Genomic DNA, 54,982 nt, shown 5'->3' on the forward strand with positions numbered 1-54,982 from the left:
GGAACAGCTCCAGGGAGTCCCGATGCCGGCTGCCGGTCAGCCCGCTCGCGTCGGCCTGGACGTGCTGCACGGTGTGCCCGAACCGTTCGTGATAGCGGTGCACCTTGTCGATGACCTGCTGCGGACTGCCGATCAGGGCCGAGCTGCGCTCGACGAAGTCCTCCAGCGTCTCGAAGACCACCGGCAGGCCCGTCCGCTTCTGGAACGCCAGATTGCTCTCGAAGACGGGCCGGTAGACCTCCAGCGCCTGCTGGGACGTGGGGGCCACGTACAGGCCCGCCGAGCCCGCACCGACGGCGATGTCCGCCGGGTCGTGGCCGTGGTGCTCCCAGCGCTCCCGGTAGTGCCGGATCAGCTCGGCGTAGGGCTCGACGGGGTGGGTGACGTTCGCCGAGAACAGCGGGTCGCCGTAGCGGGCGGCCAGGTCCACCGACTCCTTGCTGGTGGCGCTGCCGTGCCAGACCCGGACCGGCTGCTGGTACGGCCGCGGCCACGCCTCGGCATCCTTCAGCGGCGGGCGGAAGCGGGTGTCGGCGGTGACCTTGTCCTGCCGCCACAGCCGCCGGAACACCTCGTAGCTCTCGGCGTTGCGGTCCCACTGGTCCTCGGGTGTGACCTGGAACAGTTCCCGCTGGGCCGCGCCGTTGCCCTTGCCGATGATCAGGTCCAGGCGGCCGTCGGCGAGGTGGTCCAGTGTCGCGTAGTCCTCGTAGGCCCGGACCGGGTCCAGCAGGCTGAGTGTCGTCACGGCGGTGAAGAGCCGGATGCGCCGGGTCAGTGCGGCGATGTGGCTCAGGACCACCGTCGGCGCGGAGGAGAGGAACGGCCGCTCGTGCCGCTCCCCCACACCGAACCCGTCGAAGCCGAGCTCCTCGGCCAGCACTGCGTTGTCCAGGACCTCGCGGAAGCGGTCGTGCGTGGGCTTCTGGACACCGGTGACCGGGTCGGGCCGGTGCACGATGAGGGTGATCGCGAGGAACTTCACGATGCGGCCCGCTCGGACGAGCCGGCCGAGCGGGCGTCCGGGTGGGCGAGGCCCAGGTGGTCGCGGAGGGTGGTGCCTTCGTAGTCGGTGCGGAAGACGCCCTGTTCCTGGAGCAGCGGGACGACCTGGTCGGCGAAGGTGTCGAGGCCGCCGGGGGTGATGTGCGGGACGAGGATGAAGCCGTCGGAGGCGTCCGCCTGCACGAAGTCGTTGATCGTCCGCGCGACGGTGGCCGCGGAGCCGACGAAGGTCTGCCGGCTGCCGGTGTTGATGACCAGGTCGCGGATGGACCACTTGTTGGCCTCGGCGAGCTGCCGCCACTCACGGGCGATGGCGACCGGGTCCCGGTACATCCGCACCTGGGCGCGGCCCTTGGAGATGTGCTCCTCGGCGACCAGCGGGTCGATGTCGGGCAGCGGCCCCTCCGGGTCGTAGGCCGACAGGTCGCGGTTCCAGACGAACTCCAGGTGCTTGATGGCGGTCGCGCCGCTGACCTGCTGCCGGCGCACCTCGCGGGCGAGTTCGGCGGCCTCCTGGTCGGTGTCGCCGAGCACGAACGTCGCGGCGGGCAGGATGAGCAGCTGGTCGGGGCGGCGGCCGTACCGGGCGAGGCGGGACTTGACGTCGGTGTAGAAGGCCTGGCCCTCCTTCAGGGTGGAGTAGCGGCTGAAGATGGCGTCCGCGCCGGACGCGGCGAACTCGCGGCCCTCGTCGGAGTCGCCGGCCTGGAAGATCACCGGGCGGCCCTGCGGGGAGCGGGGCACGTTGAAACGGCCGTGGATGTCGAAGTGCTGCCCCTGGTGCGTGAAGGCCCCGGCCTTGGCGTCGCGGAGGAAGGTGCCGGTGGCCTGGTCGGCGAGGATCTCGTCGCCGTGCCAGGAGTCGAACAGCTCGTGCGCGGTGGCGAGGAACTCCTTGGCCCGGGAGTAGCGCTCGTCCTGGGGCAGGAAGCCGCCGCGGCGGAAGTTCTCTCCGGTGAAGGCGTCCCAGGAGGTGACCACGTTCCAGGCGGCACGGCCGCCGGAGAGATGGTCGAGGCTCGCGAACTGGCGGGCCACCTCGTAGGGCTCGTTGAACGTGGAGTTGATGGTGCCGGTCAGCCCGAGCCGGTCGGTGACGGCGGCGAGCGCGGCCAGCACGGTGAAGGTGTCCGGACGCCCGACGACGTCCAAGTCGTAGATCTTCCCGCCCTGTTCGCGCAGCCGTAGCCCTTCGGCGAGGAACAGGAAGTCGAACTTGGCGCGTTCGGCGGTGCGCGCGAAGTGGGCGAAGGAGCTGAACTCGATGTGGCTGCCGGCGGCCGGGTCGCTCCACACGGTGGTGTTGTTGACGCCGGGGAAGTGGGCGGCCAGGTGGATCTGCTTCAGGGGCTTGCTCATGGGGTGCGGTCGTCCTCTCCGGCTGTTCAGGCGGCTGCGTAGCGGTTGGCGGGGCGGGCGAGGCCCAGCAGGCCGCGCAGCGTGCCGGCCTCGTAGGCGTCCCGGAAGCGGCCCCGGCGCTGGAGTTCGGGTACCAGGTCGCGGCTGATGCGGGGCAGGTCGTGGCCGGCGACGGCGGGCCGCAGCCGGAACCCGGTCAGCCCGGCCGACGCCAGCTCCTCCAGCAGATCGGCCAGTTGGGCAGCCGTACCGGTGAAGATCCGGGCGTCGCTGGTGTACGGCTCACCGGCGAGCGTGTCCAGGCGGTCGCGGCGGGCCTCCGCCTCGGCCCGGCTGTCGTCGAGGAGGACGACGAGGTCGCCGAAGACGTGCAGGGTCTGACCGGCCCGGCCCGCCGCCTCCTGCTCGGCGCGGATCTCGGTGACGATCGCGCGGGCCTGCGCCGCGTCGTGCGGGGTGACGTAGCCGACGTCGGCCTGCCGGGCCACGAGCCGGTACGGCACCGTCTGGTGGGCGAGGGCGGTGACCAGCGGCTGGCCCTGCGGCGGCCGGGGCGTGATGGACGGGCCCTTGACGTTGAAGAAGCGGCCTTCGAACCCGATGTAGTGCAGCTTGTCCCGGTCGATGAAGCGGCCGGTCGCCGCGTCCCGTATCTCGGCGTCGTCCTCCCAGCTGTCCCAGAGCCGGCGCACCACCTCGACGTAGTCGGCGGCCTCGTCGAACAGCTCGGTGACGACCTCCTGCGCGGCCGGGCTGTCATAGGCCTCGATCCGGCCGATGGTGCGGCGGCCGAAGTGGGCGGCCTCGTTCGGCCGGCCGCTGATCTGCACGCGCAGGCCCGCACGGCCGGTGCTCACATAGTCGAGGGTGGCGATCGCCTTGGAGATGTGGAACGGCTCGGTGTGCGTGGCCACCACGGTCGGGACCAGGCCTATGTGCCGGGTGAGCGGCGCGACCCGGGAGGCGATGAGCACCGCGTCGAGCCGGCCGCGGACCTGGTCGGTGCGCTCGTCGGGGTCGAAGAGGTGCGAGGACTGCGGACCGAGGCCGTCCTCGACGGTCACGAAGTCGAGCAGACCGCGCTCGGCCTCGGCGACCAGGTCGGCCCAGTAGCCGGCGGTGAACAGCTCGCGGGGGCGGGCGACCGGCTCACGCCAGGAGGCGGGGTGCCAGCCGGTGCCGTCCAGGGCGACGGCGAGGTGCAGACGGGAAGGAGGAGTTGAGGACACGACGGGTGCCTTCCTTGGGATCCGTACGACGGTGGGCACGGGGGACACCGGCTCACGGGGACGGGCGTCCGGCCGGCGAAGACGCGGCCTTGCGGCCGGGAAGAAGGTCAGTGGCGACAGAGCGCGGCGGACACGCGCTGGAGGTCTATGTGCGGCCGGGAGTGCAGACGGACGGAGCGGTAGGGGTGCGGCGGGCACGGCGGGAGCACGCGGGTCATGTCCGTCGCCTCCGTCCGTTCGGTCCGTCGGCCGAGGCGGGTCGTCTCGCCCGCCCGGCACGTCTCGTCAACCCTCACAACGCGCCGCCTGCTTCGGTTGTTCCCGCGCTGCGCACCCGCACGATCCGCGACCGGCGGCGCAGGGTGAACCCGATCGACTCGTAGAGCCGGATCGCCGGGGCGTTGTCCGCGGCGGCGTGCAGGAACGGCGTGTCCCCGCGCTCCCGGATCCCCCACGCGACCGCCCGCACCAGCCGGGTGGCCAGCCCCTGCCCGCGGTACCCGGGGTCGGTGCACACGGCGCTGATCTCGGTCCAGCCGGGCAGCCGCAGCCGCTCCCCCGCCATCGCGACCAGCCGCCCCTCGTGCCGGATGCCGAGGTAGGTGCCCATCTCGACGGTGCGCTTGAGGAACGGACCGGGCCGGGTGCGGGCGACGAGGTCGAGGATCTCGGGGACGTCGGCGGGCCCGAGCCGCACCGCCTCCGGCGCGGGTTCGGCGCGCAGCGCGGTGTCGACCAACTGCACTCCCTCGCCCTCGGCTTCGACCCGCCAGCCGTCGGGTACCCGGTCGACGGGCTTGATCCCTACGGTGGCTGCCGGGCCGACGAGCGCGCGCAGGTCGTTCCAGGCGGCCGGGTCCGCCGGGTCGGCGAGCGCGGCGAAGGCGTAGATGCCGTCCTGGTAGCGGGCGGCGCGGCCGACACGCTCGGCGAGGTGGGCGTGCGGGCCGTCGAGGGCGGCCCAGACGGCGTTGTCGAGGAGCGGGGTGTACGGGGGCACGAGGGCGGAGTCCTCTCTCGCAATCGACTCGGCCGGGTCATGACGGCTGGTCAGGAATTGCTGAGCGGCAGCCCCGGCGGGTTGATCTCGGACGTGGCGACGGCCTCGTTGGAGAGGTTGTAGGCGGCGAGCCACTTGGCGTACTGCCCGTTCTGGATCAGGTGGTTGATGGCGTCGGCGAGCGGCTTGGCGAGGCCGCTGTCCTTCTTGGCGGTGGCCGCGATCAGGCCCTGGAGGGAGGCGCCGGCGCCGGAGAAGGTGCCCGCGTTGCGGGTCGCCTGGGGGGTGTGCGCGGTCTTCTGGACCCGGTAGGCGACGCCGGGGTTGGGGCCGAAGTAGGCGTCGATCTTGCCGCTGTTCAGCGCCAGGCTGTAGGCGTTCTGGTCCGGGTAGTACTTGACGGTGAGCTTCTTGCCCTCCTTGGCCAGCTTGGCCTGCCACTCCAGCAGGATCTTCTCCTGGTTGGTGCCGGAGCCCACGCCCACCGTCTTGCCGGCGAGGTTCTCGTAGTTGCCGGCGAAGTTCCAGGTGCTCTTCGCTTGCGTCTCGAAGGCGAGGTTGTCCTTGCGGTAGGTGGCGAACTCGTACTTCTTCTTGCGCTCCTCGGTGTCGGTGACGTTGGAGAAGGCCACGTCGACCTTGCCGCTGTCGACGCCGACGAAGAGGTTCTCCCAGGTGAAGGTCCTGACCTCGGGCTTCAGACCGAGCACGGCGGCGACGAGGCGGCCGAGGTCGGGCTCGGAGCCGGTGAGGGTCTTCTGGTCGCTGCCCACGTAGTCGAGCGGCGCGGACCCGGCGGGCAGGGCGCCGACGCCGATGACGAGCTTGCCGCTCTTGCGGACGGAGGCGGGCAGTTCGGCGCTGATCGACTTCACCTCGGAGACCTTCAGCACGGTCTCCTGCGCGGCGCCGTTGGACACCCGGCCCACGGTGACCGTGCCCGCCGCGTCGGTCGTGGTGGCGGCCTCGCTGTCGCCCCCGCAGGCGGCGAGCCCGGTGGCGAGGGTGGCGACGGCGGTCGCCGCGGTGATGCCTCTGATCAGGGCGCGTCGGGAAAGGTGGCTGGGCATGGCTGTCCTTGTCGTTCGGTGGTGCGGTGGGTCGGGCGGTGGGGTCAGAGGACCTTGGCGAGGAAGTCGCGGGTGCGCGCGTGCCGGGGCTTGTCCAGCACCTCGCTCGGCGGGCCCTGTTCGACGATGCGGCCGCCGTCGAGGAAGACGATCCGGTCGGCGACCTCGCGGGCGAAGCCGATCTCGTGGGTGACGATGACGAGGGTGGTGCCGCTGCCGGCGAGATCCTTGATGACGGCGAGCACCTCGCCGACGAGTTCGGGGTCGAGGGCCGAGGTCGGCTCGTCGAAGAGGATGACGCCGGGCCGCAGCGCGAGGGCGCGGGCGATGGCGACGCGTTGCTGCTGGCCGCCGGACAGCTGCCGCGGGTAGGCGCCGGCCTTGTCGCCGAGGCCCACCCGGCCGAGCAGTTCACGGGCCAGCTCCCGGGCCTCCGGCTTGGTCAGCCGCCCGGTGGCGACCGGCGCGGCCGCGACGTTGTCGAGGACGGTCAGATGCGGGAAGAGGTTGAAGTTCTGGAAGACGAAGCCGATCCGGCCGCGCTGGGCGAGGATGGCGCGCTCGCTCAGCTCCTTCAGCCGGCCCCCGCTGCCGCGCCGGACACCGATCGGCTCGCCGCCGACGCTGACGTACCCGATCTCGGGTTTCTCCAGATGGTTGACGACCCGCAGGAGCGTCGACTTGCCGGAGCCGGACGGCCCGATGATCACCGTGACCTCGCCGGGGCGGATGGTCAGGTCGATGCCGTCGAGGACGCGGTGGGCGCCGTACCACTTGTGGACGTCGTGCAGTTCCAGGGAGACGGGGGCGGTCTTCGGGAGGGTCGGTGCGGTGGTGGTCATACGGCGGCCTCCCTGCGCAGCCGGGCCCGGAACTCGGTGAGGGCCGTCCGGGCCTGCTGCAGCGGTGTCGGTGGGAGGGTGCGGGTGGCGCCCCGGGCGAAGTACCGCTCGACGTAGAACTGGACGACGGACACGGCGCTGGTCAGGATCAGGTACCAGACGGTGGCGACGAGCAGGAGCGGCACGACGTCGCCGGGGTAGGTGCTGCCCATCGTCTGCACCGAGCCGAACAGGTCGAGCAGGGACACGTAGAACACCAGGGACGTGCTCTTGACGAGGCCGATCAGCTGGTTGACGTAGTTCGGGACGATGGACCGCAGGGCCTGCGGGAGGACGATCCTGCGGAACTGGTAGCCCTTGGGCAGGCCGAGCGCGGCCGCCGCCTCGTGCTGTCCCTGGTCGACGGAGAGGAGGCCGCCGCGGACCACCTCGGCCGCGTAGGCCGCCTCGTTGAGGCTGAGGCCGATGACGGCGATCGCGAGGTCGGTGGCGAGCCTGGACTCGTCGAAGGTGACGAACGCCGGGCCGAACGGCACGCCGAGGCTCAGCGTCTTGTACAGGGCCGAGAAGTTGTACAGGAAGATCAGGACCACGATCAGCGGCACGGAGCGGAACAGCCAGGTGTACGTCCAGCTGACCGCGCGCAGCACCGGACTCCCGGAGAGCCGGCCCAGGGCCAGCACGATCCCGCCGACGAGGCCCAGCACGGCGCTCAGCGCGGCGACTTCGAGGGTCACGCCGAGCCCGTCGAGGATGGTGGGCCGCAGGAACCAGTAGCGGAAGCGGTCCCACTGGTAGAAGGGGTTCGTGGCCAGTCCGTGCGCGATCTGGGCGACGAGGACCAGGACGACGGCGGTGGCGATCCACCGGCCGGGTCGGCGCAGCGGCTGAACGCGCTGGGCTCTGAGGTGTGGTGACGGTGCGTCGGCTGCTGGCGCCTCGGCCAGGGAGACGGCGGCGCCTGGGGGTTCACTCATGGCGGGGCTCCGGCTTGGGTCGGCACCCCGGTCGGCGGCGGACGAGCCGCGCCGGCCGCGACGGCACTACGGCGCGAGGCGGCCCGCGGCGGCGCACGGGGACCGGGGGCTGGACGGATGACGGCACACCACGGGGAGGTGTGCGTCGGGAACGCGGGGCTGGGGGAGGAGGTCAGCCGTGACAGCGGGCGGTGCCCGGTGCGGTACACAGTGCGCTGTTGACCCGGAGCAGATCGACGGCGCGGTCGGCGACGAGGAGCCCGGCGGACGACGGGACGCGGCCCTGGGGGCGGCTCAGGGCCGTCCGGGGGCTTGCGTCCATGGTGTCACCTGTCACTGTTCCGGCCCCGCGGGGCCCTCGCGCTTACCGAAATGCGTCGTTCCGGTCCGGTCGTCACCTGGGGCACCCCACCGCGCTGCGAGGGTTGCCGGTCAGCGAGCCAGGGCTTGGCGCTGACGCTCATGACCGTTCTGAGCCGTAAGTGAAACGGTCGTCCGTTCGGATGTCAACGGCCGTCCGCCTGGTGGACGTTCACGGGCCCGGGTTCACCTGCAGGAAACGTCCTCGGCGTCGGCGGCGTGACCCGCCCAGTCCAGGATCTGGACAGCGGCCCCGGCGGCCTCCAGTCCCTGGCAACGGCCGTGGTGGCGGCGGGCGATGCCTGGAAGGTCGAGATGGCGGCCGAAGGCGGGGTGTGCGGCCAGCCGGCGGGCGTAGGCCCACAGCGCGCGGTGGCCGGCCACGCGGTGCACGGCGGAGGCGTCGAGGTGGCAGCGGTGGACGGTGTCGAGCTGCACCAGGGTCACCCACAGTTCGACGTCGGCGGCGGTGAGCCGGCCGTCGACCAGGTACTCCTCCCCCGCCAGCCGGTTCTCCAGCCGGTCCAGGGTGTCGAGCAGCACGTCGAGGGCGGCGGCCCGCTCGGCCGGGCCGGCGCCCGCCCGCCCGGCGCGCTGCGCGGCCTCCTCGATGCCCTCGTCGCACATCTGCTCCACGGCCTCGATCACGGACTCCTGGCCACAGGGATACAGCGCGGCCCGCTCCTCGCCCGGGAAACGGTCGAGGTCGCGCAGGATGTCACGGGCCCGGGTGCTGACGATGCGTCCGGACCAGTCGTCGCTGAGGACGGGGGCGAGGGCGGGGCCGGTGTAGTGGTGGGCGCTGGCCTCGTACAGCGGACCGAGGGCCGTGTGGCCGCCGCCGGGACCGTCCGGGACGGCGGGCAGGACGGTGACCGGACAGCTGTCGCCCAGGCCGAGGAGGCTGTGCCCGACGGCGAGGCGCAGTCCGTCGGGACAGGCGGTGGACAGATGGAGCCGGTAGCGATGGGGCACGGCGTAGTGGCCGCTGCGAGCGTCCCGGCCGATCCGGCCACGGAAGACGGGGGCGGCGCGGTGGACGGACGGGACGGCGGCGAGCGGAGCGATGGACATGCGTCTCCCCTGGTGGTGGGCATGGTTCAGGGTGCGCGCCGACGGACGTCGTCGGCCGGTGGGCGCGGGGCCGGCTCAGCGGCGCGGGCTGATGGCGCTGCAGACGCGCAGCAGATCGATGTGCCGGCGGGAGGTGAGCAGGGGGGCGCGCAGCGGCGTACGGCCGGCTCGGCCGGTGACCGTGTCGAGGCGCGCCATCATTCCCTACCGTTTCACTAGGATTTCCTCCCTGGAGTGTCGATCGGGTGTCGTGCGACGTCAAGAGGGCGTCCACGCCTGGGACTCGGGGCGGGTGACGCGAAGGGCGACAAGCGATGTCCGGGGTCTCCTCAGACGGTGCGCCATGTGACATAGTACTGCTGTGGCAAAGCGACTGACCTGCGATGTCGTGGTCGTCGGAGCCGGCATGGTGGGCGCGGCCTGTGCGCTGTACGCCGCGCGGGCCGGCCTCGACGTACACGTGGTGGACCGGGGGCCGGTGGCCGGCGGCACCACGGGGGCGGGCGAGGGCAACCTGCTCGTCTCCGACAAGGAACCGGGCCCGGAGCTCGGACTCGCCCTGCTGTCGGCCCGGTTGTGGGAGCGGCTGGCGGCCGAGCTCGGCACGGAGATCGAGTACGACCCCAAGGGCGGCCTGGTGGTCGCCTCGACCCCGCACGCCCTGGCCGCGCTGACGGACTTCGCGGCCGCACAGCGTGCCGCCGGAGTGACCGCCGATCCGGTGAGCGCGGCCGAACTCCGCGAACTGGAGCCTCACTTGGCCCCTGGCATGGCGGGCGGGGTGCACTATCCGCAGGACGCCCAGGTCATGCCCGCCCTGGCCGCGGCCCACCTGCTCCGCGCCTCCGGCGCCCGGCTGCACACCGGCTGGACGGTGAGCGGGGTGGCCCGCACGGCGCACGGCGCGGTGGCCGGTGTCCGCACCGACCGGGGCGACCTGTACGCACCGGCGGTGGTGAACGCGGCCGGTACCTGGGGCGGCGACCTCGCGGCACTCGCGGGCGTCCGGCTGCCGGTGCTCCCCCGGCGCGGCTTCGTGCTGGTGACCGAGCCGCTGCCGCGGATGGTCCGGCACAAGGTGTACGCGGCGGACTACGTAGCCGACGTGGCGAGCGACGCGGCCGCCCTGCGCACCTCGCCGGTCGTGGAGGGCACGGCCGCCGGGCCGGTGCTGATCGGCGCGAGCCGCGAACGGGTCGGTTTCGACCGCTCGTTGTCCCTGCCCGTGGTACGGGCGCTCGCGGCCGGGGCGATCGGCCTGTTCCCCTTCCTGGAGCGGGTCCGCGCGCTGCGGACGTACGCGGGCTTCCGGCCGTATCTGCCCGATCACCTCCCGGCCATCGGCCCCGACCCCCGGCTGCCCGGCCTGTTCCACGCCTGCGGTCACGAGGGCGCCGGCATCGGACTCGCCCCCGGCACCGGGCAGTTGATCGCCCAGGCGCTGACCGGGAAGACACCGGAGCTGGACCTCACACCGTTCCGGCCGGAGCGATTCGACACCGCCGCCGACGCCCACGCCGAGCCCGACACCGACGCCACCATCGACGGAGGCAACCCATCGTGAATCCCCTGGAGTTGGCCCGGGCCCGGCCGGGTGAGACCTTCACCGTCACCCTGGACGGGCGGTCCGTCGAGGCGCTGCCCGGGCAGACGGTCGCGGCGGCGCTGTGGGCGGCGGGTGTGACGGCCTGGCGCAGCACGCGGGGCGCAGGCCGGCCACGCGGGGTGTTCTGCGGGATCGGGGTGTGCTTCGACTGCCTGGTGACCGTCAACGGCCGGGCGAACCAACGGGCTTGCCTGGTCCCCGTGCACCCGGGCGATGTGATCCGCACCCAGGAGGGGACGGGACGGGCCGATGACTGAGCGTGTGCGTCTCGCCGTCGTCGGGGCGGGTCCGGCGGGTCTCGCCGGGGCCCTGGCGGCGGCCGCCCGGGGCGTGGACGTCACGCTGATCGACGCGGCCGGGCAGGCGGGCGGCCAGTTCTACCGGCAGCCCGCCCCCGCCCTGAACGCGCGCCGCCCCGAGGCCCTGCACCACCAGTGGCGCACCTGGCAGCGTCTGTCCGACGGCCTCGCCCGCCACCTCGCGGCCGGACGGATCACCCATCTGGCGGAGCATCATGTCTGGTGCGTGCAGCGCGCGTCGGACGCCTTCAGAGTGCACGCACTGCTCGGTCCCGCGCAGGAGGAGGGGGTCACCGTCCGCGCCGACGCCGTGCTGCTCGCCACCGGCGGCTACGAGCGGGGGCTGCCCTTCCCGGGCTGGTCGCTTCCGGGTGTCGTCACGGCAGGCGGCGCGCAGGCCATGCTCAAGGGCGGCCTGGTGCTGCCGGGCCGGCGGATCGTGGTCGCGGGCACCGGGCCGCTGCTGCTGCCGGTGGCGACCGGGCTCGCCGCCGCGGGCGCCGAGGTGGCCGCGCTGGTGGAGTCCGCCGACCCCGCGGCCCTGCTGCGGCGGGCGCCGGAGCTCGCCGCCCAGCCCGGAAAACTCGCCGAAGGCGCCTGGTACGCGGGGCAGTTGGTGCGCCATCGGGTGCGCACCCTGGCCCGGCACACCGTGGTGGAGGCACACGGCACGGACCGGCTGACGGCGGTCACCGTCGCCGCGCTGGACCGCGCCGGGCGGATCCGGCCCGGCAGCGCCCGCCGCATCCCCTGCGACACCCTTGCCGTCGGCCACGGCATGCTGCCGCACACCGACCTCGCCGAGACCCTCGGTTGCACGCTGAACGGGACGGACGTGGACGTCGACGCGGAGCAGCGCACCGACGTGCCCGGGGTGTGGGCCGCCGGGGAGACCACCGGCATCGGCGGCGCCGCCCTCGCCCTCGCCGAGGGCCACATCGCCGGCCGCTCCGCCGCCGCCCGCCTGCACGGCACCGTTCCCGACCCGCGCGCGTGGGCCGCTGCCGACCGGGCCAGGACCCGGCTGCGGGCGTTCTTCGCGACCCTCGACACGGTGTACGCACCGCCCGCGGGCTGGGCGGAACGGATCCCGGACGACACGGTGGTGTGCCGGTGCGAGGAGGTCACCGCGGGCGAGGTCCGTACCGCCGGTCCGCTGGGCGCCGGCGACCTGCGCACCGCGAAACTGCTCACCCGGGCCGGCATGGGCTGGTGCCAGGGCCGGATGTGCGCGCCCGCCGTGGCCGGCCTGACCGGCTGCCCGCTCACCCCGGGGCGGCGGCCGTTCGCGCGCCCGGTACCGCTCGGCGTCCTGGCGAACGTGCCGGACGACGAGACACCCGCTCAGTGAATATCAATCACACAGTGCCATGTCACACCCTACCGAGCTGATGGGGGACCCCTCATGACCCACCCGGAGAACCGTCCCTGGCGCGGCGTTCTCGTCGCCACCGCGCTCCCGCTGCGCGCCGACCTGTCGGTCGACTACGACCGCTACGCCGAGCACTGCGCCTGGCTGGTGGCGAGCGGCTGCGACGGCGTCGTACCCAACGGCTCGCTCGGCGAGTACCAGGTGCTCACCCCCGAGGAGCGGGCCCGGGTGGTGGAGACGGCCGTGGCAGCGATCGGCGGCGAGCGGGTGATGCCGGGCGTCGCCGCGTACGGCTCGGCCGAGGCCCGGCGCTGGGCCGAGCAGGCGGGCGAGGCCGGCTGCGCGTCGGTGATGCTGCTGCCGCCCAACGCCTACCGCGCCGACGAGCGTTCCGTGCTCGCCCACTACGCGGAGGTCGCCCGCGCGGGCCTGCCGGTGGTGGCGTACAACAACCCGATCGACACCAAGGTCGACCTGGTGCCCGAACTCCTCGCCCGGCTGCACGGCGAGGGGCACATCCACGGCGTCAAGGAGTTCTCGGGCGACGTGCGCCGCGCCTATTCGCTCGCGGAACTCGCCCCGGAGCTGGACCTGTTGATCGGTGCCGACGACGTCCTGCTGGAGCTGGCCGTGGCGGGCGCCAAAGGCTGGGTGGCCGGCTATCCCAACGCGCTGCCCCGCGCCTCGGCGGAGCTGTACCGTGCCGCGGCGGCCGGTGACCTCACCACCGCGCTCCCCCTGTACCGGCAGCTGCATCCCCTGCTGCGCTGGGACTCGCGGACGGAGTTCGTGCAGGCGATCAAGCTGTCCATGGACGTCGTCGGCCGGTACGGCGGCCCGGTGCGCCCGCCGCGCGTCCCGCTGACGCCGGAACAGCAGGCCATGGTCCGGGCGGCCACCGAGAAGGCCGCCGCGGCGGGACTCGCATAAGCTCGCAGCTCGCACAAGGGAGTCGGATATGCGCAGCAAGCTCGTCCTGCACGCCGTCGACTCGCACACCGAGGGCATGCCGACCCGCGTGATCACCGGCGGGATCGGCACCGTACCGGGTGCGACGATGAACGAACGGCGGCTGTACTTCCGTGAACACCGTGATCCCATCAAGCAGTTGCTGATGAACGAGCCGCGCGGCCACTCCGCGATGAGCGGCGCGATCCTCCAGCCGCCGACCCGCCCCGACTGCGACTGGGGCGTGATCTACATCGAGGTCTCCGGCTATCTGCCGATGTGCGGGCACGGCACCATCGGGGTGGCGACCGTGCTGGTCGAGACCGGCATGGTGGAGGTCGTGGAGCCGGTGACCACGATCCGGCTGGACACCCCGGCGGGGCTCGTGGTGGCCGAGGTGGCGGTGGAGAACGGCGCCGCGCGGCACGTGACCCTGAAGAACGTGCCGTCGTTCGCCGTCGCCCTGGACCGCAAGATCACCCTTCCGGACGGCCGCACGGTCACCTACGACCTCGCCTACGGCGGCAACTTCTACGCGATCCTCCCCCTCGACGCCTTCGGTCTGCCCTTCGACCGCGCCCGCAAGGACGACATCCTCGCGGCCGGCCTCATGCTGATGGAGGCGATCAACTCCGAGGCGCAGCCGGTGCATCCCGAGGATCCGTCGATCCGCGGCTGCCACCACGTCCACCTCTACGCTCCCGGCGCCACCGCACGGCACTCACGGCACGCGATGGCCATCCACCCGGGCTGGTTCGACCGCTCCCCGTGCGGTACGGGCACCAGCGCGCGCATGGCGCAGCTGCACGCGCGCGGTGAACTGCCGTTGCACACCGAGTTCGTGAACGAGTCGTTCATCGGCACCCGGTTCACCGGACGGCTGCTCGGCGAGACGGAGGTCGCCGGAGTCCCGGCCGTGCTGCCGAGTTTCACCGGCCGCGCGTGGATCACCGGCACCGCCCAGTATCTGCTCGACCCCACCGACCCCTTCCCGGAAGGCTTCATGCTCTAGTGGTCCTCTAGAATCCCGCCGGTGATGCGTGACATGGCACAGCCAGAGAACAAGCCGGACTCGGACCTGCCGGCGCTCCCCCGGCTCGGCGGCCGGCGCAGCAGCTACCGCGAGCGGGTCGCCGACGCGCTGCGCGCCGCGCTGATCGCGGGCGAGCTGCGGCCGGGCGAGGTCTATTCCGCGCCGTCGCTCGCCGCCCGCTTCGGTGTCTCGGCGACCCCGGTGCGGGAGGCGATGCTGGACCTGGCCAAGGAGGGCCTGGTCGACACCGTGCCCAACAAGGGCTTCCGGGTCACGGCGGTGTCCGACCGGCAGCTGGACGAGTACACGCACATCCGGGCGCTGATCGAGATCCCCACCGTGGTGGCCCTGGCCCGCACGGCCGACCGGGTCTCGCTGGAGGCGCTGCGCCCGGCGGCCCGCGAGATCGTCACCGCGGCGCAGGCCGGTGATCTGATCGCCTACGTCGAGGCCGACACCCGCTTCCACCTCGGCCTGCTCGCCCTGGCCGGCAACGCCCATCTGGTCGAGGTGGTCGCCGACCTGCGCGGCCGCTCCCGCCTCTACGGCCTGACGGCCCTGGTGGCGGCCGGCCGGCTGCTCGCCTCGGCCGAGGAGCACCTCGAACTCCTCGACGCCCTGCTGGAGCGGGACGAGCAGGCCGTGCGCGCGGTCATGACCCGGCATCTGGGGCATGTGCGCAGTCTGTGGGCAGGCGGCGAGAGCTAGGTGTATTGATCTGAAGCGTGAACAACGCTTCAGATCAATACACCTAGGACGGCTGGGCGCGGGCCGCTTCGATCACCTGGCGCATCCGGTCGGCGGTGAGCCGCCGCACGTCCGAGATCAGCTCGCCGGGACCTGTGGCCGGCGCCGGCGCCTCGCCTGCGGGGGCGCCGCACAGCACGGCCAGGTCCGGGGCGGGGACACCCAGTACGGCGGCGAAGTCGGCCAGCAGATCGGCGGTCACCTCGATGCCGCCGCGGGCGACCACGCCGTACGTCGCCGGCGACCAGTACCGGCCGGTGAGCAGTGCGAATGTCTTCGCCGTGGCCGTAAGACCCAGATTCCGGTTGCCCACCAGGCGCATCAGCAGGGCGCCCGGGCCGGTGCCGGCGGCCCGGGGAGCGGGGCCTGCGGCTCCCTCCGGCGGCCCCGCAACGGGCTTCTCCTGCGGCAAGGACGCGACGAAGCCGCGCACGGCACGGATGCCGTCGGGCGACAGCTCCACGGCGTGCCGCACGAGGTCCGGCACCAGGCGGCCGGCCCGGGGGTCGAGGGGGGCCAGATCGTCCGGGACCTCCTGGCCGGCGAGCACGAAGACATCGGCCGCGGGCAGGCCGAGGGCCGGGCCGAGCCGCCGAAGGAGCGAGGGTGAGGCCGGGCCCCCGCCCAGCACGCCCCGCACCCGCTCCTCGGGCAGGCCCGTCTGCCGGGACAGCGCGCCGGAGTCCGTGCGCCGGTGCTCCGTCCAGCGCCGCAGCACCGCACCGAAGCCGTCGTCGCCGCCGTACTCCCGTCTGCGCGCCTCCCACGTGGCCCGGTCCGCGATGTGGACGGTGGCCGGATGCTCGTACCAGGCCGACGCCGTGGGCAGGGCGCGGACGAGCTCCGGCACCTCGGGTTCGAACCTCAGCAGGGCCAGCGTCTTCCAGCCGTGCGGGATGCCGGTGAAGGGCTTGCCGAACTGCTGGGTCACGGCGACGACGGTGGCCGTGACCCAGGTGACGTCCCGTTCGTCGGCCCTCGGGAAGCAGCACTCGTAGCGCCGTCCCAGAGGCACGTCCGCGTAGGCGAACGACAGAAAGAGGACCTCCTCGCCTGCGGCGCGCGGGGGCAGGGCCGTGCCGAGGTCGGCGAGCACCCTCGCGTCGGCGCGGGACTCGACGTACAGGACGCGCTCGGTCTCCGGGGTGGCCTCTTCCGTTCTCATGAGGCCGGATCATGGCACCCGGGCCGCTCCCCGCAAACCCAGGGCGCCGAACATCTCGCGGCACAAGGGCCGAATCAGCGCACTTTTTTCACGATCGGCCGGGCCGGGCGCCACAAGAAGCGGCGATTTTGCGGCGGGCGGTGGCTTCCCGGACCATGGCCGGGTCCCGGCGATCCTGGGACATCTGTTCGATGAGAGGCGCACCACCCATGCACGTCACCGGAACCGCCCCACAGCCGGCTCCGGCCCCCTCCGAAGACCTCACGGTCGGCGTCGGAGACCCGCACGACACCACCAGCGGCCCGGACGCCCCCGGCACCACCAGCAAGCACGCCCGCGGCTTCGGCCTGCCCGTCGCCACCGCGCTGGTCATGGGCAACATCATCGGCGGCGGCATCTTCACCCTGCCCGCCTCCATCGCCCCCTACGGCACGGTCAGCCTGGTCGCCTTCGGCGTACTGACCGTCGCCGCCATCGCCCTGGCCCTGGTCTTCGGCCGGCTCGCCGCACGCGATCCCCGCACCGGCGGGCCGTACGTCTACGCCCGCGAGGCCTTCGGTGACTTCGCCGGCTTCCTGACCGCCTGGTCGTACTGGATCACCGGCTGGGTGTCGAACGCCGCGCTCGCCGTGGCCGCCGTCGGCTACCTCGACGTACTGGTCCCCGTGGGCGGACACCACTGGTCCGCGTGCCTGGCCGCCCTGACCCTGCTGTGGCTGCCCGCCGTCGCCAACTTCGCCGGCACCCGGTACGTGGGCGCCGTACAACTCGTGTCCACGGTGCTGAAGTTCGTGCCGCTGCTGCTCGTCGCGGTCGGCGGGCTGTTCTTCTTCGACCCCTCGCGGCTCGGGCCGTTCAATTCGAGCGGTCACGGTCCGGTCGGCGCGGTGTCCGCCTCCGCCGCCCTGCTGCTCTTCTCCTACCTGGGCGTCGAGTCCGCCGCCGTCAGCGCGGGCGAGGTCCGGGACGCGCGCCGCAACGTGGGCCGCGCCTCCGTCATCGGCACCACGGGCGCCGCGCTGGTGTACCTGCTGGGCACCCTGTCCGTCTTCGGCACGGTCCCGCACGACCGTCTGGTGCACTCCACCGCGCCGTTCTCGGACGCCGTGAACGCGATGTTCGGCGGCGGCTGGGGCGGTACGGCCGTGGCGCTGGCCGCGGTGATCTCGATGACGGGCTGCCTCAACGGCTGGACGCTGCTGAGCGCCCAGACCCCGTACGCCGCCGCCCAGGACGGCCTGTTCCCGGCCACCTTCGCCCGGCGCCGCCGGGGCGTGCCGACCTTCGGCGTCGCCGTCACGGTCGTCCTGTCCTCCCTGCTCACCGCGTACAACTACCTGTCGGGTTCGGCGAAGGTCTTCGAGGTCCTGGTCCTGGTCACCACGTTCACCGCGACCGTGCCGTACCTGCTGGCGACGGCCGCGCAGCTCTTCCACCTGATCTCCGGCGGCGGCGCGTCGGTGAACCGCGCCCGGCTGGTGCGGGACGCGGTGGTCACCGCGGTCGCGGCGGGCTTCTCCCTGTGGCTGATGGCGGGCGCCGGGTACGCGGCGGTGTACCAGGGCACGCTGTTCCTGTTCGCCGGGGTCCTCGTCTACGCGGTGATGGCGGCCCGGCGCCGCCGACGGCACGGCTGAGCCACGGTCGTCGCCGGCCAGGTGCCGCAGGGTGCAGAGCGGCCGGCTTCTCGCCGGAAAACGAACGATGCCCTGTCCTGACCGCGTGACACACGTGTGACATGGGACACAATCAAAGACGAGGCAGCGATGGCCGTCGGCCCTGGTCGTGATCGGGGCCGTGGAAGGAGGCCGCGATGCAGCGCTCGACCACTGGGCGCCAGTGATGGCGGGAGAGCGGCAGGAACGACCACTGAGGCGGCCGCACCTCCCCGACCTGCACATTCGCCTGCGTTCCGAGCTGGGCCGGATCGACGAGCAGCTGCGCGCCATGCAGTCCTCGATGGACCGGCTGCAGGGTCTGCTGGACGCGGTGCTGGCCATCAGCCGTGAGGTGGAACTGCCCAGGGTGCTGCACCGTATCGTGACGGCCGCGATGGACCTGGTCGGCGCCCGTTACGGGGCCCTGGGCGTGCTCGACGCATCCGGAGAACGCCTGGAGCAGTTCATCTCGGCCGGTCTGTCCGACGAGGAACGCACGGCGCTGGCCCAGGCCGGACTTCCCCGTGGTCGCGGCGTCCTCGGCCACCTGATCCGCTATCCGGACCCGCTGCGGATCGACGACATCCAGGGCCATCCCGCCTCGGCCGGATTCCCACCGGGGCACCCGCGCCTGACCACCCTGCTCGGCGTCGCCATCACGGTGCGCGGCGAGATCTACGGCGACCTCTACCTCTCCGAGCGGCTCGACGGACAGCCCTTCGACGTGCACGACGAGAACGTCGTCGCCGCCCTGGCCGGCGCCGCCGGCATCGCGATCGAGAACGTCCGCCTGTTCGAACGGATCCGCGTCGGAGCCGAGCAGTTCCAGCGGCTGCTGCTGCCCACACTGCCCGACCTGCGGCCGTTCACCGCCGCCGCCATCTACCGGCCCGCCGCCGAGCCCAGTCAGCTCGGCGGGGACTGGTACGACGCCATCCCCCTGCCCGACCACGTCGTGGCGGCCGTCATCGGCGACGTGGTCGGCCATGATCTGCAGGCCGCCGCCGCCATGGCCGCCACCCGCAACATGCTGCGCGCGCTCGTGTTCGACCAGAGAGGCCCGCCCGGCGCGATCCTCGCCCAGCTCGACCGGACCCTGGAGACGATCACGAACAACCGCGTCACGACCACCACCCTGGCCCGCATCGAACCGGAGGGACCGGGCTGGCGACTGTGCTGGAGCACCGCGGGTCATGTCCCGCCCCTGCTGGTCACCCGCGATCGCCATGTGGTCTACCTGCTCGGCGAGCCCGGACTGCCGCTCGGTGTCGACACCGGTCAGCCCCGTCCTGACCACTCCCGCCCGCTGCCCCCGGAGGCCACCGTCGTCTTCTTCACCGACGGGCTGATCGAGCATCCCGCCCATCCCATCGACGAGAGCCTGAGCGAACTCGCCGGTCTCGCCGCGGTCCATGCCGGGCTTCCGCTGCCGGAGTTCGTCCAGGCACTGGCCGATCACCACCCCAGCGACGGTCACGACGACATGGCCATCCTCGCCCTGCGCACCCCGCCCGTCTGACCCCGGCTCGTCGCGCGCGTCGCCGCTCCCGGGCCGGCCGGCCCGCCGTGGAGGATCCGGGGGATCCGGCGGATGATGGGTTCGGGGCGATGTCGAAGCGGAGGTCGCCCGATGGCTGTCGCGCGGCGTCAAGGACTCGGGCGCGGTGCACTGACCGCCCTGGAGATCTGCGCCCTCGCCGCGCTGTACTACGGCTCGGCCAGGCTGGGACTGCTCCAGCAGCTGGTGCGCGGCCAGGTCACCCCGCTGTGGCCGCCGAGCGGAATCGCGGTGGCGAGCCTGCTGCTGCGCGGCCCGCGGATCTGGCCCGGTGTCGCGCTCGGCGCGTTCCTGGTCAACATCTCGCTGGGGCCGACACTCCCGGCCGTGCTCGCCATCATGGCGGGGAACACCCTCGCGCCCGTCTGCTCCTATCTGCTGCTCCGCCGCACGGGGTTCCATGAGGAACTGGACCGTCTGCGGGACGCGCTCGGCCTGATCTTCCTCGGCGGGTTCACCGGGATGCTGGTCAGCGCGACCACGGGCAGCGGGACCCTGGTCCTCGCCGGGGTCCTGAGCCCCGCCGGGTTCTGGCCGACGTGGTCGGTCTGGTGGACCGGCGACGCGATGGGCGTCCTGGTGGTCACACCCGTCCTGCTCGTCCTGCGCTCGGCACGCCGGCCGGAGCACCCGCGGCCGTCCCGGTGGGCGGAGGCGCTGTTGCTCCTGGCGGCCACGGCCGGGGTCGGATTCCTCGTGACCGCGCACACGCCCCTGCTGTTCCTCGGGTTCCCGCTCCTGATCTGGGCGGCCTTCCGCTTCCAGCTGGCCGGGGCCGCGCCCTGCGCGCTGGCCGTATCCTCCTTCGCGATCGTCGCCGGTACCGAGAGATCGGGTCCGTTCGCCGGTCACGACCTGCTCACCGCGATGATCACTCTGCAGGCCTTCAACGGTTCCGCCGCGCTGACCGCGCTGCTGCTCTCGGCGGTCATCAGCGAGCGGGACCAGACCGATCGGGAGATCGCGCGGGCCTGCGGGCAGCTCGCCGCGATGGCGGCCAGGATCGCCGCCGGCGACCACCTCGCGACGCGCCCCGACGCGGCGGCCGAGAAGCATCGGAAACCCCCGCAGACAGGTGAAAGGCCGTCCCCTCAGCCCTGAGGAGACGACCTGCGACCGGTCGAGCTCAGCTCGGCGTCTGATCTACCTGTATCGCGCCGGCGTTCCGACGCCAGGTCGACCACGTTCGGCCTGTGTCCGGCAGGGCGCCCTGCTCGGAACGGCGGGTGAGCCCACGGCCGACCTGGCTCCGTGCCGCTCCGGCAGTTAACCGGGGATCGCTGCCAGATCCTGCCGCAGCTGGTCGAGGGTGAAGCCGTCGGGGTCGGGACGGCTGGTGTCGGACCACTGCTTACTGAGCACCGCATAGGCCTCGTCGCAGTAGGTCTGGAAGAACTGCCAGGTCATCGGCTGGAGTGCTCCCCAGGTGACACAGATCAGCTGCGTGGGGGTATACCCGATGACCGGCACGCAGTGGCCGCCCCAGCTGTTGGGTTGCCCAGGTCCCACTGGTCCCCCGGGGGGCACCATCCAGACGGTCTGCCCCTGGGCGCTGTAGGGCATCTGCAACCCGATGTACGCGGCGCCGAACAGTTCGATGGCGTCTCGCACATGCTCGGTGTTGCCCGGTTCGCAGGCGGCGAAGCCGAAGATCGTGTTTCCTCCGATGCCCTGGTTGCGCCAGAAGTTCAGCGCGTCGAGCATGTTGGTGCCGCGATCCGTGGAGGGATCTCCGGCCTGGAAACCGGTGAGAGCGGTGTAGGCGTCCAGCGCCTCTTTTGTCGTGGGCTCGAACTCTTCCGGGCCCTCGTAGGCCGACCAGTTCTGCTCCATGTGGAGCGCAGCGGCCTCCACGCAGTCGCCGTACTGGTCATTACCCAGCGTCTGCCAGTCGATGACCTTGTCGGTCCAGTTCTTCGCCGCAGGAGCCGGCGGCAGTGTGGGATGAAGGTACTGCGCGAAGTTGAGCGTACGTCTGTCGACTCTGGCGGGCGCCTTTCCCAACCGGCCGACGACGGGCTGACCATTGCGAGGTGCCATGACCCTCCTCTAGGTCGTGCCTACCTGTGCAGGCATTTCAATCTTGCTTGTGGCATGTGCCCCCATTCCATCCCGAGCTACCGAGCGGTCGGGGAGCATAACCGGAATGGGTGACCCACACGGAGGTGAAGGCTCTTTCTGGCACCTCGGCGACACTCGTTACTTTTTCAATAATTTGTAATCCACTCAATGCTTCTTCGAAATGCAGCCAAGGGAGGTCCATGCAAGCCTGGAAGTCGACGTCCTCACGCGCACAGGAGGACTGATGGGCGTTAAAGACCTCGCGGCGATCGAGACGACTCGTGCGTGGACAGGTCTCTTGGTCGTCCTCGTCGGAGACGTTGCCATCGCAGTCGGCGCAATCTGGGTGACGATAAGCACCGCATCGGGAACAGAGGCCGTTTCGATCCTCACCAGCGCATTCACGGCCATCACCGCGATAACCACTGCGTACTTCGGGATCAGGGCGGCGACCAACTCCGCTCAATCGGCCGTGGCTGCGGTTAAGTCATGGCACCCGGATGACGAATCCAAGGTCGATGGCCGGGAGAATTGAGCGCATTGATGCCGGCCGGGATATGCCACGGCTGAACGACATTCCCCTTCACTTGAAGAGGAATACGTTCTTCGCGCGACAAAAAGATGAGGGCCTTGTCCCACCGAAGTGAAAACAAGGCCCTGACCCTGCGATGACAGTTCATCCGACTGTCGGGACGACAGGATTTGAACCTGCGACCCCTTGACCCCCAGTCAAGTGCGCTACCAAGCTGCGCCACGTCCCGCCGCGGTCCCACCCGGGGTGTCCCCCCGCCTGATCACGCAGGTCAACCCTACCGCACCCGGGCCGGTGCCCGTGTCACCCCCGGCGCGGCGGGTGTCGTACGGCCCGGTCGGCGGGCCGGGACCAGGAGGGCGGCGCCGGCCGCGGCCAGGCAGAGGAGGGCGAGCAGGGCCCAGCCGTGGGTGTAGCCGGAGGCGTAGGGCAGACCCGAGGGCTGGAGGCGGCCGGTCACCAGGACGCTGGTGAGCGCGGCGCCGATGGAGCCGCCGATGGTGCGGACGTTGGCGTTCATGCCGGTCGCGGCGCCGGTCTGCTCGGGCGGGACGCTGCCGACGATCAGGTTGGCCATGGAGGCGAAGGCGAGCCCGATGCCCAGGCCGAACAGTCCGGCGACCACGGCTATCTGCCACTGGGCGTCATGCCAGAGGGTGAGGAATCCGCAGGCCAGCGCCCCGAGCGCGGCACCCGTGGTGAGCAGGGCCTTGGCACCGACGCGGGGCTCCAGGCGGCCCGAGAGGACGCCGGAGAGGAACATCGCCAGCAGCATCGGCAGCATGAGCAGGCCGGACGCGGTGACGCTCGCGCCGAAGCCGTACCCGGCCGTGGACGGCGTCTGGACGAAGCCGGGCAGGAAGGACCAGATCGCGTACATGCCGGCACCGAAGAGCAGGGCTGCCGCGTTGGTCGTCCACACCGCCGGCAGCCGCATCACGCGCAGGTCGATGAGCGGGTTGCGGGAGCGGGCCTCGGCGGTCAGCCACACGGCGAACAGCACGAGGGCGGCGGCGAACAGGCCGAGGACCTTCGCCGAGCCCCAGCCCCACCGCCCGGCCTGGCTCAGCGGCAGCAGCAGGGCCACCAGCCAGGCGGAGAGCAGCCCGGCGCCGGCCCAACTCACCTTCCCCTGGGCCCGCTTGGGTGACTCGGGGACGTAGGCCACGGCGATCAGGACCGTGGCGGCGACGATCGCCACCGGGATCCAGAAGAGCCAGCGGTAGTCGAGCGCGGAGACGATCGGCCCGGCGGCCACCATGCCGACCCCGCCGCCGGCGGCGATCACCGCGGAGAGGTTGCTGATGCTGCCACTGACCTCGGCGGCGGCGAACTCGTCCCGGATGATGCCGAAGGACAGCGGGAAGAGTGCGCCGCCGACGCCCTGGACGACCCGGGCGACGATGAGCACGCCGATGCCCGGGGCGAGCGCGGCGATGAGGCAGCCGGCGAGAACGGCGAGCAGGACGGCGACGAGCGTGCGTTTCTTGCCGACGAGGTCGCCCACCCGGCCGAGGATCGGGGTGAAGACCGACGCGGACAGCAGATACGCCGTCATCACCCAGGTCGCGGTCGACTGGGAGGTGTGCAGGGCGTGCTGGACGGTCGGCAGAGCCGGCGCGATCAGCGACTGGAGCATGGAGAACACGCCCGCACCGGTCGCGAGGACCGCGAAGGTGAGGCGCGTGGACGTGCGGGGCATGACGGAGCCTCTCCGGAAATCCGGGACAGGGAAGGTGAAGTGCACGAGCGATTGCTAAAGTGGAGGTGCCCCTCCACTCTAGCGGAGGAGTGCCTCCGGTTCAAGATGCGGAGGCCACCCTCCAGATCGACCGAGCCCTCAGGAGGCAGCAGTGACGGCCACGCCGTTCCCCGTCAGCGAGATCGTGGCGGCCCGCCGGCCGCACCGAAAGGACGCCGCCCGCAACTACGACGCCCTGCTCGCTGCCGCCCGCGAGGCGTTCGCCGAGCACGGCTCGGACGCCTCTCTGGAGGACATCGCGCGCCGCGCGGGCGTCGGCATCGGCACCCTGTACCGGAACTTCCCCACCCGCCGCGACCTGTTCGAGAGCGTCTACGCCGACGACGTCAACGCCCTGTGCCAGGCAGCCGTGGAGATCGCGGACCGGGAGCCGTGGGAGGCGCTGACGGCCTGGCTGGACCGGTTCGCCGGGTACATGGTGACCAAGCGCGCGGTGCGGGAGGCGCTCAACGACGAGTCGGAGATCTTCCAGTCCTGCCGCGAGTCGATGTACTCGGCCGGGGGCCCGCTGCTGGAGCGCGCGCAGCAGGCCGGGGTGGCGCGGGCGGACATGGATTTCGGCGATCTGCTGCGGATGGTCGCCGGGATCACGGCCACGGCCTTCGACGACGACGCCCAGCGCGACCGGGTGCTGGCCATCGCCCTGGACGGCGTACGCACCCACCGCTGAGCGGCGGACATCGCCGATGCACCGCGGGTGGTCCCTCGACTGCGGGTCCGTTGTGGCCGGTCGCGCCCACACGGCGCAGCCGCACATCGACACTGTCCCACGCCTCGTGGGAAGCTGCGGTGCCGTCGGCCTCGTCTCGTACCGCCGCTGAGTGGCCACGCTCCCCACAGTCCCCCGGCCCCCTGCCCGCCGGCGCCGGCACCCGACGAAGTGTCCCGTGACCGGCCCCGATGCCGCACACCCTGTCGGCCCCGGCCCGCGCCGCGCGCTGGCTAGGGTCGGCCTCATGACGCACAGCTTCGCGCTCCACATCCCCGACGCCGACCTCGAACCCGAGCCCCTCGACCCGGAGCAGATCGTCTCCGGGAACCCGGAGGTCACCGGGAAGGTGGTCTGGGAGTCGGCCGACGGCAGGCAGATCCGCGGGATCTGGCAGATCACCCCGGGCGTGGTCACGGACACGGAGGCGGACGAGCTGTTCGTGGTGATCAGCGGCTCGGCGACGATCGAGGTCGCGGGCGGACCGGTGCTGCGGGTGGGGCCGGGCGACATGGCGGTGCTGCGCGCCGGGGACCGTACGACGTGGACGGTGCACGAGACGCTGCGCAAGGCCTACGCGATGAACGTCGGGAGCGCCTGAGCCAGCCGCCCGACGCCGGCGACGAAGGCGTCGACCACGGCCTGCGGCGGGTCGTCCGACGCGCCCGTGGTCCGCGCGGGGAGCGGCAGTTCCACCTGGACCCCGGCCAGCCGGGTCAGGTTGACCGGGTTCCGGGCGTGCAGTCCGCGCAGCCCGGCCGGTATCTCCTCCAGGTCCGTCACGATCCTGAACCGGGGCTCCAGGACCGCCAGTTCACGCGCGAGGACGAGCGAGGCCGCACGGTTCGCGCCGCCGAGGAAGAGGGTGTGCCAGGCCTCCTGCCGCAGGTGCCCGTGCAGGGAGACGGTGAGCGACACGCGGGAGCGGAACTCGTGCAGGAGCGCGCAGTGGTCGACGGCCATGCGCGGGGACGGCAGATGCACGGGCACGGCTGTATCCGGCTGGGTGAAGACGAGGCTGGTGACGCCGCAGCGCCGGGCGACCGACCCGGCGAGCTGGGCCGTGCCGCCCTCGCCGGAGCCGTGCAGCGCGAGCAGGCCGATGTCGCCGCGGCCCGGTTCGAGGGTCGCGAGCAGGGGTACGCCCTCGATCTCCAGGCGTTCGGTGCGGCTCAACGGACTCTCCCTCACTCGGCGGGCTGGGCGGGCATGTTGTACGGCGTCACGACCTGGATCGCGGAGGGCAGCGCCGGTCCGGCCGGGGGCAGCGCGCCGTGCGCCCGCATCACGAGGTGGCAGGCCTCGCGCATGTCCTGGCGCAGATCGTGGTGGAGCACGGCGGACAGCCGGTGCTCGCGCAGCAGGCGGGTGTTGTCGTGGTCGAGGTCATGGGCGATGAAGACCGCGCACGCGCGGCCGAGATCGGCGAAGGCGCGCAGGGTGGCGTTGTTGCCGCCGCCGATGGAGTACACGGCGCGGATCTCCGGGTCCCGTTCCAGGGCGGCCCGGACGAGGTCGTACTGGGTGGCGTCCAGGCCCTGTCCCTCGGCTATCTCCACCAGGGTGCGCTGCGGTTGCCGGGCCCTCATCACGCTGCGGAAGCCCATCTCGCGCTCCTCCTCGTTGCGGAAGAAACCGCTGCTGAGGCTGGTGAGGACATTGCCGGGCCGGTCGCCGAGCCACTGCTCCATCAGATAGGCGGCGGTGGCGCCGGCGGCCCGGTTGTCGCTGCCGACGTAGCCGATCCGGCCGCCGGCGGGCAGGTCGGTGACCAGGGTGACGACCGGGATGCCGGCCGCGGTGAGCCGGCCCACAGCGGCGGTGACCTCGGGGACGTCCGGCGCCTTGAGGATCACGCCCTGGGAGCCGCGCCGGGCGATCCGGTCCAGCGTCCTGACCTGCTCGGCGGCCGGGCCGGTCTCGCGGAAGTGGAAGCGGGAGCGGACCACGGCCGGGTGCAGCGCGGGCAGTTCGGCCTCCAGAGCGGCGCGGACGGCGGTCGAGAACCGCTCGGGTGCCTGTACCACGATGTCGACCATGAACGTACGGCCCACCAGCCGGACCTGGGTGCGCTGCCGGTCGAGGTCGGCGATGGCCCGGCGCACCTCCTGGGCGGTGCTCTCCCGCACCCCTCCCCTGCCGTTCAGCACACGGTCCACGGTGGCCTCGCTGAGACCCGCCTGACGTGCGATTTCCCGGATCGGGAACGGATGGCCCACGGCTCGCCTCCTTGAGGGGTTTTTGATGGCTGGCTGCTGGTTGTTCGAGGGGTTTGTACTGACAAGAATGACAGGGCCGGGCCGCCCGCGTGGCCGAACGTCCCCGCTCCCGAAAAGAGGACACCGATGTCCGTCGCCTCCGCGTCAGGCCGCGCCTGGCTGTCCGAGCAGGACTGCGACCTCGACGCCTTCCGCGCCCTGACCGACCGGACGACCCGCCTCGCGGACCACCCGCACGCCGCCTCCGTACGCGACGACGTCCTGCTGTACGACGCCGAGCGGCTGCGCACGGCCGGTGACCAGGACGGGCTGCGGGCCGAGCTGGTACGGGCCCTTGCCGACGGCCCCGGCATCGTCGTCGTCCAGGGCGCCTTCCCGGACCCGGCGGTCGTCGACCGGCTCACGGCCGTCTTCGACGCGCTGATCGCCGAGCAGCACGCCTCCGGGGCGGTCGCCGGGGACCACTTCGCGCAGCCAGGCGCCAACGACCGGGTGTGGAACGCGCTGGAGAAGGCGGCCCTGTACGACCCGGAGGCGTTCGCCGACTACTACGCGAACGACATCCTCGCCCTGGTCTCGTCAGCCTGGCTGGGCCCCGGCTACCAGGTGACCTCGCAGGTCAACGTGGTCAACCCGGGCGGCGCCGGCCAGACGGTGCACCGGGACTACCACCTCGGCTTCCTGAGCAACGCGGTGGCGTCCGCCTATCCGGCGCACGTCCACCGGCTCTCCCCCGTGCTCACGCTGCAGGGCGCGGTCGCCCACTGCGACATGCCGGTGGAGTCGGGTCCGACGCTGTATCTGCCGTACTCCCAGCTGTACGAGCCGGGCTATCTGGCCTGGCGGCTCCCGGAGTTCCAGGCGTACTTCGAGGAGCACCACGTCCAGCTGCCGCTCGCCAAGGGCGACGCGGTCTTCTTCAACCCCGCGCTCTTCCACGCCGCCGGGAGCAACCGCACCGCGGGCGTACGGCGCACCGCCAATCTGCTCCAGGTCTCGTCCGCGTTCGGGCGTGCGATGGAGACGGTGGACCGGGAGGCGGTGGCGGGCGCCGTGTTCCCGGTGCTGCTGCGGCGTGCGGCGCAGGGCGTGGATCAGGCGTGGCTGGAGCATGTGATCGCGGCGAGCGCCGAGGGCTACCCCTTCCCGACGAACCTCGACAGCGACCCGCCGGTGGACGGTCTGGCCCCGCCCTCGCAGGCGGACCTGGTACGGCGGGCGGTGCGCGAGGGATGGGATCCGGAGCTGCTGCGGACGCGGCTGCGGGCGAACGCCGAACGGCGCGAGAGCTGAAAGGGCGAGCACATCATGGGACTTCTCGACGGCAGGGTGGTGCTCGTCAACGGCGGCAGCCAGGGCGTGGGGGCCGCGATCGCGCGGGCCGCCGTCCGCGAGGGCGCCGTCGTCGCGTTCACCGGCCGCCGCAGCGAACCGGGTGAGGCGCTGGTGGCGGAGCTGGCGGCGGCCGGCGGCACGGCGATGTTCGTCCGCGCCGATCTCGCGGACGCCGAGCAGGCCAAGGCCGTGGTCGCCGAGGTGGTGGACGCGCACGGCCGGATCGACTGCCTGGTGAACTCGGCGGGGCTGACCTCCCGGGGCACCCTGCTGGACACCACCCCGGAGCTGTTCGACCAGCACATCGCGATCAACCTGAAGGCGCCGTTCTTCGCGATGCAGGCCGCGGTCGCCGACATGGTGGCCCGCGAGGCGCCCGGCACGATCGTCAACATCATCACCTCGTCGGCGCACGGCGGGCAGCCGTTCCTGGCGCCGTACGTCGCCGCGAAGGCGGGCCTGGTGGGCCTGACCCGGAACGCGGCGCACGCCCACCGCTGGGACCGGATCCGGATCAACGGTCTGAACATCGGCTGGACGGCGACGGAGGGCGAGGACGCCACCCAGCGCGCCTTCCACGGCGCCGGCGACGACTGGCGCGAGCAGGCCGCGGCGAAGCTGCCGATGGGCAAGCTCGGCCAGCCGGACGAAATCGCCGACTTCGTGGTCCTGCTGCTGTCCGACCACTCGGGCGTGGTCACCGGCTCGGTGATCGACTGGGACCAGAACGTGCTCGGCGGCCTCGACTAGAACTCCGCACCAACACCCTAGGAGCAACACCCCCATGCGTATCGGAATCCTCGGCCTCGGCCGTATCGGTGCCTTCCACGCCGAGACCCTCTCCAGCCTCGACGCCGTCGAGTCGCTCGTCGTCACCGACCCGTTCGCGGACGCGGCCAAGGCCGCCGCCGAGCGGTTCGGGGCCGAGTTCGTCAAGGTCGTCGACTCGCCCGAGGCGCTGCTGGCCGCCGGGGTGGACGGCATCGTGGTGGCGGCCGCCACCGACGCCCACCCGGCCCTGATCCTGGCCGGCGTCGAGGCCGGCGTACCGGTCTTCTGCGAGAAGCCCGTCGCGAAGACGATGACCGAGGGCGTCGAGGTGCTCAAGGCCGTCCAGGACAGCGGCGTACCGATCCAGATCGGCTACAACCGCCGTTTCGACGCGGGCTTCGCCTCCGCCCGGGCCGCCGTGCAGGCCGGTGAGCTGGGCAAGCTGCACACGGTCCGCTCCACGACCCTGGACCCGGCGCCGCCGCCCGCCGCGTACGTCGCCGCGTCGGGCGGGATCTTCCGCGACTGCTCCGTGCACGACTTCGACATCATCCGCTGGGTGACGGGCCGCGAGGTCACCGAGGTGTACGCGGTGGGCGGCAACCGCGGCGCCGACTACATCAAGGAGGCGGGCGACGCCGACACCACCGGCGCGATCCTCACTCTCGACGACGGCACGATCGCGGTGGTGTCCAACTCCCGCCACAACGCCCGGGGTTACGACGTCCGCATGGAGCTGCACGGCTTCACGGACTCCATCGCGGTCGGCCTGGACGACAAGCTCCCGCTGCGCTCCGTCGAGCCCGGTGTCACCTTCCCCTCCGGCACACCGCACGACTTCTTCATGGACCGCTTCACGGCCGCCTACCGCGCCGAACTGACCGCGTTCACCGAGGTCGTGACCGGCGCCCGCCCGTCCCCGTGCACCATCGAGGACGCCCTGGAGGCCGGCTGGATCGCCGAGGCCTGCACCCTGTCCCTGCACGAGCACCGGCCGGTGACCATCGCGGAGGTCCGCCAGGCCTGAGCCGACAGGACGGCGCCGGGCCGGTGCCCGGCGCCGTCTTTCGTGTCTCAGCCGCAGTACCGGATCAGCCACTCGTCGGGGTTGTACGTGTCCCGCGCCGGGTCCGGTACGGTCGCCGGGCTGGTCTCCACCGTGTCCTGCGGGCGTATCCGCTCGGGCAGCGTGCCGAAGCGGGTGCGGCGGGCCGCCGCGGCGTCGGTGTCCTGGGACGTGCGTGCTTCCGTACGGTGTGTCATCGCGTCCTCCCGTCTGCGCGGGCTTCCCCCGTCATCCTCACAACGCCCGCGTGCCCCCGGTTGGTTCCCGGCCGTTTCCTGGCCGAATCCACCGGGGGCACGTAGGAAAGCGCGCGGCTCGTCAGGCCCCGCAGGAGCGCAGGAACCGGCGGGTGCGGACCGCGATCGGCAGCGGCTTGTCCGGCTCGCAGGGGTACATGTCCTGCTCGACGATCGCGAACAGCTCCACGCCCAGCCGCTGCGCCGCCGCCAGCACCGGGCCCAGCTCCGGTACACCCGAGGGCGGTTCGCACATCACTCCCTGGGCGACGGCCGGCCCGAACGGGGTGCCCTTGGCCTGTACCTCGGCCAGGATCTCCGGGTCCACCTGCTTGAGGTGCAGATAGCCGATGCGCTCGCCGTAGGTCTCGATCAGCTTGACGCTGTCCCCGCCGCAGTAGGCGTAGTGCCCGGTGTCCAGGCAGAGGTTGACCAGCTCGGTGTCGGTCGAGTCCAGGAACCGTTCGACGTGGTCCTCGGTGTCGATGTGGGTGTCGGCGTGCGGGTGGACCACGATGTCCAGGCCGTAGGTCTCCTTGACCTCGTGGCCGAGCCGCTCCATGCCCTTGGTCAGGTGCGCCCACTGCTCGGCGGTCAGCTCCTGGGGTTCCAGGATCTCGGCGGTCTTGTCGTCCCGCCAGAAAGAGGGGATGACCACCAGGTGGCGCGCGCCCATGGCCTGGGTGAGCGCGGCGACCTGGCTGACGTGCGCCCAGGTCTGCTCCCAGACGGACGGGCCGCGGTGCATGCCGGTGAAGACCGTGCCCGCCGAGACCTTGAGGTTGCGCCGGGCCACCTCGTCCCTGAGCCGCGCCGGGTCGGTGGGGAGATAGCCGTACGGGCCGAGCTCGATCCACTCGTAGCCGGCCTCGGCCACCTCGTCCAGGAAGCGGTCCCAGGGGACCTGCTGCGGGTCGTCCGGGAACCAGACGCCCCAGGAGTCGGGGGCCGAGCCGACCCGGATGCGGTCCAGGGGGGTGGGGTGCGCCATGGTCAGGGGGTTCCTTCCGGGGAGTTCGCCACGGGTGCGGTGAGGTCGCTCTCCTCGGGGAGTTCCTCGGTGTCGACGCCTCGTACCTGGGCCAGTTCGTGCTTGAGCGCGGCGAGTTCGGCGCCGCCGGCCATGTGGTTGGTCAGCTCCTCCAGACCGACCTCGCTGCGGTCGGCGGACAACTCCAGCGTGCCCAGCCGCAGGACGCTGAAGTGGTCGCCGACCATGTAGGCGTGGTGGGGGTTGTGGGTGATGAAGATGACGCCGAGCCCCCGGTCACGGGCGGCCGCGATGTACTTCAGCACCACCCCTGACTGCTTCACGCCCAGCGCGGCCGTCGGCTCGTCCAGGATCAGCACGCGGGCGCCGAAGTAGACGGCACGGGCGATGGCCACGCACTGGCGCTGGCCGCCGGACAGGGTGCCGATGGGCTGTTCCAGGTCGTCCAGGACGATGCCCATGTTGCGCAGCTCCCGGTCGGCGGTCGCCTTCATCCCCGCGATGTCGAGCCGGCGGACCGGCCAGGGGCCCCGGGTCATCTCCGAGCCGAGGAAGAAGTTCCGCCACACCGGCATCAGCGGCACGGTCGCCAGGTCCTGGTAGACCGTGGCGATGCCCTTGTCCAGGGCCTGGCGCGGGCTGGAGAAACGCACCGGGGTGCCGTCGACGAGGAACTCGCCCTCGGTGTGCTGGTGCAGCCCAGACACGATCTTGATGAGGGTCGACTTGCCCGCGCCGTTGTCACCCAGCACACAGGTCACCCGGCCCTCGTGGACCTTCAGGTCGACCCCGTGCAGCGCCCGGATGTTGCCGTAGGACTTGCCCGCACCGCGCAGTTCGACCAGGAGGCCGTCGGCGGCGGGCTCGGTGTCCTGGACGACCGTGCCGTGGGTGCCTGCCGTGTTGTCAGTCATCGGTTACCTCCGGGTCGCCGTGCGCTGGACCCACAGATTGATCAGGACGGCGCCCAGGAGCATCACGCCGAGGAACGCCTTGAACCAGTCCGGGTTCCAGCCGGCGTAGACGATGCCCTGCTGCACCATGCCGAACATGAACGCCCCGAAGACCGGACCGATCGCGGACCCGGAGCCGCCGGTGAGCAGACACCCGCCGATCACGGCCGCCGAGATGTAGATCAGCTCCTGCCCGACACCCTCGCCGGACTGCACGGTGTTGAAGGAGAACAGGTTGTGCATGCCGATGAACCACGCGCCGAAGCCGACCAGCATGAACAGCGAGATCTTCGTGAACGTCACCGGCACACCGACCGCCCGCGCGCTGTCCTTGCTGCCGCCGACCGCGAAGATCCAGTTGCCGTACTTCGTGCGCAGCAGCACCCAGGTCGCCACAGCGGCGAAGACCAGCCACCACACCACCGTGATCTTCACCTGCACCCCGGCGACGTCGAACGACGACGCGAAGACCTTCTTCGCCTGGCTGAAGCCGTCCATGTCACTGATGTCGTCGGTGGCGACATTGCCGGTGACCCACTTGGTCACGGCGAGGTTCGCGCCCTGGAGGATCAGGAACGTGCCGAGCGTGACCAGGAAGCTCGGCAGCCCCGTCTTCACCACCACCCAGCCGTTGAAGAACCCGATCGCCAGCGAGACCAGCAGGGCGACGATCACGCCGGCCCAGACGTTCATGGTCAGCTGGTAGCTGAGCATGCTCGCGGTCAGCGCCGAGGAGATCACCGCGACGCCGGAGGACAGGTCGAACTCGCCGCCGATCATCAGCAGCGCCACCGGCAGGGCCATGATGCCGATGGTCGAGGACTGGTACAGGATCGTCGCCATCGAGCTGCCCTGGCGCACCGAGGGCGCGACGACCAGGAAGAAAACCAGTACCGCGGCGGCGCCGAGGAAGACGCCCACCTCCGGGCGGGCCAGCAGCCGCAGCGCCACCGGGCGCCGGGCGGTGCGGCCGTCGGTCTGCTCCGGGCCGGAGGCCGGCGGTGTGGTCACCGCCGGCTCGGCGTGCTGGGCCATGCTCATCACCGGGTGCCCTTCGCGGCGAACTCCGCGACCTTGTCGACGTTCGACTTGTCGACGAAGGCCGGACCGGTGAGCACCGGCTGCACGCCGCCGCCGCTGTAGTTGCCGTTGTTCTTGTAGAGCCACAGGGAGTCCACGGCCAGGTAGCCCTGAAGGTAGGGCTGCTGGTCGACCGCGAACTCGATGGAGCCGTTCTGGACGGCCTTGACCAGGTCCTTGTTCAGGTCGAAGGTGGCCACCTTGGCCTTGCTGCCCGCGTCGCCCACCGACTGCACGGCGGTCAGCGCGAAGGGGGCGCCGAGGGTGACGACGGTGTCGATGGCGCTGTCCTGCTTCAGCTTGGCCGTGATGGTCGACTTCACCGACGGCATGTCAGTGCCGTTCACATACAGGGTCTCAGTGGTGCCCTGGAACGTCTTCTTCACGCCGTCGCAGCGCTGGGTGAGGCCTATGTTGCCCTGCTCCTGGATGACACACACGACCTTCTTGGCGCCGGTCGAGTTCAGCTTGCTGCCGAACGCCTCGCCCGCCACGCTCTCGTCCTGCCCGAAGAACTCCATCAGGCCGAGGTTCTTCCAGTCGCTCAGTCCGGAGTTCAGGCCCACCACCGGGATGCCCGACTGCTCCGCCTTGCCTATGACGCTCTTCATGGCGTCCGGCTTGGCCAGGGTGACCGCGATGCCGTCCACCTTCTGGTCGATCGCGTTCTGCACCAGGTTCGCCTGGTTCCCCGCGTTCGGGTCGGCGGAGTAGACCAGCTTGATGTTGTCCTTGGCCGCGGCGGCCTCGGCGCCCTTGCGGACGGTGTCCCAGAAGGTGTCACCGGGTGCCTGGTGCGTGACGAGCGCGACGGTCATCCGAGGGGTGTCGGCCTTGCCTGCCGAGGCGCTCTGCGCCGCCTCCTCGGACTTCTTCCCGCCGTGGCTGCTGGAACAGCCGGCGAGGGTCAGAGCTGCCGCTGCGGCCACTGCCACGACGGGGGCCAGTCTGCGGGAGCGGGAGCGAGAAGAGCGGTCCATCTTTCCAGCACCTCACTGTGCGTGCGACGGGGGAAGGGCTGTTGCGTTGGGACGCGATCCAAGTCCCTGGTGAGGCCGCTGTCAAGACTTTGTTAAGACATCATTTCACAAGCAGGTCCGAATGTAAGTACAAATCATTGACACGTGGACCCCCGCGGGCCTACACCTGACAGGCATGAGCCCAGTACACCGCACACCGCAGCGAACGGCACCGGGTGACCGGGCGGTCGACTCCCTCCCCTTCGACCTGGACCGCACGAGTCCGGTACCCCTGTACTACCAGCTCGCCCAGCAGCTGGAGGCGGCCATCGAACACGGAGTGCTGGCTCCGGGCAACCTCCTGGGCAACGAGGTCGACCTGTCCGTGCGGCTCGGCCTGTCCCGCCCCACGGTCCGCCAGGCGATCCAGTCCCTGGTCGACAAGGGCCTGCTGGTGCGCCGCCGCGGGGTGGGCACCCAGGTCGTCCACAGTCAGGTCAAGCGGCCCCTGGAACTCAGCAGCCTCTACGACGACCTGGAGTCGGCCGGACAGGGACCGAGCACCCGGGTGCTTCGCAACGAGCGGACCCCCGCCTCCCCCGACGTGGCCGCGGCCCTCGGCCTCGCGGAGGGCACCGAGGTCACCGTACTGGAGCGGCTGCGCTCGACCCATGGCCGGCCGGTGGCGTTCCTGTGCAACTACCTGCCCCCCGCACTGCTCGAACTCCCCACGGAGCGGCTGGAGTCGACGGGCCTGTACCGGATGCTGCGGTCCGCCGGGATCGTCCTGCACAGCGCCCGGCAGTCGATCGGCGCCCGCAGCGCCACCGCCGAGGAGGCCGCCCTGCTGGACGAGAAGGAGGGTGCGGCCCTGCTCACCATGCGCCGCACCGCCTACGACGACACGGGCCGGCCGGTGGAGTACGGCAGCCATGTCTACCGGGCCTCGCGCTACGCGTTCGACTTCCAACTGCTGGTCAGGCCCTGAGCCGGCCGATCCCGCCCCGCGGTTCAACAACGTTGCAGGTAACGGTGACGATTACGTTTCGGGCAAGAGACTCCCGAGTGCGACCCGACCTATTGACGCATGAGCGGACATGGGGGTGTTATGACGCCCACGATGTTTGGTCGAGTTGATTTCTGAGCGGTTTCGACGACCTTTCGGTGATCGACTCATCCCCTTGACCGAGCCCTGTATTCCTCAGGAGCCGCCATGCGCCTCTCGCCCTCCGGTCTTTCCGTGCCGGGTCCCAGCCGTCGTTCACTGCTCCGCGGAGCAGGCGGTGCCGCCCTGCTCGCCGGTGCCGGCATACCCCTGCTGTCCGCCTGCGGGAGCAGCGGTTCCTCCTCCGACCCGAAGACCGTCACGGTCGGCTCCAACGCCTCCGACGCGGTGCCGAAGAAGGCCTTCGAAAGCGTGTACGCGGACTTCAAGAAGCAGTCCGGCATCACGGTCAAGGTCAACACCAAGGACCACAACACCTTCCAGGAGCAGATCAACTCGTATCTGCAGGGCACCCCGGACGACGTGTTCAACTGGTTCGCCGGGTACCGCATGCAGTTCTTCGCGGCGAAGGGCCTGGCCTCGCCTGTCGACGACGTGTGGGCGAAGATCGGGGACAACTTCCCCGACGCGATGAAGAAGCTCAGCAAGGGCGAGGACGGCAAGTACTACTTCGTGCCGGTGACGACGTACCCCTGGGCGATCTTCTACCGCAAGAGCGTCTTCACGCAGCACGGCTACCAGGTCCCCACCACCTGGGACCAGTTGGTGGCCCTGTGCAAGCAGATGAAGAAGGACGGCCTGGTCCCGATCGCCTTCGGCGACAAGGACGCGTGGCCCGCGATGGGCACCTTCGACCAGATCAACTTCCGCCTCAACGGCTACGACTTCCACGTCCAGCTGATGGCGGGCAAGGCCTCCTGGACGGACTCCAAGGTGCGGGCGGTCTTCGACCACTGGGCCGAGATCCTGCCCTACCACCAGGACGGCTTCATGGGCCGTACCTGGGAGGACGCGGCGCAGACGCTGGTGTCGAAGAAGGCCGGCATGTACCTGCTGGGCTCCTTCGTGGCCCAGCAGTTCACCAACAAGGCCGACCTGGACGACCTGGACTTCTTCCCCTTCCCGGAGATCAACTCCGCGTACGGCCAGGAGACCGTCGAGGCACCCACCGACGGCTTCATGGTCAGCAAGTCCCCGAAGAACCACGACGGTGTCCTCAAGCTGATGGAGTACCTGGGCAGTCCGGCGGCCGAGGAGATGTACCTCAAGACCGACCCGAGCGTGGTCGCCGCCTCCAACAAGGCCTCCACCTCCGCCTACTCGCCGCTGCAGAAGAAAGCGTTCGAGATGATCGGCGCCGCCAAGAACCTCACCCAGTTCATGGACCGCGACTCCCGGCCCGACTTCACCTCCACCGTGATGCAGCCCGGACTGCAGAAGTTCCTCCAGAACCCCCAGGGCGTGGACAGCCTGCTGTCGTCCATCGAGCGCCAGAAGAAGACGATCTTCGCGTCCTCGTGAGCGACCCGATGACGACCGACACGACGACGAAGACCCCGGAGGCGGCCGCCACGGCGCCCCCGGGGCCCACGCCCGAGAACAAGCGGGCCACGCAGGGCCACCGGCGCCTGCTGACCCGCCGTGACCGGATCACGCTCGGCCTCATGGCCGGCGTGCCGACGGTCCTGCACGTGGCCCTGGTCTGGGTCACCGCCATCGCCTCGATCTTCCTCGCCTTCACCACCTGGGACGGCATCGGGTTCGACTCGATCAAGTGGGTGGGCCTGGACAACTTCAAACAACTCTTCAACGACAACCCGCAGTTCTGGCCGGCCGTTCAGCACAACATCATCTGGTTCGTCGTACTGATCCTGATCCCGACGCCGTTCGGCCTGTTCCTCGCCGTCCAGCTCGACAAGAAGATCCGCTTCAGCCGCCTCTATCAGACCGCGTTCTTCCTGCCCGTCGTCATCTCGATGGCCTGCATCGGCTTCGTCTGGCAGCTGGTATACAACCCGGACACCGGCCTGATCAACAGCATCATCGGCGCCAACAAACCCGGCCACTACATCGACTGGATCGGCGACCCGCACCTGAACCTGTGGGCCGTCCTCATCGCCGCGTCCTGGCGGCACACCGGCTACATGATGATCCTCTACCTGGCCGGCCTGAAGAGCGTCGACCCGTCACTGCGGGAGGCCTCGGCCCTCGACGGCGCCAACGAGTGGCAGACGTTCAAGAGCGTCATCTTCCCCACCCTGCGCCCGACCAACACCGTCGTCCTCGTCGTCACCATCATCGAGGCCCTGCGCGCCTTCGACCTGGTCTTCGTCTTCAACAAGGGCGCCCAGGGCACGGAGTTGCTGTCGATCCTGGTGACGAACAACATCATCGGCGAGTCCAGCCGCATCGGATACGGGTCGGCGATAGCTGTCGTCCTGCTGGTGATCTCCCTCGCGGTGATCATCCCGTACCTGATCGCCACCTTCCGGAAGGAGCGGCGCGCATGAGCAGCACCACTCTGCCGCTGAAGCGGCGCGCCCCCATCCGCCCGGCCCGCGTCCTGCTGCACGTCTTCCTCGCCGGTACGGCACTGGCCTGGCTGGCCCCGCTGCTGTGGGCGATCTTCTCGGCCCTGCGGCCGTACAGCGAGACCAGCGCCAAGGGCTACGTCTCCTGGCCGAGCAAGCTGACGTTCGAGAACTTCACGAACGCCTTCCAGCAGTCGGACATGCTGCACTACTTCGGCAACACGCTGATCATCGCGGTGCCGGCCGTGCTGCTGACCCTGTTCCTGTCCTCGTGCGTGGCGTTCTACGTCAGCCGCTTCGACTTCCGTCTCAACCTCGCCCTGCTGCTGGTCTTCACAGCCGGCAACCTGCTGCCCCAGCAGGTCATCATCACCCCGCTGTACCGGCTGTACCTGCTGACGAACCTGCCGGGCATCACGGCCAGCGGCAAGCTGTACGACTCCGCCCTCGGCCTCGTCCTCATCCACGTGGCCTTCCAGTCCGGGTTCTGCGCGTTCGTACTGAGCAACTACATGCGCTCACTGCCGCACGAACTGACGGAGGCCGCGCTGGTCGACGGAGCCTCGGTATGGCGGCTGTACTGGCAGATCACCCTGCCGCTGTGCAAACCCGCGATGGCGGCCCTGGCGACGCTGCTGTCGATCTGGATCTACAACGACTTCTTCTGGGCACTGGTACTGATCTCGACCGGCGACAACATGCCGATCACCTCGGCCCTGAACAACCTCTCCGGCCAGTACTTCACCGACCCCAATCTGGTCGCCGCCGGCTCCCTGCTCACCGCGATCCCCACCCTGATCGTCTACTTCGCCCTCCAGCGCCAATTCGTCAGCGGCCTGACCCTGGGCTCCAACAAGGGCTGACGGACCGGGCGAGAACCGACCGAGGGGGGGGGCGGATTACTCCGGCACCCCCCTCCACCTGCGGTTCAGCCGTCGTCATGCTTCGGGACCCCCGAGCCCGACATCAGCGCCGGACACGCCGCGCGTTGCGGGAGGTGTCGGCGAGCTTTGTCTGCTTGCGCCACTCCGGGTATTCCTCGCCGTACTTCTGGTGCACCTTCCCTTCGCGTGTAATGACGACGTAGCCCCCTTTGGACATCTGGAAGGGAGCGGTGACCTTGCCGAGAAAGTCGAACTTCTCGCCCTTGGCAGCCCTGGGGTCGAACCAGTGCGGGCTGCAGAAGTTCGACACGCCCACCCGGCCGACACCGAGCACATCGACCGGGTACGAGTCGGATTCCACCGCGTCGCAGCATTCCAGGGCATAGGCCTCACCGTTACCGGCGTCGGCCCAGAGGTTCACGTGCGGGTCGACCAGCGTTTCGAGCACTTCGTGGCTCAGCACGCTGGAGACGGTGAGCGGGCCGGTGAGGACGGCGCCGCCGTTGTCGAGCACGGGGCGGGCGAAGACCCTGCCGTAGATCACGTCTCCTTGTTCCTCGGTGTGCCAGCCGAGTGCATCGGCCTGGTCGGCGTCGTCCATGATCGCGATACACCAAGCCCCGGGAGGGGCCTCCGCCTCGTCGGCGGCATAGACGACCGGAGTCGGCGTCTGACCCCAGATCGGCGCCGCGTGCATTTCCACCTGAGTGGCACAGGCGCGGGTCATGGCCTTCACTTCGTCATCGGTGCAGAGAGTCGACTTGTTCACCACGGTGATCACGGGGTTTCCTCCTCGGCGGGGACATGGGAGTCGCGGACACCGAGGCAGATTTTCCGCAGCTACGACGCGTCGTCACGGCAACAACCGTTCTGGCACACCGATACCGCCCGCACGGCGGAGCGTCGAACCCGAATGCATCAATCCGGCTTGGCCAACCCGATGGGGTACGGCCCGGAACCGGTCCATCGCTTCCGCCGGGACGACAGGATGTGAACCTGCGCTGGAAGATCCTCCGCGAATGCCGCCTGAATGGCGACGGTGCCCATCACGCCATGCTCGGCGTCGCCCGCCTGCACAACCACGCCCTCGCCGGATGATGCAGCGGCCCGCACCGCGCGCGGCCGCATCGGCGGACACGAGAACTGGGAGGCGCCGAGCGGGCGCCTCCCAGTCGAGGTCGACGGCGAGGAAAGCGAAGGAACTCGTTTCTGGAAAGGAGTTGAGAAGGAAGCCCCTTCATGGCCTCGCCGTGGGCAACGCTAGCACTCAGCCCGGGATCAAGTCGCGCAGATTTTCGCGGGTGATGATCCGTGAGTCCGGATGCAGTCCCTCGGGACGTTCGAGGCCGATGTACATCACGGGCTCGTCCGGGACCGACTCGCCGTCCCACAGGTCCACGGTCGTGGTGCCGCCGGACATCAGGTCGATCAGGTACCCCACCGTCAGCTGCTCGCGCTCCACGATGGCGCGCACCACCTTCGACACGGATGCCTGGTTCTCCTCGACCCGATTGGCCGACGAGATGCCCTTCAGATACAGGTGCAGCCACTTCGCGCGCCACCGGCCGTCGTCCCCGCGCTGGAACACCAGCGGCAGCGCCACCCGGCCCACCCCACGCAGCTCCGACTTCATCCGCACGGTGCGCGGCTCGAACGGCCGGCCCTTCTGCTCACCGTCGCGCAGCATGAAGCCGAAGAACGACTCCTCGACCTCTTCGAAGCCTTCGCCGGCGAAGATGTTGACCTGCGGAACGATGAAGGTGCTGCGCACTCGGTCCAGGGACAGACTGATGAACTCCGAGGCCCCGTCGGGCGCCTCGGTGATGTCGCCCGAATGCCTGCCACCGACGGCCTTGAGGGACGTATAGGAGAGCCAGGAATCGGTGCTGTAGTCGGCGTGCAGAAGCAGCGCCGACAGGTCGTAGTCGGTCCGGTCCTTGGTCTGCTTCCAGTACACGAAGAAGCGCAGCTGTTCGCCGTCGACCGCGGAGACCGACCCTCGCGGCAATACGCCGAGCCCGCCCGCGGTTGCCCGGCCGCTGAGCGGAAGCGCCACGTCGAGGACATCGGGGTCGAGCAGCAGCCGGCCCGGCGCCGGGAGCCGACGACGCATCTCGGCGTCGAGGGCGGCGATCAGACGATCGCGGTCTGCGGCCGGTACCGGCGGTCGGAAGTCGGGGGTCACCCAGGCGCGGCCCCGGCGGTTTACGAAGACCCGGGGTGCGTCGCTCTCACGGGCCCGGTTGTGGAGATGCTCGCGCACCGAGAGCACGACCCGGCCGGAGACGTGGGGAGCGGCCTGCACCGCGGCGGCCACCACCGCGTCCCGTTCCTCCTGGTCGGCGGCGATGCGCAGCAGGAGGTCCAGGGCGCGGAACAGCTTGCCGGGAGCGGACTTCAGCAGTTCCACCGCCCCGCGGACGTCGTACGCGTCGAGTAGCTTCTCGATCCGGCTGTCGAAGGACGGTGCCTCCTTCTCGCCCCGCGCGACCGCGAACACATCGGCGGCGTGCGGCCAGCGCGGGTATTCGTGCGGGTGGAGGCGCTCGCCGAGCCGCTTGAAGGGCTCCCGGTGCGCGTGCACATCGGCGAGCTTCGCGGGGTTCGCCGCGACCACGGCGTCGAGACCCGCGAGCAGTCCCCGCCGCAGCGGCCGCGACAGCGCCCGGAACCGGGTCGGCTCCTGCAGCGTCACGTCGCCGCCCGACAGCGCGCAGGCCAGCCGCAGTACATCGGTGACGGTGTCGAGGAGGAGGTCCGCCCCGACGCCGACCCGGGCTTCGTTGATGACCGCCCGGTTCTCCCGGACCGGGATGGCCCCCGGCTGGGGGCCGAGCGCGCACCGCTCGGCGAGGGCCTTGAGGTCGCGCAGGTCGTCCTCGCCCAGCGGGGTCGTGCTGCCGGCCAGGGCCAGGTACAGGTCAGTGAGTTCGTCGTCCAGGTCCCGGCCGAGATGCAGGACGGTGACCCGGTCGCCCGCCGAGGCGATCAGTTCGTCCTGCGCCGCGAGCATTTCCTCGTAGGTGTGCTGGTACCGGCCGTACGTGGGAAGGCTGAGCAGGTCCAGCACCCCGTTCCCCAGCTGCGTCAGCACGTTCTGGCGCGACTTCTCGTCGCCGAGCGCTTTCGCCACGCACAGCATCCAGAACTCTTCGGTGTCCGGCACGTTCGCCGGGAAGTCGATGAAGTACGAGTTGTGTCGGACGTGGTCGCCCACCATCTCGCTCACGGTGCGCAGCGTCCGCTTGGCAGTGTGCACGACCGCGGCCTCGGACAGCCCCGACAGTCGCTCCAGCAGCTCCGCCGAGAGCTTGAACCCCACCGATGCCAGTGCCGCGTCGAACTGCCGTGCGGCGATGACTCCTTCCCCGGCAGAGCCCTTGGGGGACGGAAGGCGGTGGGTGTGCCGGATGACCAGCGATTCGAGACTGTGCGCCATTCGGGGATGATCGCAGAGGTGCGCGAGCCGGTGCACAGGAGTTTTTGTACGCTCTCCGACGCTGTGATCACGCCCGCCACAGCAAGATCATCTCACCGCGAGCGACAGTTACCAGGCCGGACGCCTGCGCCGCGCGGTCGTCCCAGGCACCGACCGTGGTCGAGGCGATGAGCGCCAGCAGGATCATCAGCGGTGCAAGGCCGACCTCCGTGACCGCCGCGCTTCAGGGAACCGCTCGCAGACTGCCTGCGACCTCCTCGCCGTGAACACCCTTGTGATAAAAGGCCCTTGGCGCCAAGGGCAGGGTTTGGCTCGATACCGAGGTGCCCGGGGATGATGCGCTGGTCTGCGTCGCGGTGGTCGATGACCATCCCATGACACGTCGAGGCGTCGCGGCGATCCTCACCGACGCAGGTGGGTTCGCCGTCACCGCGTCCACGCCGGATCCCGGGGAGCTGGGCGATCTCGGGGCCTTCGATCTGATCCTGGTCGATCTGTATCTGGAGGACGACACCCCCTGTGTGCCGCTGGTGGCCCGGCTGGCGGCTGCCAACCGGGTGCTGGTGAGGTCGGCGTCACGTCGGCAGGGCGATGTGCGGGCGGTGATCAGGGCAGGCGCGGGCGGGTATGTGACCAAACAGTCCGATCCGGAACTGATCGTCTCCGCTGCCCGGACCGTGGCCGCAGGAGGTTTCGCACTCTCCGCACAACTGGCCGACATCCTGAAGGTGGAGCTGGAACAGGATCCGGAGCCGGACACCGGTCCAGGGCGCCTGTCACAGCAGGAGGCACGGGTGCTGGACATGATCGCGCAAGGGTTCACGCACCAGCAGATCGCTTTCCGCCTGGGGATCAAGAAATCGACGGTGGACACCCACGTCGAGCGGATCCGCGTCAAGCTGCACGCAGGGAACAAGGCCGACCTGACCCGGATCGCCCTGGAACGGCAACGGCGCGGCAAGGCGTGAGCGAGACAGGTGGCACGGGTGCGGTCGCCCGATTGCGACGTCTGGAACTCCTCGCACTGGCCTTGGCGAAGGCGGGCGGATTCCTCAATATCGGGGCCGGCCTGCTCACGGATCGCGCGGAAATGCGCTCCGTGCCGGGATGCCTGTGCCTGGCGGCGGGACTGCTGCCCACCGGGGTGGGGGCGGTGGTGGCCGGCTTCCGGCGAGGCAGAGTCCTGCCCGGATGGGTGACCGCGGACATCCTGGTGACAGGGGTGGCACTCGCGTTGAACGCGCAGCTGGTACGCCCGGGGCCGCAGACCGGCTGGGCGTACTTCAGCTACCCGTACTCGCTGCTCTCCCTGGTCGGGGTGGGCATGGCGTACCGGCGCCTCGCCGTCACGGCGGCAGCCACGGTGGCACTCGCTCTGGTCTACCTGCTGTCGGTACGGACGGTGCCCGGGCAGGGATGGAACGGGGTGCCCAACGTCGTGAGTTACCTCGGGCTGACGCCACTGGTGTGGCTCGTGACCCACGAGCTGGACTCGAACGCACGGACCATCGACCGCGAACGCGAACGGAGCGAGGACCTGGCCCGCGGCCAGGAGCGCACGCGGTACTACCGGATCCTGCACGACCGGGTGCTGCAGACTTTCGAGGCACTGCTGCGCGACGGCCTGGTGACCGCGGGCGAGCCGCGCTCCTATCTCGCGACCGAGGCCGCGTGGTTACGGCACCTGGTGGAGACCGGTGACGAGCGCTCCTCCGGCGACCTGCTCGCGGCACTGGACTCGGTCGCGGCCCGGATGGCCCATCAGGGCCTGAAGGTGGAGGTGAACGCGGCGGCGCTGACCCAGGGCGGGAGCCCGCACAGTCGTCTGGAGAGGGACCAGGTGGCAGCAGTGGCCGACGCGGCGGCCGAGGCCCTGGCCAACACCCGCAAGCACGCGGGCGTGGACCGGGCGGTGGTCCGCGCCACGGTGGAGGTCGGCTGCGTCCTGGTCAGCGTCACCGACGCGGGACGTGGCTTCGACCCGTCAGCGTTGCCGCGCCGCTCCGGCCTGGAGCGATCCATCACCCAGCGGCTGGCGGAAGTGGGCGGCACCGTGCACATCGACTCGGCGCCAGGCGCCGGAACCTGCGTCCGGCTGGCCGTCCCCCTAAAACCGTAGCCCGTCTGTCCTGCGAACTGCCCACAGTCCGCGGGATGTTGGAGCACTCCCGCGCCCGTTTACGGTGGGGATCCGCCACCACTGACGCGGGAGGCTCCATGGACACCCGGCCAGTCGTAGATCCGATCGCACAGCCCGCTGCGACCGAACTCGTCGCACGAGCGCAGCATGTGAACGCGCTTGTCGCGGAGATGGTTTCCACCGCGGCACCGCTGGTCGAGCCGACCGTCTGGAACGGCACCGACGCCGGAGTGTTCCGGGCCGCCTGGCCCGGCCTCGTCAACAGTGTCAGGACCGCCACCGCCGACCTCCTCGACACGGCGTCGGACGCCCTGCGGAGCATCCAACGGACCAGCGCCGCACAGGAAGCGGACGGCTGACGGCCACTCGCCCACGCACCCGACCCGGCGACGAACCACCCCGCACCTGCGGCAGGCCCGCCCGGCACCGGGCGGCGGCAAGCACCCGTCCGGCGCCTTCAGGCGCACACCAGCCGACGGATCGGCGGACCCCCTGCCGTCCATCGGGTGATCAAGAAGGAGGATCGACGCGCCATGAACGCCAGGCTCTACATCGGCCCCGATCAGGAGCCTGACCGCTACCGCCTGCTGAAGTCGATCGGGCGCGGCGGCGAGGCCACCCTGTACCTCGCCGAACTCGAACTCGCCGGCGCGACAGAGCCTGTCGTGGTCAAGATTCTCGACTCGCGCGCGACGCTGACCCCCGCCGACTTCCAGCGGATCAGCACCAAGTGGCGTGACCAGGCCGAACTGCTCCGCTTCGTGCACCGGCCCGGCGTGGTGGGCGTACGCGAGCACTTCGAGGGACCACCCACCCACCCCCGCGGAACCTCCCAGGCCGTCTCCGGGCGTGCGCTCTACCTCGTGATGAACCACGTCGAGGGCCTCGACCTGCGGGACTGGCGCGCCGAACGCACCCTGGCCGGCTCCGCCGAACGCCGGGAGGCCATCCGCTGCATCGAGCAGCTCGCCGAAGTCCTCGACTGGCTGCACTCCGGCTCCGCCACGCCCTCCGGCCGCGTTGTCGTCCACGGTGACCTGTCCCCCGGCAACGTCATGATCGACACCAACGGGCAGGCCACCCTCGTCGACTTCGGCCTGAGCAAACTCACCGCCGACCACCTCACCGCCGAGGTCCGGTTCACGCCCGGCTTCGCAGCGCCGGAGGTCTTCGAGGGCAAGCGCTCCCCCGCCACCGACCGCTACGCCTTCGGCGCCCTGGCCTATTTCCTGCTCAGCGGCGAGTCCCCGGCCACCACACCGCAGCAACTGCGCGAGGCGTTCGCCGGCCTGCCCTGCCTGGCCACGCTCGCCGCCGATACCGACGGCACCGACCGCCTGCTGTCCCTCTTCTCCGCCGATCCCGCTTCCCGCCCCGAAGCACTCACCCCCTGGGTCCGGGCCCTGCGCCACGCGGCCGTATCCACCACCACGGCGTCCACCCGACTCCCGCCTCGACCGATGCTCCCCCCGACGGCCGCCTCGGCACCGAAACGGCACACCAGAAGCAGCCTCAGGGCAGTCATCGGCTCGGTGGCCCTCGTCCTCCTGGTCACGGCCGGTGTCCTGATCACCTCCTACGCCCACGACCTCGACAAGACGTCCGCAGGCGCTGCCACTGCGGCCACCCCTCCCTCCGCCATCCACAGCACCACGACGCCACCAGCCGATCCGCCCTCCGCATCGCCCACCCCGGCGCAGAACAACAGCACGGAACAGAACAGCGGCACGGACCTGTCAGCGCTGACGCCCGTCAGTGCCGACGCGAACGCCGACGGCCCCTTCACCACCGGCCCTGCTCACATCGGTACGCACACCTATCCGAACAGCGTCACCTTCACCTGCGGGGCGGGATTCCAGTCCCACGTCGTCTACGACGTGGCCGGCTACAGCACCCTCTCCGCCACCGTCGGCTCACCCAACGACGCCGACTACGCCGTCGGCAACAGCCTGGCCGTGAACTTCTTCAAAGACAGCGCCGCCGACCAACTGGGCCCCACCATCAACGTCTCAGTGGGCAAACCGCAGAAGATCCACGTGGATCTCAACGGGGCCTCACAGTTGGAAATAGCCTGCTCCGGCCTCGCCGCCCAGGGGTACACCGAGGTGGCCCTCGGCGATCCGGAACTGACCCGCTGACCCCTCCGGCAGATCAGCAGCAGAAGAAGAGGAACTCGCCATGTCCGACGACACCGGCACGCCGCCCTTCCCGCCTCCTCCTCAAGGGCCGCCGCCACCTCTCCGGAACCCACCGCCCCCTCCGCAGAGCCCGCCACCCGCTCCCGTCCGGCCGCCCCAGTTCATCCCCGGCCAGGCACCGGGCGGGCCCACCAGAAGGCAGACGGCACCGTCTGCTTCGGCGCCGCGGACGGGAACCTCCACGCAGCCGACGCAGGGACCGGACGGTACCGCCGGCGCCTCCCCGTCCAAGGCACCCTTCCCGGCCGACCTGCGACGGCGGCGGGCACGGTGTACCTCAGCAGCACCAGCCGGCTCCTCGCGGTCGACGCAGCGACCGGCCGAAAGCGCAGGGCCCTCACCGACTCCGGCACCTGGTCACCGCCGGCCGTCGCCAACGGCGTCCTGTACGCCGGGAGCTCCGACCATCACCTCTACACCATCACGCCATAGCCCGTGTCCAGACCACACGCCAGCGGCTTCGTTCACGTGCGCTGGGTCCCCATCCGGTCCCCGAGAAAGATCGAGGGGCCGTTTCAGATCTCGTCTGAAACGGCCCCTGACCTGCGACTACGGAGCATTGCTCCCGTCGGGACGACAGGATTTGAACCTGCGACCCCTTGACCCCCAGTCAAGTGCGCTACCAAGCTGCGCCACGTCCCGATGCGCTGACTCGCGGTGTTCCGCGTGATCGCGCGAACAGAACTTTACCCCACGTCCGGGGGTGCGCCGAAGAGGGCCCGGAAAGGGCGGAGGACAATCGGCGGTATGACGAACACGGGCGCATCGGACGCCAGGGACCGCGACACCGACGGACGGGCGCGCAACGCACGGCCCCGGGACGGGCTGGGCCGGCCGCTGCCCTATGGCGCCGAGGGCGTCCCCCGCCAGGCGGAGGGGGTCGTACGGACGCCCGACCGGACGGTGGCCGAGGCGCAGGCGCTGCTGGCTGCGGGCAAGCCGTTCCACGCGCACGAGGTGTTCGAGGACGCCTGGAAGTCGGGGCCGCGCGCCGAGCGGGCGCTGTGGCGGGGCCTGGCCCAGCTGGCGGTCGGGCTGACCCACGCGGCCCGGGGCAACGCCGTCGGCGGGGCGCGCCTGCTGCGACGGGGCGCGGGGGCGGTCGCGGCGTGGGAGCAGGAGCGCCGCGAGGACCGGCCGTACGGGCTGGATCTCGCCGGGCTCACCCGGTGGGCGCGGGAGCTGGCGGAGCGGGTGGAGCGGGGGGCCGAGCAGGGGGCCGGGCCGGTGGATCCGGTGGCCGAGGCGCCCCGGCTCGGGTGGGAGGAGGTCCGCTGACCGGGCGGGCCGCGATGACCGTGCGTACGGAGGCGGTGGACGCGTTGTCAGTGGCATGGGGCAGACTCGGGGCGTGCGAAAGATTCATGTCATCGGTATCGGCGCGGGCGACCCCGACCAGCTGACCCTGCAGGCCGTCAAGGCGCTGCGGAGCACGGACGTGTTCTTCCTGCTCGACAAGGGTGAGGTGAAGAGCGATCTCACGGGGCTCCGCCGGGACATGCTCGACGCGCATCTGCCCGAGGGGTCGTACCGGGTGGTGGCGGCCCGTGACCCGGAGCGGGACCGCGCGGCGGGCGGGGCGGCGTACTCACCGGCCGTGGAGGACTGGCGCAGCGCCCGCGCCGGGATCTACGAGCGGCTGATCGCCGGGGAACTGGGCGAGGACGGCACCGGCGCCTTCCTGGTGTGGGGCGATCCCGCGCTCTACGACAGCACGCTCGGGATCCTCCAGGAGGTGCTGGAGCGGGGCGCGGTCGCCTTCGAGTTCGACGTCATACCCGGCATCAGCAGTGTCTCCGCGCTGGTGGCCCGGCATCGCACGGGGCTGAACCGGGTGGCGCGCCCGGTGCAGATCACCACCGGCCGGCGGCTCGCCGAGGGCTTTCCGCAGGGGGTGGACGACGTGGTGGTGATGCTGGACGCCCACCAGACCTTCCGGCAGTACGCCGGCGAGGACATCGACATCTACTGGGGCGCCTACATCGGTACCCCGGACGAACTCCTCGTCTCCGGCCCGCTCGCCGAGGCCGGCCCCGAGATCGAGCGGGTGCGGGCCGAGGCGCGCGAGCGCAAGGGCTGGATCATGGACACGTATCTGCTGCGCAGAAACCCCTAAGACGCGTAGCGGTACTCGGGCGGATCGCCCGGCATGCGGCACTGGGCCACCCGTGTGACCGTGACCTCGTGACCCTGACCGAGGAACCCGCACCGCCCGCCGCCGCGCAGCCTCCCGTGCTGGACGCCCGCCGGCGCAACGTCGTCTTCGTGGCGATCGTGCTGGGCATGCTGCTCGCGGCCCTGGACCAGACGATCGTCGGCACGGCACTGCCGACGATCGTGTCGGACCTGGGCGGTGCCGCGCACATGTCGTGGGTGGTCACCTCGTATCTGCTCGCGGAGACCGTGGCGACCGTGCTGGTCGGCAAGTTCGGTGACCTGTTCGGCCGCAAGGTGTATGCAGGTGGAGCTGCTGACCCGGCTGGTGGGACACGCGAGCCTCGGCCTGATCGCGGGCCGGCGCCGCCTTCCGCCGGAGGTGCTGCTGCCGGTCTTCGACCGCATGGTGGAGGAGGGTTACCTCACCCGGCACGGCTTCCTCCTCTCCCACACCGAGGTGGGCCACCGCGAGGCCGATGTGATCGGCAGGGCGTGGGGCACCTGGCTGGAGGACCGGGTGCAGCAGGATCTCGGCCGGCCGGCGGGTGCAGACCTGCGTGCGGCGGTCGACACGATCGCCAAGCGGCTGCTGGTGGAGGACCTGTCCGACGGCCTGCCCGACCGGGCCCTCGCGGAGCGGGAGCCGAGCGCGGCGTGACGAAAACCGGATGAGCCGGGCGCCGGGCGCCGGTCATACTCGGGCCATGTCCGCCGCCTCCCCCGTCCGCTTCCGCGACCCGCGCAGCACGGAGTACGACTTCCTGGACTCGATCCTGGTGCGCTGTCCGCGCTGCGACCACCTCGCCCGCGTTCGGCGCCAACCGCACGCCGAGGAGCGGCCGTTGTTCGCGCCCCGGCGGCTGGTCTGCCCGTCGTGCGGGCTCATGCGGGCATGGGCGGGCCGGGGCATCGGCCTCTGGGCCGGTTCGAGAGGTCCCGCCGAGGACCCGTACCTCCGCGCCCGGCTGTGGCTCCAGCGCGAGACCCGGCACGGCTGGCTGTGGGCCTATGACCTCGGGCACCTGGATCTGATCCGGCGCTATGTCGACGCGGGCCTGCGCGAGCGCGCCGGCTGGTACGACACCGGACAGAAGATGACCCTCGTCGCCCGCCTCCCCACCTGGATCAAGAGCGCGAAGCACCGGGACGAGGTGCTGCGCACCGTCGACCGGATCCGGGCGTCGGTCCTCACGCCGGGCTGAGGCCCAGCCTCTCCAGGACGCCCGCCACGTCCGGCACCGCCGCCACCCCCGGCGGCAGCGGAGGCCGGCGTACGACGACGACGGGCAGCCCGAGTTCCCTCGCGGCGGTCAGTTTCGCGGCTGTGGCCTCTCCGCCGCTGTCCTTGGTCACCAGCACGTCGATGCGGTGGGTGCGCAGCAGCTCCGTCTCCTCGGCCACTGTGAACGGGCCGCGCGCCAGGACCAGTTCGGTGTCCGGCGGCATGGGCGGCTCGGGCGGGTCGACCGAGCGGACGACGAAGTGCAGGTCCGTCAGGTGGGCGAAGGCCGCAAGGCCCAGGCGTCCGGTGCTGAGGAACACCCGGCGGCCGAGAGCGGGCAGTGCCTCGGCGGCGCCGGCCAGGGACGGGACGTCGTACCAGCGGTCGCCGGGGCCGGGCCGCCAGCCGGGGCGTCGCAGCACCACCGCCGGTACCCCGGTGGCCGCCACCGCGCGGGCCGCGTTGGCGGTGATCGCCTCGGCGAAGGGGTGGGTGGCGTCGACGAGGGCGTCCACCTGGTGGGCGCGTACCCAGTCGGCGAGGCCGTCCGCGCCGCCGAAGCCTCCGGTCCGCACCTCGCCGGCCACCGCTCCCGGACGGGCGACCCGGCCGGCCAGGGAGGTGGTGACCCGGACGCCGGGGCGGGCGGCGAGGGCGGCGGCGAGGCGGCGGGCCTCGGTGGTGCCGCCGAGGATCAGGACGTGCGCGGGCATAGGGGTGAGCGTACGAGGTCGTAGGGGCCCGTCCGGCGTCCGGGTCGCTACGGTCGGGGCATGGAATCCGTGCGTGCCGTCCTGATCGACATCGACGGTGTCCTCACCGTCTCCTGGAAGCCGTTGCCGGGCGCGGTGGAGGCGCTGCGTGCCGTCCGGGACGCGGGACTGGGCGTGGTTCTGGTGACCAACACCACCTCCCGGTCCCGGGCGTCCATCGCCGCAGCGCTCGCGGACGCGGGGTTCCCGGTGGGGGCCGAGGACATCCTGACGGCCCCCTCGGCCACCGCCGCCCATCTGGCCGGAGCCCGCGTCGCGCTGCTGAACAGCGGGGACATCGGCGAGGATCTGGCGGGGATCACCCTCGTCGGGGACGGCGACGACGAGGTCCCGGACGTCGTGCTGCTCGGCGGCGCCGGACCGGAGTTCGGTTACGAGGCGCTCAACCGGGCCTTCGGCTGGCTCCAGCGGGGCGCGCGGCTGGTCGCCCTGCACCGGAACCTGTACTGGCGCACCGACGAGGGACTCCAGCTGGACGCGGGGGCGTTCCTGGCGGGCCTGGAGGCGGCCGCGGGGGTCGAGGCGGAGGTCACCGGGAAGCCGTCGCGGGCGTTCTTCGAAGCGGCCCTCGGGCGTCTCGGGGCCGGCGCGGAGCAGGCATTGATGATCGGGGACGACGTCGAGCACGACGTCCTGGCGGCGCAGCGGCTCGGCATCACCGGGGTGCTGGTCCGCACGGGGAAGTTCCAGCAGCGGACCCTGGAGCGGGCGAGCGGCACACCGGACCACGTCCTGGACTCCTTCGCGGACCTCCCGGGCCTGCTGGGGCTAGCGCAGTAGCAGCTGCACCCCGCCCACGACCGTCGCCGCGATCACGAGTTGTTCGAAGAGCCGCTGGTTGATCCTGCTCACAGCCCACTTGCCGAACAACGCACCGGGCACGACGAACACCGCGAGCGCGGCGTCCAGGAGCAGCGAGCGGCCGTCGATCAGGCCGAGGCCCGCGCTGAACGGCACCTTGGACACGTTCACGATCAGGAAGAAGAACGCCGACGTGCCCAGAAAGCCCAGCTTCCGGAAACCGGCCGAGAGCAGATACATCGACATCACCGGGCCGCCCGCGTTGGCGACCATCGTCGTGAACCCGCCGAGCACGCCGTACGAGCGCGCCTTCATCCGGCCCGCCCGGCTCGTCACCGCGTCCGGCTCGTCCGCCCCGTCCGCGCTGTCCGCCCGGCGCCGCCGCCACAGGGTGACACCGGCCATCAGCAGCAGGATCGCGCCGATCGAGGTCCGTACGACCCCGTCGTCGGCCCACACCAGGAACAGTGTGCCGACCACGACCCCCGCCGCGACGGCCGGGAACAGCCGCCACAGGGTGGGCCAGTGGGCGTGCCGACGGTAGGTGAGGACGGCGAGCACGTCGCCGGCGATCAGGACGGGCAGCAGCACGCCGGTGGAGGCGCGGGCGGGCAGGACGGCCGCGAAGATCGCGAGACTGACCGTGTTGGCGCCGCTCACCGCGGTCTTGGAGAAGCCGACGAGCAGGGCCGCGAAGGCGAGCGCCGCGAACCCCCAGCCGGATATGTGCCAGAGCGTCATCGTGTTCATGCGGGGACCGATGCTATGTCCGGACAACTCTCCGGCGTAAGGACCGTCTCGCCAGGTGATCCCTGCCGCCCGCTACGCTCCCTTTTCCGCGTACTTCGCCCGGAGTTCCCGCTTGAGCACCTTCATGCTCGGCCCCAGCGGCAGCGCATCCGTGAACTCCACGCGCCGCGGGTACTTGTGCCGGCCCAGGTGTTCCTTGGACCACTCGGTGAGCGCGGCGGCGTCGACGGCGGTGTCCGGCGCCGGTACGACGACGGCGCACACCTCCTCGCCGTGCAGCTCGTCGGGCAGGCCGATGACGGCGGCCTGGGCGATCGAGGGGTGGCGCATCAGGACCTCCTCGACCTCCTTCGGGTACACGTTGTAGCCGCCGCGGATGATGACGTCCTTCTTGCGGTCGACGATCCTCAGGAAGCCCTCGTCGTCCTTGGTGCCGAGGTCGCCGGTGCGGAACCAGCCGTCGACCAGGGCCTCGGCGGTGGCCTCGGGCCGGCCGAGGTAGCCGGAGAAGACGTTGTGGCCGCGGATGACGACCTCGCCCAGCTCGCCGGCCGGCAGCAGTTCGATGCGGTCCTCCGACTCGGCCCGCGCGATCTCCACGTCGACGCCCCACAGCGGGTGGCCGATGGTGCCGGCCCTGGTGCCGAACAGCGGCTGGTTGACGGTGGCCGTCGGCGAGGTCTCGGACAGCCCGTACCCCTCGTAGATCCGCGCGCCGAACGCCTCCTCGAACCGCTCCAGCACGGCGACGGGCAGCGAGGCCCCGCCGGAGATGCAGACCCGCAGCTCGGGGAGGTCGGCGGCATGGGGAGCCGCCGCCGCGAGGGCGACGTACATGGTCGGCACGCCGTGGAAGGTGTTCACGCCTTCCGCGACCATCAGCTCGATGGCGCGGGCCGCGTCGAAGCGGGGCAGCAGGACGAGCGTGGCGCCCGCCCGCCAGGTGGAGTTGAGCGAGACGGTCTGGCCGAAGGCGTGGAAGAGGGGCAGCGCGCCCAGGGCGATGTCGTCGGCGCGGATGTCGTTGGCGTCGAAGGCGTTGACCGTCGCGTTCATCACGATGTTGAAGTGGCTGAGCACCGCGCCCTTGGGGACGCCGGTGGTGCCGCTCGTGTAGAAGATCACCGCCGGGTCGTCGGCGGCGCGGGTGACGTACGAGGGCAGCGGCTCGGCGTCCGTCGCGAGCTTGTCGAACTCCTCGCCCAGGACGGCCACGTGCACACCGGTGGCCTCGGCGGCGGCCCGCCCGGTCTCCGCCTGGTTCGGATGGACGAGCAGCAGGCCCGCCCCGCTGTCCCGCAGCACGTGCTCGACCTCGCCGGCCGACAGCAGCAGATGGACGGGGACGACGACCGCGCCGGCCGCGGCGATCGCGTAGTAGGCGATCGGGAACTCGGTGGTGTTGGGAGCCATGAGGGCGACCCGGTCCCCGGGCCGTACACCGAGGCCGGCGAGGGCGCCGGCCTGCGCGAGGGAGCGCCGCCACACCTCGCCGAAGCTGAGCCGCAGTTCGCCTTCCACGAGGGCGGTCTTGCTGGGTCGGCGCTTGGCGTTCTCGGCGAGGATGGCGGCGACGGACAGGGTTGCCATGGAGTGCTGCTCCGTTTCCTTGCTGCGGCTCGACTGACCAGATCCCCCCGTTGGAAGGGCGCTAGTGCCTCTCGACCAGCACCGCACTCCCCTGCCCGACTCCCACACACATGGTCGCCAGCCCGCGCTCCGCGCCCGTGCGCCGCATCCGGTGCAGCAGGGTCGTCAGGATGCGGGCGCCCGAGCAGCCGAGGGGGTGACCGAGGGCGATGGCGCCGCCGGTCGGGTTGACCAGGTCGGGGTCGATGCCGAGCTGGTCGACGCAGGCGAGGGCCTGGGCGGCGAACGCCTCGTTGAACTCGGCCTCTTGCAGGTCGGCGATGTCCCAGCCGGCGCGGGCGAGCGCCTTGCGGGTGGCGGGGACCGGGCCGATGCCCATGACGTCGGGGTGGACGCCGGCGGAGGCACCCGCGACATAGCGGCCGAGGGACTCCAGGCCCAGCTCGTTCAGGGCCTCCTCGCTGACCAGCAGCAGCCCGGCCGCGCCGTCGTTCATCGGCGAGGCGTTGCCCGCCGTGACCGTGCCGCCCTGGCGGAAGACCGGCTTGAGGCGGGACAGCTTCTCCAGCGAGGTGTCCTCGCGGACGCACTCGTCCTGCTCGACCACGATGCCGTCCGGCCGCTGCACGGGCAGGAGTTCGTCCTCGAAGTGGCCGTTCTTGCGTGCGGTGGCGGCGAGTTGGTGGCTGCGCAGCGCGAACGCGTCCTGGCGCTCACGGGAGATGCCGTACCGCTCGGCGACCTCCTCGGCGGTCTCACCCATGGACAACAGGCCGTGCAGGTCCTTCATCGCCGGGTTGACCAGCCGCCAGCCGAGGCGGGTGTCGTACGTCTCGATGCGCTGCGGCAGGGCCTCGTCGGGGCGGGGCAGCACGAAGGGGGCGCGGCTCATGGACTCGGAGCCGCCCGCGATCACGATGTCGGCCTCGCCGGCGGCGACGGTGCGGGCGGCGGCGGTGACTGCTTCCAGGCCGGAGGCGCACAGCCGGTTCACGGTGGCGCCGGGCACGGACTCGGGCAGGCCGGCCAGGAGGGCGGCCATGCGGGCGACGTTGCGGTTGTCCTCGCCGGCCTGGTTGGCCGCGCCCCAGTAGACGTCGTCGATCCGGGCCGGGTCGAGCGCGGGCACACCGGCCACCAGGTCGCGGATCACCGCGGCGGCCAGATCGTCGGGCCGGATGCCGGACAGGGCTCCGCGCAGCTTGCCGATGGGGGTGCGGCGGGCGGCCGCGAAGTGGACGGGACGCACGGCTTCGACTCCTGACCTACGACTGATCCACGACACTGTCGACCAGTCACCTGGACACTTAATTAGCACTGCTAGTTTTAGACTATAGACCCCGGACCGGCCCGCTGGGAAGATCCCCCGAGCCGTCACCGAACCCTCCGGAGGAGACATGCCCCACGTCCGCGAGCACACCCTCGACGGCGTCCACGGCTCCGTCGCCGTACGCGAGTGGCCGCACCCGGCGCCCCGGTACCTGGCGCTGGTGGTGCACGGGTACGGTGAGCACG

The 54,982-nt window shown here is 71.1% G+C and carries 57 protein-coding genes, 2 tRNA genes, 2 pseudogenes and 1 riboswitch (1 of these 62 only partly in view); of the genes and pseudogenes, 32 read left to right on the top strand and 29 right to left on the bottom strand.

What is annotated here, in order from left to right:
- From LE548_RS03395 to LE548_RS45330, 11 genes are all read right to left on the bottom strand, one after another.
- A partial coding sequence (locus tag LE548_RS03395; RefSeq protein WP_225095093.1) for an LLM class flavin-dependent oxidoreductase occupies nt 1-985 on the bottom strand: 985 nt, incomplete at its 3' end.
- Complete coding sequence (locus LE548_RS03400) at nt 982-2,364, bottom strand: NtaA/DmoA family FMN-dependent monooxygenase (RefSeq protein WP_225095094.1); 1,383 nt, start codon at nt 2,362-2,364, stop codon at nt 982-984. The genes LE548_RS03395 and LE548_RS03400, both read right to left, overlap by 4 nt.
- Before the next feature lie 26 nt (nt 2,365-2,390).
- Complete coding sequence (locus LE548_RS03405) at nt 2,391-3,593, bottom strand: LLM class flavin-dependent oxidoreductase (protein WP_225095095.1); 1,203 nt, start codon at nt 3,591-3,593, stop codon at nt 2,391-2,393.
- 107 nt (nt 3,594-3,700) lie between these two features.
- Nucleotides 3,701-3,811: a putative leader peptide gene (locus tag LE548_RS46395; RefSeq protein ID WP_374116017.1), complete on the bottom strand. Its 111-nt coding sequence runs from the start codon at nt 3,809-3,811 to the stop codon at nt 3,701-3,703.
- A gap of 74 nt (nt 3,812-3,885) precedes the next feature.
- Nucleotides 3,886-4,593, bottom strand: coding sequence for a GNAT family N-acetyltransferase (locus LE548_RS03410; RefSeq protein WP_225095096.1), 708 nt, complete (start codon nt 4,591-4,593; stop codon nt 3,886-3,888).
- Between the two features lie 50 nt (nt 4,594-4,643).
- Nucleotides 4,644-5,663: an ABC transporter substrate-binding protein gene (locus tag LE548_RS03415; protein WP_225095097.1), complete on the bottom strand. Its 1,020-nt coding sequence runs from the start codon at nt 5,661-5,663 to the stop codon at nt 4,644-4,646.
- 44 nt (nt 5,664-5,707) lie between these two features.
- Nucleotides 5,708-6,505 carry an amino acid ABC transporter ATP-binding protein gene (locus tag LE548_RS03420; RefSeq protein ID WP_225095098.1) on the bottom strand — a complete coding sequence of 266 codons (798 nt, stop codon included), beginning with the start codon at nt 6,503-6,505 and terminating at the stop codon, nt 5,708-5,710.
- Nucleotides 6,502-7,482 (bottom strand): amino acid ABC transporter permease, encoded by a 981-nt coding sequence (locus LE548_RS03425; RefSeq protein WP_225095099.1) that lies wholly within the window; start codon nt 7,480-7,482, stop codon nt 6,502-6,504. Before LE548_RS03425 ends, LE548_RS03420 begins: the two co-directional genes overlap by 4 nt.
- 172 nt (nt 7,483-7,654) lie before the next feature.
- Entirely contained in the window at nt 7,655-7,804 is a 150-nt protein-coding gene (locus LE548_RS03430; protein WP_225095100.1) for a hypothetical protein, read from the bottom strand.
- A gap of 33 nt (nt 7,805-7,837) precedes the next feature.
- A riboswitch (SAM riboswitch) is annotated at nt 7,838-7,950 on the bottom strand.
- A 78-nt stretch (nt 7,951-8,028) separates the two neighbouring features.
- Nucleotides 8,029-8,916 (bottom strand): glutathione S-transferase C-terminal domain-containing protein, encoded by an 888-nt coding sequence (locus tag LE548_RS03435; protein WP_225095101.1) that lies wholly within the window; start codon nt 8,914-8,916, stop codon nt 8,029-8,031.
- 75 nt (nt 8,917-8,991) lie between these two features.
- A complete protein-coding gene (locus tag LE548_RS45330; protein ID WP_263635646.1) occupies nt 8,992-9,114 on the bottom strand; it encodes a putative leader peptide in 123 nt (40 codons plus the stop codon).
- 163 nt (nt 9,115-9,277) lie between these two features.
- Between LE548_RS45330 and LE548_RS03440 the strand changes: the two genes are divergently transcribed.
- From LE548_RS03440 to LE548_RS03465, 6 genes are read left to right on the top strand one after another with little or no spacing between them, the layout of a single operon-like run.
- Nucleotides 9,278-10,480, top strand: a complete 1,203-nt coding sequence (locus LE548_RS03440; protein WP_225095102.1) for an FAD-binding oxidoreductase — start codon at nt 9,278-9,280, stop codon at nt 10,478-10,480.
- Nucleotides 10,477-10,779, top strand: coding sequence for a (2Fe-2S)-binding protein (locus tag LE548_RS03445; RefSeq protein ID WP_225095103.1), 303 nt, complete (start codon nt 10,477-10,479; stop codon nt 10,777-10,779). Before LE548_RS03440 ends, LE548_RS03445 begins: the two co-directional genes overlap by 4 nt.
- Complete coding sequence (locus tag LE548_RS03450) at nt 10,772-12,172, top strand: FAD-dependent oxidoreductase (protein ID WP_225095104.1); 1,401 nt, start codon at nt 10,772-10,774, stop codon at nt 12,170-12,172. The genes LE548_RS03445 and LE548_RS03450 overlap by 8 nt, the downstream gene beginning before the upstream one ends.
- Nucleotides 12,173-12,226: 54 nt before the next feature.
- Nucleotides 12,227-13,123, top strand: a complete 897-nt coding sequence (locus tag LE548_RS03455; protein ID WP_225095105.1) for a dihydrodipicolinate synthase family protein — start codon at nt 12,227-12,229, stop codon at nt 13,121-13,123.
- A gap of 28 nt (nt 13,124-13,151) precedes the next feature.
- A complete protein-coding gene (locus LE548_RS03460; protein ID WP_225095106.1) occupies nt 13,152-14,153 on the top strand; it encodes a proline racemase family protein in 1,002 nt (333 codons plus the stop codon).
- A gap of 33 nt (nt 14,154-14,186) precedes the next feature.
- Entirely contained in the window at nt 14,187-14,882 is a 696-nt protein-coding gene (locus LE548_RS03465) for a GntR family transcriptional regulator (protein ID WP_225095107.1), read from the top strand.
- 43 nt (nt 14,883-14,925) lie between these two features.
- On the opposite strand, the gene LE548_RS03470 is transcribed toward LE548_RS03465, so the two are convergent.
- Nucleotides 14,926-16,086, bottom strand: a complete 1,161-nt coding sequence (locus tag LE548_RS03470) for a hypothetical protein (RefSeq protein ID WP_225095108.1) — start codon at nt 16,084-16,086, stop codon at nt 14,926-14,928.
- Nucleotides 16,087-16,295: 209 nt separating this feature from the next.
- On the opposite strand from LE548_RS03470, the gene LE548_RS03475 reads away from it, so the two are divergent.
- From LE548_RS03475 to LE548_RS03485, 3 genes are all read left to right on the top strand, one after another.
- Nucleotides 16,296-17,723, top strand: a complete 1,428-nt coding sequence (locus LE548_RS03475; RefSeq protein WP_225095109.1) for an amino acid permease — start codon at nt 16,296-16,298, stop codon at nt 17,721-17,723.
- A 205-nt stretch (nt 17,724-17,928) separates the two neighbouring features.
- Nucleotides 17,929-19,263, top strand: a complete 1,335-nt coding sequence (locus LE548_RS03480; protein ID WP_225095110.1) for a PP2C family protein-serine/threonine phosphatase — start codon at nt 17,929-17,931, stop codon at nt 19,261-19,263.
- A 111-nt stretch (nt 19,264-19,374) separates the two neighbouring features.
- Complete coding sequence (locus tag LE548_RS03485; RefSeq protein ID WP_225095111.1) at nt 19,375-20,403, top strand: MASE1 domain-containing protein; 1,029 nt, start codon at nt 19,375-19,377, stop codon at nt 20,401-20,403.
- A gap of 165 nt (nt 20,404-20,568) precedes the next feature.
- On the opposite strand, the gene LE548_RS03490 is transcribed toward LE548_RS03485, so the two are convergent.
- Complete coding sequence (locus LE548_RS03490) at nt 20,569-21,342, bottom strand: hypothetical protein (RefSeq protein ID WP_225095112.1); 774 nt, start codon at nt 21,340-21,342, stop codon at nt 20,569-20,571.
- 265 nt (nt 21,343-21,607) lie between these two features.
- Between LE548_RS03490 and LE548_RS03495 the strand changes: the two genes are divergently transcribed.
- Nucleotides 21,608-21,898, top strand: a complete 291-nt coding sequence (locus LE548_RS03495; RefSeq protein WP_225095113.1) for a hypothetical protein — start codon at nt 21,608-21,610, stop codon at nt 21,896-21,898.
- A gap of 152 nt (nt 21,899-22,050) precedes the next feature.
- On the opposite strand, the gene LE548_RS03500 is transcribed toward LE548_RS03495, so the two are convergent.
- Nucleotides 22,051-22,124: transfer RNA gene (locus LE548_RS03500), tRNA-Pro, on the bottom strand.
- A 48-nt stretch (nt 22,125-22,172) separates the two neighbouring features.
- Nucleotides 22,173-23,597: an MFS transporter gene (locus LE548_RS03505; RefSeq protein WP_225095114.1), complete on the bottom strand. Its 1,425-nt coding sequence runs from the start codon at nt 23,595-23,597 to the stop codon at nt 22,173-22,175.
- Between the two features lie 151 nt (nt 23,598-23,748).
- Here LE548_RS03505 and LE548_RS03510 point away from each other — a divergent pair, with 151 nt between their 5' ends.
- Together LE548_RS03510 and LE548_RS03515 are read left to right on the top strand one after the other, a co-directional pair.
- A complete protein-coding gene (locus LE548_RS03510; RefSeq protein WP_225095115.1) occupies nt 23,749-24,327 on the top strand; it encodes a TetR/AcrR family transcriptional regulator in 579 nt (192 codons plus the stop codon).
- A gap of 286 nt (nt 24,328-24,613) precedes the next feature.
- A complete protein-coding gene (locus LE548_RS03515) occupies nt 24,614-24,967 on the top strand; it encodes a cupin domain-containing protein (protein WP_225095116.1) in 354 nt (117 codons plus the stop codon).
- On the opposite strand, the gene LE548_RS03520 is transcribed toward LE548_RS03515, so the two are convergent.
- Entirely contained in the window at nt 24,940-25,542 is a 603-nt protein-coding gene (locus LE548_RS03520) for a poly-gamma-glutamate hydrolase family protein (protein WP_225095117.1), read from the bottom strand. The genes LE548_RS03515 and LE548_RS03520 overlap by 28 nt on opposite strands.
- Nucleotides 25,543-25,553: 11 nt before the next feature.
- Nucleotides 25,554-26,585 (bottom strand): LacI family DNA-binding transcriptional regulator, encoded by a 1,032-nt coding sequence (locus LE548_RS03525; RefSeq protein ID WP_225095118.1) that lies wholly within the window; start codon nt 26,583-26,585, stop codon nt 25,554-25,556.
- A 126-nt stretch (nt 26,586-26,711) separates the two neighbouring features.
- On the opposite strand from LE548_RS03525, the gene LE548_RS03530 reads away from it, so the two are divergent.
- From LE548_RS03530 to LE548_RS03540, 3 genes are read left to right on the top strand one after another with little or no spacing between them, the layout of a single operon-like run.
- Nucleotides 26,712-27,878: a phytanoyl-CoA dioxygenase family protein gene (locus LE548_RS03530; RefSeq protein ID WP_225095119.1), complete on the top strand. Its 1,167-nt coding sequence runs from the start codon at nt 26,712-26,714 to the stop codon at nt 27,876-27,878.
- 15 nt (nt 27,879-27,893) lie between these two features.
- The gene (locus LE548_RS03535; RefSeq protein ID WP_225095120.1) at nt 27,894-28,670 is read left to right on the top strand and encodes an SDR family oxidoreductase; all 777 of its coding nucleotides are present in this window, start codon (nt 27,894-27,896) and stop codon (nt 28,668-28,670) included.
- Between the two features lie 34 nt (nt 28,671-28,704).
- Nucleotides 28,705-29,718, top strand: coding sequence for a Gfo/Idh/MocA family oxidoreductase (locus tag LE548_RS03540; RefSeq protein ID WP_225095121.1), 1,014 nt, complete (start codon nt 28,705-28,707; stop codon nt 29,716-29,718).
- A gap of 47 nt (nt 29,719-29,765) precedes the next feature.
- On the opposite strand, the gene LE548_RS03545 is transcribed toward LE548_RS03540, so the two are convergent.
- The 5 genes from LE548_RS03545 to LE548_RS03565 form a co-directional block, all read right to left on the bottom strand.
- Nucleotides 29,766-29,954: a hypothetical protein gene (locus LE548_RS03545; RefSeq protein ID WP_225095122.1), complete on the bottom strand. Its 189-nt coding sequence runs from the start codon at nt 29,952-29,954 to the stop codon at nt 29,766-29,768.
- 121 nt (nt 29,955-30,075) lie between these two features.
- Nucleotides 30,076-30,984, bottom strand: coding sequence for a sugar phosphate isomerase/epimerase (locus LE548_RS03550; RefSeq protein WP_225095123.1), 909 nt, complete (start codon nt 30,982-30,984; stop codon nt 30,076-30,078).
- Nucleotides 30,985-30,986: 2 nt separating this feature from the next.
- On the bottom strand, nt 30,987-31,898 hold the full coding sequence (locus LE548_RS03555; protein ID WP_225095124.1) for an ATP-binding cassette domain-containing protein: 912 nt from the start codon (nt 31,896-31,898) through the stop codon (nt 30,987-30,989).
- 3 nt (nt 31,899-31,901) lie between these two features.
- The gene (locus LE548_RS03560) at nt 31,902-32,978 is read right to left on the bottom strand and encodes an ABC transporter permease (RefSeq protein ID WP_225095125.1); all 1,077 of its coding nucleotides are present in this window, start codon (nt 32,976-32,978) and stop codon (nt 31,902-31,904) included.
- Entirely contained in the window at nt 32,978-33,997 is a 1,020-nt protein-coding gene (locus LE548_RS03565; protein WP_225095126.1) for a sugar ABC transporter substrate-binding protein, read from the bottom strand. The genes LE548_RS03560 and LE548_RS03565 overlap by 1 nt, the downstream gene beginning before the upstream one ends.
- 175 nt (nt 33,998-34,172) lie before the next feature.
- Between LE548_RS03565 and LE548_RS03570 the strand changes: the two genes are divergently transcribed.
- The 4 genes from LE548_RS03570 to LE548_RS03585 all read left to right on the top strand — a co-directional run bounded on the left by LE548_RS03570 (nt 34,173) and on the right by LE548_RS03585 (nt 38,376).
- Complete coding sequence (locus tag LE548_RS03570) at nt 34,173-34,964, top strand: GntR family transcriptional regulator (protein ID WP_225095127.1); 792 nt, start codon at nt 34,173-34,175, stop codon at nt 34,962-34,964.
- Between the two features lie 225 nt (nt 34,965-35,189).
- A complete protein-coding gene (locus LE548_RS03575) occupies nt 35,190-36,503 on the top strand; it encodes an ABC transporter substrate-binding protein (RefSeq protein WP_225095128.1) in 1,314 nt (437 codons plus the stop codon).
- A gap of 8 nt (nt 36,504-36,511) precedes the next feature.
- Complete coding sequence (locus LE548_RS03580) at nt 36,512-37,492, top strand: carbohydrate ABC transporter permease (RefSeq protein WP_225095129.1); 981 nt, start codon at nt 36,512-36,514, stop codon at nt 37,490-37,492.
- Nucleotides 37,489-38,376: a carbohydrate ABC transporter permease gene (locus LE548_RS03585; RefSeq protein WP_225095130.1), complete on the top strand. Its 888-nt coding sequence runs from the start codon at nt 37,489-37,491 to the stop codon at nt 38,374-38,376. Before LE548_RS03580 ends, LE548_RS03585 begins: the two co-directional genes overlap by 4 nt.
- A gap of 103 nt (nt 38,377-38,479) precedes the next feature.
- On the opposite strand, the gene LE548_RS03590 is transcribed toward LE548_RS03585, so the two are convergent.
- A complete protein-coding gene (locus LE548_RS03590; protein ID WP_225095131.1) occupies nt 38,480-39,178 on the bottom strand; it encodes a hypothetical protein in 699 nt (232 codons plus the stop codon).
- 221 nt (nt 39,179-39,399) lie between these two features.
- Between LE548_RS03590 and LE548_RS03595 the strand changes: the two are divergent.
- Nucleotides 39,400-39,495: pseudogene (locus tag LE548_RS03595) on the top strand (IS5/IS1182 family transposase); the annotation flags it as partial.
- Nucleotides 39,496-39,664: 169 nt separating this feature from the next.
- Here LE548_RS03595 and LE548_RS03600 read toward each other — a convergent pair.
- Nucleotides 39,665-41,836 (bottom strand): TerD family protein, encoded by a 2,172-nt coding sequence (locus tag LE548_RS03600; RefSeq protein WP_225095132.1) that lies wholly within the window; start codon nt 41,834-41,836, stop codon nt 39,665-39,667.
- A 356-nt stretch (nt 41,837-42,192) separates the two neighbouring features.
- Here LE548_RS03600 and LE548_RS03605 point away from each other — a divergent pair, with 356 nt between their 5' ends.
- The 5 genes from LE548_RS03605 (at nt 42,193) to LE548_RS45920 (ending at nt 46,606) form a co-directional block, all read left to right on the top strand.
- Nucleotides 42,193-42,804: a response regulator transcription factor gene (locus LE548_RS03605; RefSeq protein ID WP_225095423.1), complete on the top strand. Its 612-nt coding sequence runs from the start codon at nt 42,193-42,195 to the stop codon at nt 42,802-42,804.
- The gene (locus tag LE548_RS45915) at nt 42,801-43,955 is read left to right on the top strand and encodes a sensor histidine kinase (protein WP_225095133.1); all 1,155 of its coding nucleotides are present in this window, start codon (nt 42,801-42,803) and stop codon (nt 43,953-43,955) included. Before LE548_RS03605 ends, LE548_RS45915 begins: the two co-directional genes overlap by 4 nt.
- Nucleotides 43,956-44,053: 98 nt before the next feature.
- Nucleotides 44,054-44,335 (top strand): hypothetical protein, encoded by a 282-nt coding sequence (locus tag LE548_RS03615; protein WP_225095134.1) that lies wholly within the window; start codon nt 44,054-44,056, stop codon nt 44,333-44,335.
- 174 nt (nt 44,336-44,509) lie between these two features.
- Nucleotides 44,510-46,114, top strand: coding sequence for a serine/threonine-protein kinase (locus tag LE548_RS03620; protein ID WP_225095135.1), 1,605 nt, complete (start codon nt 44,510-44,512; stop codon nt 46,112-46,114).
- 12 nt (nt 46,115-46,126) lie between these two features.
- A complete protein-coding gene (locus LE548_RS45920) occupies nt 46,127-46,606 on the top strand; it encodes a PQQ-binding-like beta-propeller repeat protein (RefSeq protein WP_308029881.1) in 480 nt (159 codons plus the stop codon).
- A gap of 136 nt (nt 46,607-46,742) precedes the next feature.
- On the opposite strand, the gene LE548_RS03630 is transcribed toward LE548_RS45920, so the two are convergent.
- Nucleotides 46,743-46,816 (bottom strand) — tRNA-Pro (locus LE548_RS03630).
- A 105-nt stretch (nt 46,817-46,921) separates the two neighbouring features.
- Between LE548_RS03630 and LE548_RS03635 the strand changes: the two genes are divergently transcribed.
- From LE548_RS03635 to LE548_RS03650, 5 genes and pseudogenes are all read left to right on the top strand, one after another.
- Nucleotides 46,922-47,452, top strand: coding sequence for a DUF309 domain-containing protein (locus LE548_RS03635; protein ID WP_225095136.1), 531 nt, complete (start codon nt 46,922-46,924; stop codon nt 47,450-47,452).
- Nucleotides 47,453-47,525: 73 nt separating this feature from the next.
- Nucleotides 47,526-48,290, top strand: a complete 765-nt coding sequence (gene cobF, locus LE548_RS03640) for a precorrin-6A synthase (deacetylating) (RefSeq protein WP_225095137.1) — start codon at nt 47,526-47,528, stop codon at nt 48,288-48,290.
- A gap of 68 nt (nt 48,291-48,358) precedes the next feature.
- Nucleotides 48,359-48,628, top strand: a pseudogene (locus tag LE548_RS46400) (MFS transporter); the annotation flags it as partial.
- Between the two features lie 7 nt (nt 48,629-48,635).
- Complete coding sequence (locus tag LE548_RS03645) at nt 48,636-48,989, top strand: hypothetical protein (protein ID WP_374116025.1); 354 nt, start codon at nt 48,636-48,638, stop codon at nt 48,987-48,989.
- A 46-nt stretch (nt 48,990-49,035) separates the two neighbouring features.
- Nucleotides 49,036-49,533 (top strand): hypothetical protein, encoded by a 498-nt coding sequence (locus tag LE548_RS03650; protein ID WP_225095138.1) that lies wholly within the window; start codon nt 49,036-49,038, stop codon nt 49,531-49,533.
- Here the strand turns inward: LE548_RS03650 and LE548_RS03655 are convergent.
- A complete protein-coding gene (locus LE548_RS03655; protein WP_225095139.1) occupies nt 49,520-50,266 on the bottom strand; it encodes a cobalt-precorrin-6A reductase in 747 nt (248 codons plus the stop codon). The two genes, LE548_RS03650 and LE548_RS03655, sit on opposite strands and share 14 nt — an antisense overlap.
- A 60-nt stretch (nt 50,267-50,326) precedes the next feature.
- Here LE548_RS03655 and LE548_RS03660 point away from each other — a divergent pair, with 60 nt between their 5' ends.
- Nucleotides 50,327-51,106: an HAD-IIA family hydrolase gene (locus tag LE548_RS03660; protein WP_225095140.1), complete on the top strand. Its 780-nt coding sequence runs from the start codon at nt 50,327-50,329 to the stop codon at nt 51,104-51,106.
- Here the strand turns inward: LE548_RS03660 and LE548_RS03665 are convergent.
- From LE548_RS03665 to LE548_RS03675, 3 genes are all read right to left on the bottom strand, one after another.
- Complete coding sequence (locus LE548_RS03665; protein WP_225095141.1) at nt 51,095-51,877, bottom strand: sulfite exporter TauE/SafE family protein; 783 nt, start codon at nt 51,875-51,877, stop codon at nt 51,095-51,097. The two genes, LE548_RS03660 and LE548_RS03665, sit on opposite strands and share 12 nt — an antisense overlap.
- 72 nt (nt 51,878-51,949) lie before the next feature.
- Nucleotides 51,950-53,467, bottom strand: a complete 1,518-nt coding sequence (locus tag LE548_RS03670; RefSeq protein WP_225095142.1) for a long-chain fatty acid--CoA ligase — start codon at nt 53,465-53,467, stop codon at nt 51,950-51,952.
- Between the two features lie 61 nt (nt 53,468-53,528).
- Nucleotides 53,529-54,716: a thiolase family protein gene (locus LE548_RS03675; protein ID WP_225095143.1), complete on the bottom strand. Its 1,188-nt coding sequence runs from the start codon at nt 54,714-54,716 to the stop codon at nt 53,529-53,531.
- Nucleotides 54,717-54,864: 148 nt separating this feature from the next.
- Between LE548_RS03675 and LE548_RS03680 the strand changes: the two genes are divergently transcribed.
- A protein-coding gene (locus LE548_RS03680; RefSeq protein WP_225095144.1) for an alpha/beta hydrolase crosses the window boundary here: on the top strand, nt 54,865-54,982 show its start. Its footprint extends 692 nt past the window's final position; 118 of the gene's 810 nt are visible here — the first part of the coding sequence; its start codon is at nt 54,865-54,867; its stop codon lies beyond the right edge, outside the window.

The sequence above is a fragment of the Streptomyces sp. CoH27 genome, from assembly GCF_020181035.1.
Lineage (GTDB): Bacteria > Actinomycetota > Actinomycetes > Streptomycetales > Streptomycetaceae > Streptomyces > Streptomyces camelliae.

Excerpts from the sequence above, each read along its gene's own strand:
- LE548_RS03400 (WP_225095094.1), bottom strand. The coding sequence starts at position 2,364 with ATGAGCAAGCCCCTGAAGCAGATCCACCTGGCCGCCCACTTCCCCGGC.
- LE548_RS46395 (WP_374116017.1), bottom strand. The coding sequence starts at position 3,811 with ATGACCCGCGTGCTCCCGCCGTGCCCGCCGCACCCCTACCGCTCCGTC.
- LE548_RS03415 (WP_225095097.1), bottom strand. The coding sequence starts at position 5,663 with ATGCCCAGCCACCTTTCCCGACGCGCCCTGATCAGAGGCATCACCGCG.
- LE548_RS03420 (WP_225095098.1), bottom strand. The coding sequence starts at position 6,505 with ATGACCACCACCGCACCGACCCTCCCGAAGACCGCCCCCGTCTCCCTG.
- LE548_RS03425 (WP_225095099.1), bottom strand. The coding sequence starts at position 7,482 with ATGAGTGAACCCCCAGGCGCCGCCGTCTCCCTGGCCGAGGCGCCAGCA.
- LE548_RS03430 (WP_225095100.1), bottom strand. The coding sequence starts at position 7,804 with ATGGACGCAAGCCCCCGGACGGCCCTGAGCCGCCCCCAGGGCCGCGTC.
- LE548_RS03435 (WP_225095101.1), bottom strand. The coding sequence starts at position 8,916 with ATGTCCATCGCTCCGCTCGCCGCCGTCCCGTCCGTCCACCGCGCCGCC.
- LE548_RS45330 (WP_263635646.1), bottom strand. The coding sequence starts at position 9,114 with ATGGCGCGCCTCGACACGGTCACCGGCCGAGCCGGCCGTACGCCGCTG.
- LE548_RS03450 (WP_225095104.1), top strand. The coding sequence starts at position 10,772 with ATGACTGAGCGTGTGCGTCTCGCCGTCGTCGGGGCGGGTCCGGCGGGT.
- LE548_RS03455 (WP_225095105.1), top strand. The coding sequence starts at position 12,227 with ATGACCCACCCGGAGAACCGTCCCTGGCGCGGCGTTCTCGTCGCCACC.
- LE548_RS03460 (WP_225095106.1), top strand. The coding sequence starts at position 13,152 with ATGCGCAGCAAGCTCGTCCTGCACGCCGTCGACTCGCACACCGAGGGC.
- LE548_RS03465 (WP_225095107.1), top strand. The coding sequence starts at position 14,187 with ATGGCACAGCCAGAGAACAAGCCGGACTCGGACCTGCCGGCGCTCCCC.
- LE548_RS03470 (WP_225095108.1), bottom strand. The coding sequence starts at position 16,086 with ATGAGAACGGAAGAGGCCACCCCGGAGACCGAGCGCGTCCTGTACGTC.
- LE548_RS03475 (WP_225095109.1), top strand. The coding sequence starts at position 16,296 with ATGCACGTCACCGGAACCGCCCCACAGCCGGCTCCGGCCCCCTCCGAA.
- LE548_RS03480 (WP_225095110.1), top strand. The coding sequence starts at position 17,929 with ATGGCGGGAGAGCGGCAGGAACGACCACTGAGGCGGCCGCACCTCCCC.
- LE548_RS03485 (WP_225095111.1), top strand. The coding sequence starts at position 19,375 with ATGGCTGTCGCGCGGCGTCAAGGACTCGGGCGCGGTGCACTGACCGCC.
- LE548_RS03490 (WP_225095112.1), bottom strand. The coding sequence starts at position 21,342 with ATGGCACCTCGCAATGGTCAGCCCGTCGTCGGCCGGTTGGGAAAGGCG.
- LE548_RS03495 (WP_225095113.1), top strand. The coding sequence starts at position 21,608 with ATGGGCGTTAAAGACCTCGCGGCGATCGAGACGACTCGTGCGTGGACA.
- LE548_RS03505 (WP_225095114.1), bottom strand. The coding sequence starts at position 23,597 with ATGCCCCGCACGTCCACGCGCCTCACCTTCGCGGTCCTCGCGACCGGT.
- LE548_RS03515 (WP_225095116.1), top strand. The coding sequence starts at position 24,614 with ATGACGCACAGCTTCGCGCTCCACATCCCCGACGCCGACCTCGAACCC.
- LE548_RS03530 (WP_225095119.1), top strand. The coding sequence starts at position 26,712 with ATGTCCGTCGCCTCCGCGTCAGGCCGCGCCTGGCTGTCCGAGCAGGAC.
- LE548_RS03535 (WP_225095120.1), top strand. The coding sequence starts at position 27,894 with ATGGGACTTCTCGACGGCAGGGTGGTGCTCGTCAACGGCGGCAGCCAG.
- LE548_RS03540 (WP_225095121.1), top strand. The coding sequence starts at position 28,705 with ATGCGTATCGGAATCCTCGGCCTCGGCCGTATCGGTGCCTTCCACGCC.
- LE548_RS03545 (WP_225095122.1), bottom strand. The coding sequence starts at position 29,954 with ATGACACACCGTACGGAAGCACGCACGTCCCAGGACACCGACGCCGCG.
- LE548_RS03550 (WP_225095123.1), bottom strand. The coding sequence starts at position 30,984 with ATGGCGCACCCCACCCCCCTGGACCGCATCCGGGTCGGCTCGGCCCCC.
- LE548_RS03555 (WP_225095124.1), bottom strand. The coding sequence starts at position 31,898 with ATGACTGACAACACGGCAGGCACCCACGGCACGGTCGTCCAGGACACC.
- LE548_RS03560 (WP_225095125.1), bottom strand. The coding sequence starts at position 32,978 with ATGAGCATGGCCCAGCACGCCGAGCCGGCGGTGACCACACCGCCGGCC.
- LE548_RS03565 (WP_225095126.1), bottom strand. The coding sequence starts at position 33,997 with ATGGACCGCTCTTCTCGCTCCCGCTCCCGCAGACTGGCCCCCGTCGTG.
- LE548_RS03570 (WP_225095127.1), top strand. The coding sequence starts at position 34,173 with ATGAGCCCAGTACACCGCACACCGCAGCGAACGGCACCGGGTGACCGG.
- LE548_RS03575 (WP_225095128.1), top strand. The coding sequence starts at position 35,190 with ATGCGCCTCTCGCCCTCCGGTCTTTCCGTGCCGGGTCCCAGCCGTCGT.
- LE548_RS03580 (WP_225095129.1), top strand. The coding sequence starts at position 36,512 with ATGACGACCGACACGACGACGAAGACCCCGGAGGCGGCCGCCACGGCG.
- LE548_RS03585 (WP_225095130.1), top strand. The coding sequence starts at position 37,489 with ATGAGCAGCACCACTCTGCCGCTGAAGCGGCGCGCCCCCATCCGCCCG.
- LE548_RS03600 (WP_225095132.1), bottom strand. The coding sequence starts at position 41,836 with ATGGCGCACAGTCTCGAATCGCTGGTCATCCGGCACACCCACCGCCTT.
- LE548_RS03615 (WP_225095134.1), top strand. The coding sequence starts at position 44,054 with ATGGACACCCGGCCAGTCGTAGATCCGATCGCACAGCCCGCTGCGACC.
- LE548_RS03620 (WP_225095135.1), top strand. The coding sequence starts at position 44,510 with ATGAACGCCAGGCTCTACATCGGCCCCGATCAGGAGCCTGACCGCTAC.
- LE548_RS03635 (WP_225095136.1), top strand. The coding sequence starts at position 46,922 with ATGACGAACACGGGCGCATCGGACGCCAGGGACCGCGACACCGACGGA.
- LE548_RS03650 (WP_225095138.1), top strand. The coding sequence starts at position 49,036 with ATGTCCGCCGCCTCCCCCGTCCGCTTCCGCGACCCGCGCAGCACGGAG.
- LE548_RS03655 (WP_225095139.1), bottom strand. The coding sequence starts at position 50,266 with ATGCCCGCGCACGTCCTGATCCTCGGCGGCACCACCGAGGCCCGCCGC.
- LE548_RS03660 (WP_225095140.1), top strand. The coding sequence starts at position 50,327 with ATGGAATCCGTGCGTGCCGTCCTGATCGACATCGACGGTGTCCTCACC.
- LE548_RS03665 (WP_225095141.1), bottom strand. The coding sequence starts at position 51,877 with ATGAACACGATGACGCTCTGGCACATATCCGGCTGGGGGTTCGCGGCG.
- LE548_RS03670 (WP_225095142.1), bottom strand. The coding sequence starts at position 53,467 with ATGGCAACCCTGTCCGTCGCCGCCATCCTCGCCGAGAACGCCAAGCGC.